Below are 57,671 nucleotides of genomic sequence, written 5' to 3' on the forward strand. Positions count from 1 at the left end.
TTCCGGCGCTGGGTGTTTCCACGATGATTTCGGGCCTGGACCCCGCACTTTCCAGGATCTCGGTAATCCGATGCCGGGCGCGGTCTTCCGGCGCCAGGGCGATGAAGGGTTGCCCATGCAGGTCGGCGGGGGTGATCACCGACAGCGCGGCCAGTTCATGCCCCTGCGGGATGGCCAGGACCGCGCGGAAACTGCTGAAAATGCGGTGCTCCACCCCCGACAGGTCCACCTCATCGGCGGCGATGCCGATGTCAAACTGCTGGTTGGCGACCAGATCGCGCACCGTGGAGGAGGAGAGAACCTGCAAGGTGATGGCGATCTGCGGGTTTTTCTGCCGGAACGTATGAACGGCCTTCGGCACGACCGTGGAACCAAACGCGGCCATGCTGGCGACGCGCAGGCTTCCCGACCCGAAATCGCGGATACGCGCCGCTGATGCCCGCAACCGGTCCAGACCCACGAAACTGCTATTCACATCCCGGAAGAACATCTGCCCCTCCGGCGTGGGGACAAGCCTGCCCTTCACCCGGTCGAACAGCGCGAAACCCAGGCTTTCCTCCAGTTCCACCAGGGCCCGGCTGACCGCCGGCTGCGTGATCCGCAGCAGCTCCGCCGCGCGGGAGGCAGACCCGCTGATCATGGTGGCGCGGTAAATTTCCAACTGCCGGAAATGCATGCCGAGGGTCCCGCTGGCAGTGTACTCCATAACATCAGTGCATGCAGGGGAGCTGCATGGTCAATTGAATTTGTATCCCCCCTTACAGCAGAACAGTCCCCATTCTCCACGGTTCGACCGATAGGGCGACGGGCAAGGGTTCGAGGGCCGTTTCAGGCCTTCAGCAAGGGTTTCAGAGCGTTCCGCTTGCCCTGAAACGCCGGAAGACAGCCCCGCAAGCGCTGTTTCAGGCCCATCATCCCCGGCCCCAGGGGCGATCATCCATAATATCTGGTTATGGACCTGTGCTGACAGGTCAATTGAAATTGTATGTCAGTGCCGACATGCTGATCTCATCAAACTTCAAGAGGAAGATCATGCGCGACCTTTCCCGTTGCGTCATCCATCCCGCCGTCTCGCATGAAGGCTTTGCCAGCATCGGCGTTCCCACATATCGGGCGTCGACCATCCTGTTCGACGATGCCAAGTCCTATACCAACCGCAAATACCGGGGGCCGGACGGCTATACCTACGGGCTGCATGGCACGCCGACAACCCGCACCCTGGAAGCGCAGCTGACGGCGCTGGAGGAAGGGGAGCGCACGGTGATCGTGCCGTCGGGCCAGGCGGCGATCACCATCGTCTTCCTGACAATCCTGTTGCCGGGCGACCATGTGCTGATCCCCGACACCGCCTATCCGCCCTGTCGCGGCTTCTGCGAGAATTACCTGAAGCCGCGCGGTGTCGAATATACGGTCTATGACCCGCTGATCGGGGCGGGGATCGATGCGCTGATCAAGCCGAACACCAAGCTGATCTGGATGGAAAGCCCCGGCTCCACGACCATGGAGTTCCAGGATGTGCCGGCCATCGTGAAGGTGGCAAAGGAACGCGGCGGCATCCTGACCGGTTGCGACAATACCTGGGCCACGCCGCTGCTGTTCAAGCCGCTGGCTCATGGCGTGGATTTCTCGTCCGAGGCGCTATCCAAATATGTCGGCGGTCATTCCGACCTGCTGATGGGGTCGATCAGCGTCAAGGATGTGGCCCTGTTCCGCCGTCTGAAGGACACGATGCGCATGATTGGCATCGGCGTTTCGCCGGATGATTGCGGGCTGGCGCTGCGCGGGCTGGAGACGATGGGCGTGCGCATGCGCCATGCCGATGCGGTGGCGACGGCGTTTGCGCGCCGTCTGGCGGAACTGCCGGCGGTGGAACGGGTGCTGCACCCCTCGCTGCCCACCTGTCCGGGGCATGAGGTCTGGAAGCGTGATTTCACCGGCGCGTCCGGCGTCTTCTCCGTGGTGCTGAAGGCCCCGGCAAATGCCGTGATCGAAGAGGCATTCGGGGTTCTGAAGACCTTTGCCATCGGCGCCTCCTGGGGCGGCACGCGCAGCCTGATCGTGCCCATGGCGATCAAGGCCGACCGGGTGGCCACCGACTGGACCGATGAGGGCGTGATCCTGCGCATCTCCGTCGGCATGGAGGATCCGGACGATCTGTGGGCCGATCTGGAGGCCCTGTTCGCGGCGCTGGCCGTGCCCGTTCTGGGCGGTTGAGAGCGGCCAAGCGGGGAGGGCGGGTCATGCGGGGGATCGGCAAACGGCTTCTGACGGGAATGTGCCTTCTGGCGCTGACCGCCTGTGGGCAGCCAACGGCGGATAAGAAGTCGGCGGCGGGTGGCCCAGCGGGTGGTAGCGCCGCTGTGGGAGGTACGTTGAAGGCCGTGCGCGACCGCGGCTATGTCTCCTGCGGCGCCAGCACCGGTACCGTGGGCTTCGGTGCACCGGACAGCCGGGGGTATTGGCGCGGGCTGGATGTGGAAACCTGCCGGGCCGTTGCCGCCGCCGTTCTGGGCGACAAGGACAAGGTTCGCTTCGTCCCCCTGACGGGGCAGCAGCGTTTGACGGCCCTGCAAAGCGGGGAGATCGACATCCTGCCCCGCACCACCACCTGGACCCTGTCGCGCGATGCCAATGGCGTGAATTTCACCCTGCCCAATTACTATGACTATGACGGTATCATGGTCCGCAAGGACCGGGGCGTCAGCAATTCCCGCGAATTGGACGGCGCCTCGGTCTGTGTGCAGACGGGATCGACGACGGAGGTCACCTTCACCAATCTGGTGGCGTCGGTCGCACCTAACCTGAAGGCCGTGATCTTTGACAGTACGCAGGCGACCAGGCAGGCCTTCTTCTCCGGTCGCTGCGATGCCCTGATCACCGATGCGTCCGGTCTGGCATCGGTGCGGGCCACCATGGCCAGCAATCCCGACGATTTCATCATCTTCCCGGCGGATGGCAAGCTGTCGCCCCTGACGCCCGCCGTCCGGCATGGCGATGACCAATGGTTCGACATTGTGAAATGGTCGTTCCAGGCGCTGCTGATGGCGGAGGAATTGCGCATCACCCAGGCGAATATCGACGAGATGCGCAACAGCCAGGACCCGACCATCCGCCGCTTCCTGGGCGTGGAGCCGGGCAATGGTGCCGCCTTGGGCCTGGATGAGGAATGGACCTATCGCATCGTCAAGCAGCTGGGCAATTACGGCGAGATGTTTGACCGCAATGTCGGTGCCGGCAGCCCGCTGAAGCTGGATCGCGGTCTTAACCGTCTGTTCCGCGATGGGGGCCTGATGGTTCCCATGGCGTTCAATTGAGGGGGGGGTGAAGATGCGAGCAGTCCCCTCCCAACCTACACCCTCTCGCCTTCCCGGCGAAGGCCGGGACCCAGGGGCCACAGGACAGGACCCATCCGCCGCTTCCCCCAAGGCTGCCGAGAGGTCGGGCTTTGGGCCCCTGGGTCCCGGCCTTCGCCGGGAAGGCGGGAAAGGTATTGCGGACATTCTCCACGACACCCGCACCCGGCAGATCGGGTTGCAGGCCCTGCTGCTGGCGCTGGTGGCCGGTGGTGTCGGCTGGTTGATCCTCAATACCGCCAGCAATCTGGATGAACGCGGCATCACGGGTGGGTTCGGTTTTCTGGACCGCGCGGCGCGTTTTCCCATCGCGGAAAGCATCATCCGGTACCGCCCCACCGACAGTTTCGGCTGGGCCTTCCTGGTGGGGCTGGGCAACACGCTGTTCCTGGCCGTCACGGTGGCCCTAGCGGCGACCCTGCTGGGCCTTGGCGTGGCGTTGGCCCGGCGGTCGGCCCATCCGCTGACCAGCGGGGCGGCGACGGTTTATGTGGAGGCGATGCGCAACACGCCGCTGGTGGTGCAACTGCTGTTCTGGTACGCGCTGGTCACGCTGGGTCTACCCAATATCCATGCGGCCTTCACCCCCATCGACGGCGTGATCCTGGCCGACCGGGGGCTTTACCTGCCCCGGCCCGTGATCGCGGGCGAAAAGGGGCCGTTCCTGGCGGCCTTGCTGCTGGGGCTGGCGGCTGTTGGTGCGGCATGGCGGTTGGGGCGGATACAGAGCCTGCGTACCGGCATTCCCAACCATTATGGCCGCATCGCCATTCTGTCCGCCCTGCTTCTGGCGGGGCTGGTCTGGGTTTCATCGGGCCTGACCTTGTCGCTGGACCGGCCCGTGATCGGGCGGTTCAACGCTACGGGCGGCATGGGGCTGTCGCCGGAATTCACGGCGGTGTTTGCGGGCCTGCTGCTCTATTCCGCCGCCTTCATCGGGGAGATCATCCGGGGCGGCATCGACGCCGTGGATAAAGGCCAGTGGGAGGCGGGGCGCGCCCTGGGCCTTGAGGAAGGCAAGATCCTGCGCCTGATCGTCATTCCGCAGGCCCTGCGCGTGATCATCCCGCCCATGACCAGTCAATATATCAACATCACCAAGAACACGACCCTGGCGCTGGCCGTCGGTTATCCCGACATCGCGCTGGTGGCGGCCACCACCATCAACCAGACGGGTCAGGCGGTGGAGGGCATCCTGATCCTGATGCTGGTCTTCCTGACCCTGTCCGTCACGGCGTCGCTGTTCATGAACTGGTACAACCGGCGGATCGCCCTGGTGACGCGATGACGGACATGACCCAACCCACACCCGTCTTCGTACGCACCGCACCAACCCCGGCCCGTGCCGCCCCCCTGATCGAGCGCCGGCCCCTGTGGCGGCTGCTGTTCGGCGACATGGTCAGTGCGGCCATGACCCTGATTGGGCTGCTGGGTCTGGCCTGGATGCTGCCGCATCTGCTGTCCTGGGCCGTGATCAACGGGGTCTGGACGGGCGGTGGCGAGGAATGCCGGCAGGCTGGCGCCTGCTGGGCCTTCCTGGCGCAGAAATATCCCCAAATCCTGTTCGGCATCTATCCCCCGGCGGAGCAATGGCGGCCCATCGCCGTCTGTACCCTGATCCTGGGGCTGGGATTGTGGAGCTTGGCCCCACGTAACTGGACGAAACTGACCCTGGGCCTGTGGGTGGGCGGCATGCTTGGCAGCCTGGTCCTGATGGGGGGCGGAGTCTTTGGGCTCAAATCCGTGCCGACATCGGCCTGGGGCGGGCTGCCCGTCACGCTGCTGCTGACCGTCTGGTCGCTGGGGCTTGGCTTTCCGCTGGCGGTGCTGCTGGCGCTGGGGCGTCGGGCCAGCCTGCCTGTGCCGCGCTACCTTTCCATTGGCATCATCGAGCTGATCCGGGGTCTGCCGCTGCTGTCGCTGCTGTTCATCGCGTCGATCCTGCTGCCCATCATGCTGCCCGACGGGGTGAGTATCGATAAGCTGGCCCGCGCCCTGGCCGCCATGGTGCTGGTATCCGCCGCCTATATCGCAGAAGTGCTGCGTGGTGGGTTGCAGGCGATCCCCAAGGGACAGACGGAGGCGGCCCAGGCCCTGGGTCTGAACTGGGGACAGACGACGCGCCTGATCGTGCTGCCGCAGGCGATTGCGAAAGTCATCCCGCCCCTGACCAGCACCATCATCGTCATGGTCAAGAATACCAGCCTGGTCCTGGTGGTCGGCCTGTTCGACCTGTTGAGCGCGGGGCGTGCGGCGCTTGCCGATCCCGACTGGCCGGCGCCGTTTGCCGAGACCTATCTGCTGATCGCGCTGATCTATTTCATCCTCTGCTTTTCCATCTCCCGCTATGCGCGCTGGCTGGAAATGCGGATGTCCAAGGGGAACCGCCGATGAACGCCGTGGAACTGTCCCGCGTCAATAAATGGTATGGCGACTTTCATGTCCTGCGCGATGTCGACCTGTCGGTCGCCAGGGGGGAGCGGATTGTCATCTGCGGCCCGTCCGGGTCTGGCAAATCCACCCTGATCCGCTGCATCAACCGGCTGGAGGAACATCAGGCGGGGCGCATCGCGGTGGAGGGCACGGAGCTGACCGGCGATGCCCGCAGCGTGGAGGCCGTGCGCCGCCGGGTCGGCATGGTGTTTCAGCAGTTCAACCTGTTCCCACACCTGACCATCCTGGAAAACTGCACACTCGCCCTGACCCAGGTGAAGCGCATGCCCAGGGCGCAGGCGGAAGAGATCGCCATGGCCTATCTCACCCGTGTGCGCATTCCCGATCAGGCGCGCAAGTTCCCCGGCCAATTATCGGGCGGGCAGCAGCAGCGGGTGGCCATCGCGCGCGCCCTGTCGCTCTCGCCGGAGATCATGCTGTTCGACGAGCCGACCAGTGCCCTTGACATGGAAATGGTCAAGGAGGTGCTGGACATCATGGTCGAGCTGGCGGGCGAGGGCATGACCATGCTCTGTGTTACGCATGAGATGGGCTTCGCCCGGCAGGTGGCCGACCGCGTCATCTTCATGGATGCCGGCCAGATCGTGGAAGCAGCCCCGCCGGCTGATTTCTTCACCAATCCGCAGCATGAAAGGACCCGGACCTTCCTGGGTCAGGTGCTGCATTGACACACACGCTTCGTCATCCCGGCTCATCGCCGGGATGACGGAAAAGGTCGAGATGAATGAAAAAGGATCAAGGAAGCCGGGGTCCATTATGAGCTGAGCCACCCCATTCCCCCGCCATCACCGATCCCTTTCCCACGGAAGCCCGCCTTCCGTGAACGGGCAAACCTTGCCCGCCCGCCCCAGGCGCGTCTCGAAGACAGCCGCAAGAGCTGTCGTCAAGCCACCAATCAACCAGCCAAACAGGGAACCCTCATCATGGGTAAGGAACTGAAATATCTCACCTTCACCGGCGCCTCCGCCCTGGCATTGCTGGCCGTGTCGCCGGCCCTGGCCCAGCCGGCGGACCTGGAGGAGATCATCGTCATCGGGTCGCGTTTCGAACCGCGCGTGGTGACCGAAAGCCCGACACCCATCGACAGCATCTCCGCCGAGGAGCTGACGCGCGGTGGGGCGACCGACCTGCAAAGCATGCTGAAGGTGGCAGTGCCCAGCTTCAGCACGCCGCGCCCCACGGCGGCGGGTGCCCTGGATTTCCTGACCCCGCCCACCATGCGCGGCCTGTCGACAGGTCAACTGCTGGTGCTGGTCAATGGCAAGCGCCGGCATACGGCGCCGGGCGTGAATGCCGGCAACCAGATCGGGCGCGGCGACGTTGCCTATGATTTCAACGCGATCCCGACGGCGGCCATTGCGCGGGTGGAGGTGCTGCGCGACGGTGCCGCGGCCCAGTACGGGTCCGACGCCATCGCCGGTGTCATGAATGTGCAGCTTGCCAAAGGCACGGACGGTACGGCGTCGGCCATGTATGGCATCACCGGGGAAGGGGATGGCCAGCATGTGGAAGTGTCGGCGGGCAAGGGGATCGATCTGGGCGATGACGGCTTTGCCCGCCTGACGGTGCAGTATAAGCACCATGAGGAAACCGACCGCGCCGCCCCCGACACCCGCCAGCAATATTTCGGGCGTAATGCCGCCGGCGCCCTGGTCGCCCCGTCGGGCAATTATGGATCGGGCGTCGGCCTGACACCGTCGAACGGCACGCTGGACCCGCGTGAGGCGACCATCGACCGCGACATGTGGAATTTCGGCGAACCAAAATATGAACAGATCGCCCTGTTCCTGAATGCCGAGAAGCCGCTATCCGATGATGTAACGGCCTATGGCTTCGGCGGTTACAGCCGGCTGAAGGGCAACAGCTTCAACTTCTTCCGCCGCGCCGGCCAGGATGAGACGCTGCGCAGCCTCTATCCCGACGGGTTCATGCCGATCCAGGAGATCGAGATCATCAATGGTTCCGGCGCTGTCGGCCTGCGCGGTGACGATCTGGCCGGCTTCGGCTGGGATCTGTCCACGCTGTATGGCGGGTCGCGGATCAACACGGGATATTCCAACACCGCCAACGTCTCCCAGGGCACGGCCACAAAGACCAGCTTCGACCGTGGCTTCAACGATTTCCGGCAATGGACGACCAACCTGGATTTCACCCGCGAAATCCCGGTCGGCGGCGGGGAGCCGCTGAAATTCGCCTTCGGGTTCGAATACCGCAAGGAGATCTATGAACTGGGCGTGGGCGAGCCCGACAGCTATGCCAATGGCGGGGTGCCCATCCTGGACGGTCCCAATGCCGGCCGCCCGGCCCCGGTAGGGGCACAGCCAGGCGGTGGCAACACGCCCGAGGATGCCACCAAACAGGACCGCAACAGCAAGGCCGCCTATGTCGAGCTGGAACGGGATTTCTTCGACGAGCGGCTGACCCTGTCGGGCGCGCTGCGGTACGAGGATTTCTCCGATTTCGGTGATACCACCAATTACAAGCTGGCGGGCCGGTTCGAGATCACCGACGAACTGGCGCTGCGCGGGTCGTTCGGCAGCGGGTTCCGGGCACCCGCTCTGGCCCAGTCCTATTTCAGTTCCACCAATGTCAGCTTCGTGAACGGCCAGCCGCTGCGCACGCGCAACATCTCCGTCAACCATCCGACTGCCGCCCTGGTGGGGGCCACGGCGCTGAAGCCGGAAAAGTCGGACAATATCTCCACCGGTGTCGTGTTCAGCAGCGGCGATTTCGACGCCACGGTGGATTACTACCGGATCGAGATCACCGACCGTATCGCCATGTCGTCCAACTTCCAGTCCACGGCGCTGACCAACCTGCTGGCGGCGCGCGGATATCCGGGGCTGGGTGCCATCTCCTACCTGACCAATGCCGTGGACACGACCACCAAGGGTGTCGATATCACCCTGCGCTACAAGCATGATCTGGAGGAATGGGGGGAGGTGACGGGCACCTTCGCCGCCAATTTCAACGATACGAAGTTCGACCGTATCGCCGGCACCCCGGCGGCCCTGTCCGCCATCGGCATCACCACGGTTCTGTTCGACCTGTCACAGCAGGTGCGTTTCACCGACAGCATGCCCAAGGACAAGTTCACGGCCAACCTGAACTGGCAGAAGGATGCGCTGCATCTGAACCTGACCGGCACCCGCTATGGCGAGGTGGCGCAGGTGGCCCTGACCAACCGCACCCCGGCCCAGGTCGCGGCCCTGACGCCCGGCTACAAGGTGAAGCTGGTACCGGCGGCCCCCGGTTCGGCCAATTCCGACATCATCCAGTATTACCGCGCCGATATCGTGGTCGATATCGAGGCGGGATACGACCTGACCGAGGATTTCACCCTGTCGGCGGGCGTGTCGAACCTGTTCGACCAGTACCCGGAAAAACAGATCGCCTCGACCGCCGCGTCGGTCGCCGCCGGGACCAATGGCGCCGACAATAACGGCACCTTCCCCTACGCCTATATCGCGCCCTACGGCGTCAATGGCCGGGCCTTCCATGTGAAGGCGACCTATCGGTTTTAAGCCTTTCTCCTTCCGCCTTCCCAAACAAACCCCGTCATCCCGGCGAAAGCCGGGACCCAGGGGCCAAGTGCCCGACCTTTCAGCCGCTTTGATCCAAGCAGCGTAGAGGTTTGGTCCTGTGGCTCCTGGGTCCCGGCCTTCGCCGGGAAGGCGAAAAGAAAGAAGGGAGGCGGTTTGATCCCGTTTCTTCCCTCCTCCTGAAAGGACCATCCCCATGCGCATGACCCGTATCATCCCCGCCATTGCCCTGTCGCTGCTGCTGGCGGCCCCCGCCTTTGCCCATCCCAAGCTGAAGGCCGCCGATCCGGCGGTGGACAGCACGGGCCCGGCCCCATCCACCCTGTCCCTGTCCTTTTCGGAAAAGCTGACGCCGGGCACCGCCACGGTCACCCTGTCGCCGGCGCCCGCCGGGGGGGTGACCGTTGCCGATGGCGCGGACGGCCAGTCGCTGACCGTCACGCCGAAGGCCAGGCTGGCGGGGGGTTCTTATAAGGTGGATTGGGCGGTGACGGCGGCCAATGGCCATCAATCCACCGGTAGCTATCAGATCAATGTGAAGTAAGGGAGCAACAGACCGTGAAGCATCCCCTCCGCCACCTGCTGGTCCCGGCCTTGCTGCTGGCCCTGTCCGTGCCTGCCGCGCAGGCCGCGCCCAGGAACGCGGAGGGTGATGCCGCCGTCGCCCTGTTGCAGGACCTGATCCGTTTCGACACGGTAAACGCGCCCGGCGACACCACGAAACTGGCAGCCTATCTGGACAGCCTGTTCAAGCCGTTGGGCATTGAAACAGAGATCATCCTCTCTCCCAACGGCAAGGCCGCCCATTTCATTGCCCGGCTGAAGGGCGATGGCACCCTGGAGCCTGTGCTGCTGGCCGCCCACACCGATGTGGTGCCGGTGGAGCGTGAATTCTGGACCGTCGATCCCTTCGCCGCCACCATCCAGGATGGCTTCGTCTATGGCCGTGGCGCGCTCGACAATAAAAGCGCGGTCGCCGTCTTCGCCCGCGCCGTCATGCGGCTGGCACGGGAGAAGGTGAAGCTGAAACGCGACATCATCTTCCTGGCAGAGGCGGATGAGGAGCAGGGCCGTTTCAATACCGGCTGGCTGGCCCAGAACCACTGGGACAAGATCAAGGCCGCCGTCGCCCTGAATGAAGGTGGGAACACCATGCTGGACCCGGATGGCAAGGTCCGGCAGATCAACATCTCCGTGGCTGACAAGCAGACCTTGAACCTGAAATTGACGGCGCGGGGCAAGGCGGCCCATTCGTCGCTGGCGGTACCGCCGCTGGAAACCGCCAACGGACAGTTGATTGCGGCCCTGGGCAAGATCGCCTTCGCCGAAACCCCCATCCGCCTGACACCGCCGGCCGTCACCTATTTTAAGGGGCTGGCCAGGCTCAATCCCGGCCCCCTGTCGGGTGCGGTTGACCGGCTGCTGGCGGCGGGTGACGATGCTGCCCGTCTGGTTGCCGCCAAGGCGGTGCTGGAAGCCCACCCCCAGGAGGCGCCAACCCTTTCGGCCCTGATGCGCGACACGATGGTCGTCACGATGATCAATGCCGGGGTCAAGCCGAACATCATCCCCGGTGAGGCGGAGGCCATCATGAATGCCCGCCTGATGCCCGGCGTGGATGTGTATCAGTTCGTGGAACAGGTGAAGGCGCTGATCGGCAATCCCGCCATCGAGGTGGAGATCGTGAATTCCCGGCCCAAGGAGGAACAGGCCGAATTCTTCCGCCAGCGCAGCGCCATCCAGCCCTCCAGCATCGAGACCGACCTGTTCGGCGCGCTGGAAAAACAGGCCAAACGCGTCTGGCCGGGCGCGCAGGTGTTGCCGGTGATGCTGCAGGCCTCCACCGATGCCGGTGCCTGGCGGGCGCGCGGCGTCCCGGTCTATGGGATCAGGCCGTTTCCGACCGACCCCGACACATCGTCACGCGTCCATGGCCATGATGAGCGCGTTGCCGTGAAGTCCATCCATGAGGGCGTGGACTATGTCTATGGCGTGCTGAAGCAGGTGGCGGCGCGATAGCCGGCAGTAAAGTGCCGGATAGTATCATCGGCAGAAATGACTGACCGTTGATGTCACTACCGAGACTTCATCGTAGCGCGGATTAGCGAAGCGTAATCCGCGGAGCGACGCCGGGGAAGCCCGCGGATTACGGCTGCGCCTAATCCGCGCTACGTAGCCACCCCAGACCATCGGTCGTGATTTTGTACCCCTGGTATAATACCAAACTGCCGAGGGTCTGCCTCTTGGCCGTTTGGAGGCCGCCGACCGGCAACCAAGGGAGATTGGCACAAGTATCAGGCTCGCCCGAACCATGCCGCCGCGTGGCGCACATGGTCCTCGATATCCGGATAGGCGGGTGTCCAGCCCAGATGCTGGCGGGCCTGGGTGGCGTCGGCGATCAGGATGGCGGGGTCGCCGGGGCGGCGGTCCACATCGCGGCAGCGAACAGGCAGGCCCGTCACCCGTCCCACGGTACCGATCACCTCCCGTACCGAGAAGCCCCGGCCATTGCCCAGGTTCAGGCACTGGTTGCCGCCGCCATCCAGAAGGCGGCGCAGGGCCAGGACATGGGCCGCCGCCAGATCGCTGACATGGACATAGTCGCGCACGCAGGTGCCGTCCAACGTCGGGTAATCGCTTCCGAACACCCTTATCTCGGGCCGCTGTCCAAGGGCGGTTTGCAGAACCAGCGGGATCAGATGGGTTTCGGGATCATGTCGTTCCCCCAATTCCCCATCCGGATCGGCGCCCGAGGCGTTGAAATAGCGCAGGGAAGTGAAGCGCAGCCCACCGCCGGCGGCGGCCAGATCGGCTAGAATTTCCTCCACCATCAGCTTGCTGCGGCCATAGGGGTTGACAGGGATCAGGGGCTGCGTCTCCACGATCGGTACGCCCCCGGCATTGCCATAGACGGCGGCGGTGGAGGAGAAGATCAGCGCCGTCATCCCGGCCCGGTCCATCGCCTCCGTCAGGGCCAGCGTCCCGGCCACATTGTTGCGATAGAAGCGGCCCGGTTCCGTCACCGACACCCCCGCCTCGATCAGGGCCGCGAAATGCAGGACGCCGACGGGCCGGTAATGGCGGAACACGGCGTCCAGGAAGCCCGCATCCTCCAGTGATCCCCGCTCCAGCGGGCCCCAGCGCACGGCATCCGCCGACCCGTTCGACAGATTGTCGACGGCCACGGGCCGGAACCCGGCCCTGGCCAGCGCCTTGCAGCTGTGGCTGCCGATGAAACCGGCGCCGCCGGTGACGATCACGGTGGGGGTGGTCATGGGGCCGGTTCCTTCATCCATTGCGGTCCAACCATCAAGACACCGCAGTGCAGCATGCCGGCAAGCCGCCTTTCGCGCGGCCACAGACTGATCACAACCGGGACGCGCCGGAACCGTGTTGTGTTGCAGCATGACCGACGCGATCATCCTTGCCGGCCTCCGACGCCCACCACGCACCCTGCCCATCCTGGCGGCGGACGGGGGCAATGTGGACGTGCCCAGTCTGGTCCGCCTGTGCGCGTTCTGCGGCGCGCTTTACCTGGGCATCTATGCGCTGGAGGCGCCGGCCCGCTATGGCCTTTATCTGGCGGGGCACGACAGCCTGATCCTGCTGCGCGACGGGTTGATCCTGGGGCCGTTGCTGGCGCTGTGCATGGCGCATGCGGCGCAGCTGCGCCTGCATCCCGCCTTCGCCGCCTTCGGCATCGCCATGGGCTTCCACGGGCTGGTGTTGATGGGAACCATGGGCAGTCCGCTGGGCGTGGCCTATGGCGTGAAGGTGCTGGTCAACCTGCTGTTCGGTTTCTTCCTGGCCGCGATGTTCGTGGCACCGGGGGGCCGGGTCCTGCGGTTCTTCGCCTTGTTATGGGTCGTCATCATGATCGGCATCTGCCTGGACAAGGCGGGCATGGCCTTTCCCTGGACCGGGATGCGGACCATGGTCGGCGACCTGAATGTCGATGTCTCCAAGGACTGGCAGATCAGTGACCCGTTCGCCCGCCGTGTCGCGGGCTTCACACGCAGTTCCATTGCCGTGGCCGCCATCCTGCCCTGCCTGACCATCGTGCTGATGGGCCGGCTGCGCAGCCCGCTGGCGCGGGCCTGTCTGGCGCTGCCGGCCCTGGCGGGCGTGTTCCTGACGACGCAGAAAGGCTCCCTGATCGCCTTCCTGCCGGTGGCGGCCTTGCTGTGCCTGCCGGCGGGTTTGCGGCTGACGGGGCTGCGTGCCGCCTTCCTGGGGTTTCTGCTGCTGGCCGCCGGACTGCCGCTCTTTACCCATGGTCTGCATCTGGACCATGGGGACGGGGTGTTCAGCATGGAATCCCTCTATCTGCGCATCGCCTATACCTGGCCCGATGCCTGGGACTGGATCGCGCGGCACCAGATGCTGGTGTTCGGGGTCGGCCTTGGCGGCCTGGGCGGACCACAGCGGCTCTATGCCCCGGACGCCTTCAATCCCGCCGACAATATCGCGGTCCTGCTGTTCGCCTGGTTCGGCCTGTTCGCCGTGATCTATGCGGCGCTGGCCGTGCGCCTCGCCCTGCGGCCCGTCACGGGCAATGTACGGCGGGTGGAGGCGGCGGTGGCCATCCTGGCCTTCGCCGCCGGTTACGGCGTCGTGCTGTCGGTGGTGGAGGATCAGGCGGCCTGCCTGTTCCTGGGCGCCGCCCTGGGCACCCTCTGGCGGGAGACGGCACAAGCCGGCCCCGCGCTGCGGCCCGCCGGGCCGCTTCACGCTCCTGACATCATGGAGGCAGAAGATGAAGACCAGCCTGTATTCGCTGCGTCAACCGGACGTGGTCAGCTTCGATCCCGCCGGTTTTGAGGATGCCTGTGCCGATCTGATGCGGCAGGTGCGGGGGGATTTCCGCCCCGACGCCCTGATTGCGGTGCCCACGGGCGGGCTGCATGTGGCCGAAGCCATGGCGCGGTCGGCGGGGGACCGCCTGCCGGTGCTGTCCATGACCTGCCGCCGGGCCAGCACCGCCGCCAAGAACCGGCTGGCCGGGCTGAAAGCCCTGGCGGCCCGGCTGCCGCGCCCCGTGGCCGACCGGTTGCGCGTCTGGGAGCATGCGCTGCTGACCCAGCGCGCCCGGCCCGCCTCCGCCGCGCCCTATATCTTCGATCCGCAGGAACTGTCGCGCCTGCGCGCCTGGCTGGCCGGGGCCAGGGGGCGTGTGTCGCTGCTGATTGTTGATGACGCGGTGGATAGCGGCGTGACGCTGCATCATGTGCTGGAGGCGGTGCGCGGGCTGGCGCCATCGGCGGCAGACGTGCGGTCCGCCGTCATCACCGTGACGACGCCACAGCCCCTGACCCGGCCCCATTACGCCCTGCATCAGGGACAATTGTGCCGCTTCCCCTGGTCCCTCGATGCGTAGCGTCCTGATCCTGGACCTGGACGGCACCGTCCTTTGCGTGAACAGCTTCCGTCTCTGGGCGTCCTACATGCTGCGGGCGGCAAGCCCGCACATGGCGCCGGGGCGGCGGCTGGGTCTGGCCTTGCGCGCCGGCGGGGCGCTTGTGGCGCGCAAGGCCGGGCTGATGGGGCATGAGGCGCTGAAGCACCATCTCCAGTCCCTGTGGCAGCGGTCCGTTGCCGGGGATGGCGGTGCCACGCTGGCCCATTTCAACAATGGGCTGCGCCGGCATGTCCGCCCGGAACTGCAACCGCTGCTGTCGGCGGTGGCGGCGGGGCGCCTGGACGGGGTGCTGGCGACCGCGGCGGCGGCGGATTATGCGCAGGATTTCGGCGGCCTTCTGGGCATCCCCCATGTCCTGGCCACCCCGGCCATCCGCCCCCGGACCATGCCCAGCAATATCGGGCCGCACAAACGGGATGCCGTGCTGGATTTCCTGGCCCGGCAGGGCTGGATGGAAAGGCCGCGCATCCTGTTCACCGACCATGAGGATGACCTGCCGCTGATTGAAATCTGCGGAACGATCCATTGGTTCGGCCCCGCCACGGCCCTTCCGGCCCTGGCCACCCGTTTCCCGCATGCCGCCCTGCACCAGGGCTTCACGGATCCAGAAGACAGGAGAGAGCCATGCTGATCAACATGTTCGACACCGCCATGGACAGCGACAATCTGGGTGACCAGTTCATCATGGATGCCGTCTGGCAGGAGGTGCGGTCGCTGTTTCCGGATGCCGGCTTCATCCGCACCCCCACCCACCGCCGCGCGACCCTGTCGGAACTGCGGGAGGGGCGGAAGGCCGACCTGTCCATCGTCGGTGGCACCAATATCCTGAAATCGCACATGCTGGTGCGTGGCAATTGGCGCATCACGCCGCTGGATTACCTGAACTGGCGCAATGTGATCCTGATGGGCGTGGGCTGGCAGCACTATGGGCGCGGCGGGCCGGATGCCGCGACGCGCCTGTTCTTCCGCAAGGTCCTGTCGCCGGATGGCCTGCATTCGGTGCGCGACATGCACACCTACAACCTGCTGCGCCCGCATGTGCCCAATCTGGTCTATACGGCCTGTCCGACCATGTGGATGCTGGACCGCAGCCATTGCGAGACCATTCCGGTTCGCACGGCACAGGATGCGGTCTTCGCCGTCACCTATTACCGCCCCGCCCCCGAACAGGACCGCCGCATCTTTGAAATGCTGCGCCTCAATTACCGCAATGTCTATTTCTGGCCGCAGCAGGCGGAGGATGTGGAGTATATGCGGGAGATCGGGGCCACCGGCTATGTGCCCATCACGCCCGATATTGCCGCCTATGACCGGCTGCTGGCGGAACAGGATGTGGATTTTGTGGGCGCGCGCCTGCATGGCGGCATTCGCGCCTTGCAGCACCGCCGCCGGGCGCTGATCATCCCGGTCGATAACCGGGCCACGGAAATCAGCCTTTCCACCGGCCTGCCCGTGGCGTCGCGGATGCAACCCGAAGCCATCGAACATTGGATCACCAACCCCGCGCCCACATCCCTGACCCTGCCGCTGGAAGGCATTGTCGCCTGGCTGGGGCAGTTCCGTCAGGCGGCGGCCACCGCGTCTCGCGCCACCGCCGCGCGATAGATCGACAGAAGGTCGGCCACATGCCGGTCCCCGGACCGGCTGTCGGCCCAGAAATCGGTGTAGGCGGCCATTCCCGCCGCCTGTACCGCCGTATCATCGGCGATCAGTGACAGGCAGCGGGCCAGATCCGCCTCATCCCCGCTGCGGAACAGCCAGCCGGACACGCCGTCGCGCACCCGTTCGGCGGCGGCGGAGATATCGCTGACGATGGCGGGCACGCCACGGGCCGCCGCCTCGGCCACCGTCAGGCCGAATGTCTCGTACCACAGGCTGGGAAAGACCAGACAGCGCGTGCGGGACAGCAATTTCTGGATATCGGCACTGTCCAGCCAGCCCGTCACCCGCATGCCGGGAATGGCTTCGATCTCCGCCCGCAGCGGCCCGTCGCCGGCAAAGGTGATGGACAGGCCCATGCCGGCGGCCACCCGCGCCAGCATCCGCACGCCCTTCTCCTCGTCCAGGCGGCCCAGATAGAGGATCATGTCATTCAGGGCCACGCGCGTCGGCACCGCCCTCACCGCCTCTACCGGGTTGGGCAGGCGATGGACCTGGGCCCGGCGCGGCAGATAGGGGGACAGGATGCGGGCGGATCGTTCCGACAGGGCGATATAATGCGCGACAGAGGCCGGGAACCGCCCCGCCGCCCGCTGGATCAGCCCCCGCGCCACCCGGAACAGCTTGTGCGCATGCCGCCGCTTATCACAGCGGGTGGCGATGCAGCCGCGTGACAGGGCGGCGCGCGTGCAGGGCTGCGCCGTCTGATAGTTGAAGAAGGCGCCATTGGGGCAGGCGGGGAAGAAATCATGCAGGGTGCAGATGACGGGCACGCCCATCCGGTCGGCCACCCGCACCGGTGCGGTCGTCAGCGCCTTGGTATAGCCGTGCAGATGCACGATGGTCCGGTCGGGCGGCAGGGGGCGCAGGATATCGGCCACCAGGCGTGCGGCCTTGCCGTTCCACAGGGCCTGCAACGCCGCGCCGGGATGGCGGCCCGCCTCCAGCAATTCACGCTGGTCCAGGCAATGCACCGTCAGGGGGGCGTCGCGCAACGGGTCGCAGACGGGGCCGACAGCGCCGACAAAGATCACCCGCGCGCCCGACCGCGACAGCCGCACTGCCTCGTCGATGGCCACCTTGCTGGCCCCGCCCTGCACGTGACAGTAATCGTTCAGCATGACGATGGTCAGGTCGTGGTCGGATGTGGGCGGCCTTGGTGTTGATGCCGCGCGGCGGATCAGGCGGCCCAGGGCGATACCGGGCAGTTCCACCATCCGTTCGGCGGCAAAGGCCAGCAGCAGGACCAGCGCCACCGTGACGGCCACCCCCGCGATGCCGGGTTCGTACAGGCCGAACAGCAGCGACAGCTGGATGATGGGGGCGTGCAGCAGATAGACGCCATAGGACATGTCTGATGTCATCCGCAGCCGGGGCGTCATCAGGGCCAGCACCACCACCAGGGCGGCGACCAGCGCGGGATAGAGGAGCGGCGGGCGGGCATGCAGCAGACCCGTGACGGCGGCGGCCAGCCCCAGGCCCAAGGCCAGCCCGACCCAGCATTTTTCCAGACGCAGCCGGTGGCGGTACCGGTAGGCGGCGACGCCCAGCACGAAGAATTGCAGCTGTCCCGGCAATTGCTTGGCCAGGGTGGCATGGCCCGCCCGGTCCAGCAGATGGTGATAAAGGGCCGACGCCAGGAAGAGAGCCACCAGCACCCCGATCCCCCGCCGCTGGAACAGCCGCCAGATGAAGGGCAGCAGCAGGTAGAAGCCGACCTCGATCTTCAGGGTCCAGAGGCTGGCATTCAGGCTCTGTTCGTACAAACCGCCCAACGCGCCAGTGCCGACATCATATTGCAGGAAATTGGCGAAGGCGGCATTGGCCAGGAAATAGGTGGCCATGGAGCCCAGATTGCCGGCGATCCCCCCCGGCACCAGGGCACCCAGGATCAGGGTCTGGGCGATGACGACCGTGATATAGAGCGGGTAGATGCGGAAGAAGCGCTTGATGAAAAAGCGCTTCGGGTTTGGGTCGCGGTCAAAGCTGTTGGCCACCAGATAGCCGCTGACCACGAAGAAGCATTCCACGGCCAGGGCCGCATAATTGAAGGGCCAGGGCGGCGACGGGATGGCGATGAACAGCTGATGATGGCCCAGCACCACCAGCAGCGCCAGCAGCAGCCGTAGGGGCGTGAAGTTGTTATCCGTGAAACCATCATCAGATCGCATCACTTCAGGCTCCCGCTATCCGTTGATCGCCGGGCCGATACTTGGGTGCAGATGCGAACCCGAAATCGGCATGAAGTCCGGCCTTGCCAGAACTATTTAGTGTCACCTTCACAGGCTGGGTTGTGATCACCCTGTGACCCGCTCCTTTGCCCGGTGCGCATCCGAATTCTGGATGTTATGGCAGGGGTGAACTGAACGGGATCATCATGACCCAGGACTGCACCAACCAGAGGGCGATCGGGGGGCTGGGCCGCTGGCATCCGCGCCAGCTGCGCGCCTGGCTGTCGGCCCGGCCCTTCCTGCGCAATGTCTCCATCCTGCTGACGGGGGCGGCGGGAGGACAGATGATCGCCCTGCTGCTGTCGCCGCTGCTGACGCGGCTGTACACGCCGCAGCAGTTCGGGACCTTGAGCGTCTATTCAGCATCCCTGACCATGATCGTGGTCGTGGCGTCCCTGCGCTACGAATTCGCCCTGCTGCTGGTGCGGCGGGGGGCGGATGCCGTCAATCTGACGGCGGTCTGCCTGTGTGTGCTGGTGCTGACCACGGCGGCGCTGGGCATCGCGGTCTTCGCGGTGCCGGATGCGACGCTGCGGGCGCTGTGGCCGCTGCCCCTGGATGAGGGGCCGCTGGCGCTTTACCAGGGGCTGTTGGTCCTGGGCTATTTCTGTCTCGGCTTCTATTACATCGCCTTGCAATTGGCCACGCGGGCCGGCGACTTCCCCGCCATCGCCAAGACAAGGCTGGCGCAGGGGCTGGTGGGACCGGTCAGCCAGATCGTGTTGACCCTGGCGGGGCTGGGGGCGCCGGGCCTGCTGGCCGGCTTTGTCCTGGGGCAATCGGCGGGAAGCTTCGGCCTGTTCGGCTGTGTCCTGGCCCGGATGCGGCGTGTCTGGCGGCTCTTGTCCTGGCGGCGCATGCGGGTGCTGGCCCGCCGCCATGTCCGTTTCCCGCTGATCAGCAGCTGGGCCGCCCTGATCGATGCGGCGGGCAGCAGCCAGTTGCTGTATCTCCTGGCCGGCATCGCCTTTTCCCCTGCCGTGGCCGGCTTCATCTTTCTGGTGGAGCGGGTGCTCTCGCGCCCGCTGGCCATTGTCGGCACCTCCATCCTGCAGGTCTATATGGGGGAGGCGGGTAAGATCGCAGCCAGCGACCCCGCCCGCCTAAAACGCCGCTTCGCACAGGTCGTGTCGCGGCAGTTCCTGCTGGCGCTGGTTTGGATTCTGGCCGCCAACCTGGCCGCGTCCTTCGCCTTTGCCCGCATTTTCGGGCCGGAATGGCAGCAGGCGGTGATCTATCTGCACGCGCTCAGCCTCGGCTATCTGGCGCAGGCGGTGGTCCAGCCCGTGTTCCACACGCTTCAGATCCTGGGCCGGCAGGGGCTGGCCGCCGGCTGGCAGGTGGGCCGGCTGTGTCTGACGGTCTGCGTCTTCCTGGCCGGTATGGCCCAGGGATGGGCCGCCCCCTGGGTGATCGCGGGATACAGCGCGGCGCAGGCCATCTGCTGCCTGCTGCTGCTGGCCCTCATGGTGCGGGCCATTGATCAACGACGGGACGAAGGGGTGAAGGGATGAAACGCACCGCCGCCATCATCGCGCTGCTGCTGGGCGCCACGCCCATGGCCGCCGCCGCCCCCTTCTGTGTGAAGGTCACGGGCGTGCCGGCCCAATGCCTCTATGTCGATCCCGCCGCCTGTCAGCGGGAGGCGGACAGGGCCGGCGGGCGCTGCGTCACCAATGAGCGGGAGTTTGAAAGGCCCGTCGCCGCCCTTCCTTACTGTCTGGCGCGGGCTGGCAACGTCATGTCCTGCGTCTACCCCGCCTATGCCGATTGCCAGACGGATGCGCGGCGCCTGGGCGGGACCTGCGTCGCCGCCAGGCTGCCGCCCCGGCCCGGCCCGGTAAAGGAACCGGGCACCGACCCCTTCGCCGTCACCCGTCCTTAAGATTAAGGGCAGTTGAAACTCAGCGACCCGCGTGGCCAACCTATTGAAATTTATAAATTGCCTCCCGGCGGAGGCCGGGGAGGCGGATTTTCTCAACTCTTTGGCAAGCCTCCCCCCTCACATCACGGCGGCCCGTCGCGCAGGTCGGGCACGAAGCGGCCAAAGCCGCGTTCGGGAAAGCCTGTGACGGGCACGGGCGGGGTCGCATCGCCGGCGGCGCGGCCCACATAGATCTGATACCGGCTGCCGGACCTCAGTGCCTCCTCGACAAAGCTGGCGGACAGGGAGGAGCCGGTGTTGATGAAGGTGGGCACCGTGGCCGGCGCCCCGTCGCGCACGACATAGACCAGCCCGCCGAAAATGTCGGTCCGCGCCCCCTCGCGGTTGTCCAGCACGGTGCAGACCCCCTCGGTCTTCAGGCCCAGGATGGAAAGCGGGCTGCCCCGGTTGATGATGCGGGTCGTCGTGCCCTCACTGTTGAACTGGCGCGCGAATACCGGCTGCGGCCCCGTGATGCGCAGCAGGCCGCAGCACATATTGTCCAGGAAGGCGCGTCCGCCGGTGGCGCGGCGATCCAGCATGGTGGTGCCGGCGGACACGATGTCCCGCAGCACGATCTCCCGCGCCCCCGACAGTTCCACCCCGACCTGTTCGCCCAGACCGGTATTGTCGAAGGCCAGCCGTTCGATGAACAAGGGCGGCCCCGCCGTGGCGGCGCGGAACATGCCGTTGGTGCGGGCAAAGGCCGGACGGCGGTTGATGACGCGGATGGTGGAATTCATGCCCACGATCCGTTGCAGGCTGGCCGGGATATCCACGCTGTCATTCACGGCATAGGTGCCGTTGGGCATATAGACTACGGCCGCCCCCGATGCGAAGGCCTGGCGTAGCGCCTGTGTCGCGTCCTGCGCGGGATCGCCGGTGGCGCCATAGGTGGCGACATTCACCCGTTGCCCGGCTGCTACCACGGGCACCGGCGGTGGGTCCGCCCATGCCGTGCGCCCGGCGGGCGGCGGTGTGGCCTGCCAGTTGCTGCGCCCTTGCAGCACACCGCTCTGTACCGTGCCGCCGATGGACAGGTCGCGCAGGGTGACGAAGCCGTCATTGCGGATCAGGTTCGCCACGCCGCCACCGGGGGCCGTCCCGCCCTCGATCGCCAGAAAGGCCTTGTCACCCGCATTGATGATCCGGCCCGAAGGCCCGTCGATGCGCAGGTCGCGGAAGGTCAGGGCGTTCTGGCTGTTGGCGATGGCTGTGTCCGTCTGGTTCGACAGGTTCACATGGTCGAAGGTCAGGCCATATTCGGTCTGGGCGGTCGCGATGCCGGTGGCGAAACCCTGGATCGTCAGATGCTGGATCAGGGTGGGGCCGGGCCATTTGCGGGTCATGGACAGGCCCACGGCCCCGCTGCCGGCCCCGGCGCGCAGCGTGACACGGCGGATGGCGCCGCTGTTATTGCCCAGATAATCGATGGCGATGGCACCGGGATTGCCGCTGCCGACATCGATGGTCATGTTCTCCACGAAATTCATGTAGGCGTCGTTGCCTTCGCCGCGGCCCGGATAATCCTTGCCGCCTTCCGTCGCCCCGCTGCGGTACAGTTTGGAACTGGTTAGGATCACGGGCTGCGGGCGCTGCGGATCGCCATAGCCCGGGGCCTGGTCGGGCAGTTTCAGCACCGTTCCGGTTTCCGATTGCCCGATCAGGACGAAGCCCGATGCGAACCGCCCATCGGCATAGCGTTTCAGCAGCGGAGCCGTGATGCGGTAGGTGCCGTCGGGCACGAAGACCAGCCGGTCCTGCCAGAAGCTGGCGCCCGTATCCCCGCCGCTGGCCGCCAGTGCCGCCAGGAAGGCGGCGGTGTCGTCGGTCTGCCCGTCACCCACCGCCCCGAAATCGCGCACATTCAGGGCGCTGCTGTCGGCGGGATAGAGTTCCGCCCGCACCGGAAGGGCCGGTAGCAGCAGACATAACAGCAGCGGCAGGACGCCTCTACGCCACGGCTGCCGCCATGCCGGCACCGGCCAGCGCCCGGTAATGTCGTTCGTAATCATCGATCATGCGCTCCATGCTGAAGCGTCGGGCCAGGGCCGCCGACGCGTCGGGCAGTTCCGGCAGGGCACCCGGATCGCGGGCCAGCCGCGCCATCAGGGTGGCCAGCGCGCCGGCATCGCCGGGCCGGAACAGAAAGCCGGTGCGCCCGGCCTCCACGAATTCGGGAATGCCGCCAATATCGCTGCCCAGAAGGCCCAGGCCGTAGGCGGCGGCCTCCACGATGGTCACGGGCGCATTCTCAAACCACAGGGACGGCAGCAGCAGATGCCCCGCCCGCGTCAGGGCCTCCACCTTCGCTGGTCCGTCCAGGAAGCCCAGATAGCGGATGCGCGGATCGGCGGCTGCGGCGGCCCGCACCTTCTCCTCCAGCGGTCCCTTGCCCGCGATGGACAGTTCCACGGGCAGGTCGCGCGGCAGGATGGCCATGGCCTCCAGCGCCGTTTCCACCCCCTTCTCCACCGTCAGCCGCGTCAGCATCAGGAACCGGCCCCGGCTGTCCGGGGGCCGGTTCTGGCGGATGTCATCGGCGTCGGGGGGCAGGGGAATGCCATTATGCACCACGGTCCCGGCCCCGGCGCGAAGGCCCGCGCGCTGATGCAGGTCCAGAAGGAAGCGTGACGGGCTGGCGAACAGGCCGACATGGCGGGTGGTGCGGATATGCCAGTGCCGGTACAGCCGGCAATGGACGCGCGGCCTGGTGCACAGCCGCCAGTCATGGGTCAGCAGGAAGGCGCGCGGACACAGCAGATGATAATCATGTGCCGTATGCAGCACCGGCACGCCATCGGCCCGCGCGCGGGCCCAGATGGCGGCGGAAAACCCGTCGATCAGATGGCTGTGCAGGATATCCGGTCTGGCCCCGTCCAGGATGGTGCCCAGCCGGCGGGCCGCGTCCCGGTTCCAGGCATCCTTGGCATGCCACAGCCATTTGCGCGGGCCGGGGTTCAGCGAGCGTTCGAAGGACCAGTAGAGATTGGGCGGGAAGAAGCGGATCACCTCCACCCCGTCCCGCTGTTCCACGGGATAGGGTTCCATGTCCGGGCCGCAGGTGGAAACCACGGTAACCCGGTGGCCGCGCCGCACCAGCCCCTCGCACAGGAAGGCCACGATCCGCTCCGCCCCGCCGGCCATCAGCGGCGGGTAGAGGTTGTTCACGACCATGATATGCAGGGGCCGCGTCATAACAGCTTCGCCATCCAGCCCGGCATATGGTTCTGCCGGTCATGCAGGATGGCCCCCAGGATGGGCCGGTTGCAGCGGACCAGCAGTTCGCGCAGGCGAATGGCCGATGACCGTCGCGTCTGCTCCGCCTCGATCACGATGACATTGCCATCGACATGGCCCGACAGGATGGCGCCCAGCGGCTCGCTGTCGGCGGGCGGGGCCACCACGATCACCATGTCAAAATGCCGGCGGAAGCTTTCGATATGGCCCGCGATCTCGTCCGTGCGGGCCGGTGAGATGCCGCGTCCGGGCCAGCCGCGCAGGTCGGCCATATACATTTCCTGCTCCGGTATCTTCATCAGCTCCGCTTGCCGGGCCAGCGCCCGGACAATGCCGTCGGCCCCGGCATCGGCGGCCTGCGGCCAGGGGGTCCAGGGCTGTCGCGTGCAGTTCAGCACCAGCATCTTCTTGCCAAGGACGCTGGCGGCGGCCCAGGCCATGTCCAATGCGATCTCCGATGCACCGGGGCCGGGACCGGCGGCCAGGAACTGGATGGCCATGCCCCGGTCGGTGGCCAGGACGGCATCGATTTCCAGGTAAAGCTCGATCAGGTCCACCATGGCCAGATCCTCCGGCACGGGCCAGTCCACCTCCCGGACCTCATGTTCCTGCCACGGGGGGACGGGGTCCCGGAATGGTTCCGGGGCGATGTTCAGCTTCGTCATGCGCTGTCTCCGTAGGCCAGCAATTGCAGGGGTGGCCGATGCGGCTGCCGCTCGAAGCTGGCCAGGACCGGCAGGTCCAGAAGGAAGACAACCTGTTCCGCCGTCGTGAAGCGGTCGTCCCGCGCTTCGCGCAGCAGCACCGCGATGGTGGCCAGGATGGCGCCGCCGATCAGGCAGGCGATCATCGTGGCCAGCCCGCGCGGCCGCACCGTGCGATAGGGCTGGGTTGGCTCGCTCAGGACGGCGGCGGGGGAAATGCGTTCGCTGTTCAGGTTGCCTTTCACGCGGGCATTGGCGTGCTGCATCGACAGGGAACGGTACGCTTCCTCCGCGATCTGGTATTCGCGCACCAGATCATTGAACCGGCCCCGGTTGCGGCGCAGCTCGGTCAGACGCTCATCCAGGGTCGCTATCTGGCCGGTCAGCACCTGGACGGGCTGGGCATTGCTTTCCACATCGGCGCTGGTGCGCAGATAATCGGTCTGCAGGGTCTGATAGACGCTGTTGGGCGCATTGGTGGACCGTTTCTCCAGATCGGCGCGGCGGGTCGCCACTTCCCGTTCCGCCGTGGCGATGCCGGCCTTCAAGGCCGCCATGGCCGGCCCGTCGGGATTATAGGTGGCCAGCATCTGGCTGCGCTTCATGCGCAGTTCCAGAAGCCGCGACTGCGCCTCGTCCAGGGCGCGGTATTTCTCGCCGCTGGCCGTCTCCGGCAGTTTTTCCGGCACTTTGGTCATCAGCTTTTCCAGGCCGCGCTTGCGTTCCTGCGCCTGGGCCAGGGTGGCGCGGGCGGCGTGCAGGCTGGTATCCAGCTCGCTGCGCTGGGCCAGCAGATCCTCCACCTCCTTGTCGAAGCTGCTGATCCGCCACTGATCCTTGAAGGTCTCCAGCGTCTGCTGCGCCTTGGCCAGTTCGTCGCTGGCCTGCCTCACCTCGCTTGCCAGAAAGCCTTCATGCGGGTTGTGGTAGATCTGGGTCTGCCGGCCCACATACAGGTCGATCAGCTTGCGCACCAGCTTGGGCGCCATCTCCTTGTCGGGATGGCGCAGGGACAGGGTGATGATGTTGTCCTGGTTGCCTACCTCGGCGGCCAGATCATCCAGCAGCCTTGTGACGGCGGCATCCATCGCGGTGCCGCGCGCCGGCGGGTCCGCCGCGATGTCGGGATAGATGGCGGGGATGCCGAACGTCTCCACCGTTGCACGCGCCAGATCATGGCTGTGCAGGATGGCGGCGTGGGCCAGCACGATCTCCCGCCGGTCGGACGGGGTCAGCTCCGTCGCCGGCCCCCGTTCCACCTCCGGGGCGGACCAGCGGCCAAAGGTGACCACCAGTTCCGCCACGGATTCATATTTCTTGGTCGCGAAGGTCAGGTATCCGGCCCCCAGCAGCATTGTGCCGAGCAGGACCGTCATGAACAGGCGCCATCTCTTGCAGATCGTGATCAGGACGCCATGGGGCAGGGCTGTCGCGTACATTGCCGTCTCCCGCAGGGTGGGCCAGCAATCCTTCGTCAGTTGTTCGAAGGGTTGATGTTGTAGGTGAAGCCCCAATTAAAGGGCACAAACTGCTGCACGAACTGGTTCCAGAAGGTGTAGGCCTCATAGACGCCCGTGCGCGGCACATAGACCACGTCATACTGGGCCAGCCGCACATCGGCGGCGGGGTCCTTGCCCGTGATTGCGGCCATGTAGTCGACGGCCATGGCCTGCGGCTTGTCACCGTCGCCGCGCCGCAGAATGAAGATATTCTCCCGCGAGGCCGACAGCTTCACTCCGCCGGCCCGCGCGATGGCCTGGGTCACGGTCAGGTTGGGACCGACGGTGATGAACTCACCGGGACTGCCCACCTCACCCGCCACATAGACGCGGTTGGGCGCGAAGGAATGGACGATCACGCTGATCTGCGGATCGGTCAGCAGCGTCCGGTACTTTTCCCGCAGGCTGGCCGAAATCTCCGACGGCGCGCGGTTATAGGCCATCACATCCTCGGCGATGGCGGTGGAGATCATGCCGTCGGGCCGCACCACCACTTCCTCGTTCAGCTCCGGATTGAGGTAGAGGCGGATATAGAGCATGTCACCCACCTGCACCTTGTATCCCGGCAGGGTGGCGGCGGTGCCGGCGACGGGCGTCGCCACCTGCGGTGCCGGCGGCAGGGCCGCCTGCTGCTGCGCACAGGCGGTCAGCAGCAGGGGCAGCAGGAGAAGCAGTCTGATCGCGGGCGCCTTCATGGTGACGGCCCGCCTCAATAGGCGCCGTCGCGGCGCAGCACCGCCGATGGCGTGCGCAGCAGCACGCGCAGGTCGGACAGGAAGCTCCAGTTGCGGGCATAATCGCGGTCCAGCCGCACCCGCTCACCATAGCCGGTATCGTTGCGCCCGCTGATCTGCCACACGCCCGTAATGCCGGGGCGGCAGCGGGAATAATCATGGAAGGCCGCGCCATAGCGCCGGACCTCGTCCGCCACGATGGGGCGGGGGCCGACCAGGCTCATATCGCCGGCCAGCACGTTCAGCAGTTGCGGCAACTCATCCAGGCTGGTGGTGCGCAGGAAACGGCCGACCCTGGTCACGCGCGGATCATCGCGCAGCTTGAAATCGCGCTCCCACTCCGCCCGTGCTGCGGGATCGGTGGCCAGCAGGCGGGCCAGCACGGCCTCCGCGTTGGGCACCATGGTGCGGAACTTCCAGCATTTGAAGGGCTGCCCCCGCGCGCCGACACGGCGATGACCGAACAGCACGGGCCCGCCATCACGCTTGGCCAGCACGGCCAGTGTCAGGAACAGGGGGGACAGCAGCGCCAGCAGCGATGCCGATGCGGCGATGTCGAACAGCCGCTTGCTGATCCTTGTAGCCGGGTTCTGCCGCACTGCGGGACGGCGCTCCCGGTCCAGATGCTGGTCGATGGCGGCGGCATGCAGGCGGTGCCAGTCATAACCGCGTGCGCCAGCCGAAGAACCGACCAGAACAGCTTGCCGCGACAGGGGGGCCGTAAAGGCTTGCGATGCCATGATACGCTCCATCTCCGTGGGTAAAGGGTGCCCATCGCCCGCGAATGCAATCGCGGGCGGCGGCAATAGTTTGTTGTTTTCGTCATTCCCAGGTGCCGACTATAACAACCGCAATGGCGCATCGGCCTGTGGTCAATCTGTGTCCTGATTATGCTGCGCTGCAACCAGGATCGCGGCGCTTGGCCCGGCACATCATCCCTTATGATTATGATGCGGCAGGCGGACATGCATGCGCAGGCCGCCGCCCGCGCGGTTGGATGCCGTGACCCCGCCGCCCAGCGCCTCCACATGATGGCGCACGATCCACAGGCCCAGCCCGGCATGGGCGGGTTCCCCCGCCGCCGTGCCGGCGGGCCGGAAGGAGAAGTTGCGGTCGAAAATATGCTCGATCTTGTTGGGGTCGATGCCCGGCCCCTCATCATCGATGATCAGATCGACGCGGCCCGCCGACCGGGTCAAGGTCGTTTCGATGGTGCCGCCGGGCCGGCAGAAGCCGATGGCATTGTCCAGGATATTTTCCACGATGATGTCCAGGATGCCGTCGGGCGCCAGGACCCGCACATTCTCGTCCAGATGACGGATGAAGCGGAGTTGCCGGTCGATGGAGATGTCGCGCGCATTGTGCAGGGCGTCGGCCACCACATGGGTCAGGTTGATGCGCAGCTTCGGCGCCTCGATAAAATCGGCGGTGTCGTTGCCCAGGCGCTGTGCTGCGGAGATCAGGGCCGACAGGCGCGACAGGGCCGTCTCGATCAGTTGCAGGGCGCGCTGGGCCCGCTGATCCTCCCGCGGGGTCACGGCCTTCAGGGGCTGTAGGGCCGACCGGATCACGGCCAACGGTGCCTTCACCGAATGGGCGTTCTCCTCCGCCGTGCCCCTGATATTCGCCGCCGCCCGGTGCAGGTCCTGCACCAGCCGGTCGAAATCACCGGCCACGCTGGACAGTTCGGGCAAGGGGTTGCGGTCGGTGAAGCGGGCGGCCCCGGCCCCGCCCCGCCTTATGTCCCCCGCAACCCGCCGGAAATGCCGTAGCGCGCCCCGCGCCTTCAACACGACCAGCAGGGCCAGGCCCGCGAAGGCCAGATAGATGAAAGCCGCCATGCGGATATTGTCCGTCTGCCAGTAGGGGCGGCCAAAGGCGGTGTTCAGCAGGGCGGACGAATTGTCGGCGGAGACCAAGGCCCAGCAGCCGCGCCGCCCCTGGATGGGAATGACGGAGGTCAGGATCTCCTCCGCCCCGTCCATCTGGCGATAGCGTATTTCGACGGGCTTGTCCCAGGTGCAGCTGTCGCCCAGCGATTTCAGGATGCCGTGGCGGGCCAGGACATCCAGGTCGGCCCCCATCTGCTCGGCGGGCACGCGCGGCGCCGACGCCACGAAATAGAAGCCGCCCGCGGCACCGCCCTGGCTGGGCTTGAACATCAGTTTCAGGATGGTGCCATTATCCGCGAACCGGGCCAGCATGGCGTTCAGCTCCACCGGCGGCACATCCTCGCGCTGTTCCAGGCGGGCGGCCAGGGCCTGCGCCACCAGCCAGCCATTGCGGCGCAGGCTGTCGGCCACCAGATCGCGGCTCTGCTTGTCGGCGCGTTCGAACTGCCCATACAGGATGACGGGCAGCGCCACGAAGATCGAAACCAGGATGATCAGCCGGAAGGTCAGCGACGACAGGGCCAGCCCCGCGTGCCGCCACAGATCGTCAAGCCGGGGTTGGCGGGTTTCGCCAGCAATATCCGAAGGCGGCGAAATTCTCGATCTCCCCGAATCCGGGGTCGATGGCGCGGAACTTGTTTCGAATGCGCTTGACCGAGGATCGGACATTTGTTCGATAGCCATCTTCCCCGCTCCCCGCGATGAAACCGCTGCGATGCACGCAGTCATAGATCGCCCGGTAGGTGACATGGTCGCCGGCATTGTCCACCAGCCGCTGGACGATGTTAAATTCCGTCACCGTCAGGTCCACATCCACCCCGCGCCAATAGGCCCGGCTGAGGCGCGGGCGCAGAACCAGGGCGCCATGGTCGACACTATCGTCCACCGGTGTGCCCGGCGGCAGCTTGGCGGCATCGGCGATCAACCGGGCACGCCGGGCCAGCACGGGCACGCCGCGCGACTTGTCGATGAAATCCAGCGCCCCACGCTCCAGCGCCGCCATCTCGAAACTGGTGCCCGACAGGGCGGTCAGGATGATAACGGGGATGTTCACGCCCCGGCGGCGCAATTGCGGCAGCAGGTCGATGCCGTTCCAGGTGGGCAGGTTCCAGTCCAGGATGATGACATCGGCCTCGTTGCCGTCCGCCAGATAATCCAGCAGGGGCGGCCCGTCGGGGAAACTGGTGACGGCAAAGCCATGATCCTCCAGCTCCGCCCCCACCACCTCTCGGAAATCATCATCATCATCGACCAGGGCCAGGCGCAGGCCCCCTTCCTCCAAGCGCCTATTTCCGGGCTGCGACGCCAGGTCCGTCATCGCCGGCAATGCCGAACCGGGCCGCACAAACTCTGACTGCTCGTTCATCCTGATCATCGCTGGTCACCTCATAGGACAGGGCGCGGAACACCCGCGTCTCGACGTCCGGATAAAGGGTAAGGTTCAGGGCGCATTCGCGGCGGCGAAAGGAAAGGACGCGCGCCGGCGTCTCCTCCCGGCTGTTGGCCGGCGGACCAAGCGCGCGGGTCAGGCTGTCTTCATCCATGCCCACGGGCAGCAGGGGTGGCACCGGTGCCACCATTTCCGGTGCCGGTATCGGCGGGGCGGCGGGCTGGTCCGGTGCCTGGCCCGCCTGTCTGCGTGGCTTGGCCGGTTTTGTCTTGGCGGCTTGGGTGGCGGTTGCCTTGGCCGGCGCGGTGGGTTTGGGGGCAGGCGTGGCGGGTGCGCTGGCCGCCGGACGCGGGGTGGGGTCCGGGCGGACATTGGCGCAGCCGGACAGGATCAGCGCCGTCGCGACCCCCACCGCCGTCCCTACCCGTAACCGCTCTATCCCCCTGCGGGACATATCCGGCTCCCTTCCCTTAAGTCTGATGGTCCTGTCGGATGGCGCCCGCCGGATGATGGGCACTGAATTCCGGCACTTGCACGGGTGGATCGGGGGTAGTTCCGAAAAGGATTTGAACCCTGTTGGGATTACCCCCGGCCAGGGCCCGGACATGGCGCACCCTGCCGGTCGATCGGCACCCGCAGGTAACAGGGGGCACGGCGCCCGGTTCCTGTGACTTCTGACAATGTCCCGGCCCCGTGGGCCGGTGGTTCCCTGCAACAGACCGCAACCGGTTCCATCGTCCCGCCCTATCGGGTCCGGTTCCCGCTGGACGGAAGGGGTGGGATGCGTCGCATAATGCCGGCCCTTCCGTTCGGACCCTGGTGAAGGCAAAAACCGCATGACCCGTAATGCCGCTTCCCCCACCCGCCGCCAGCTGCTGGCCGGTACCGCTTCGCTGGCGATGATGGGGCTGGCCCCCCGCGCGCTCGCCGCCGCCGGTGGTGATGCCACCGGTAAGGCCCAGGCCTTTCTGGATCAACTGACCGACCGTATCCTGGCCTGGTACCCGGAAAACGCCACGCAGCTTGGCATCGACAAGGACCGGCACGCGGGTCTGCGCGCCCGGCTGGGTGACCGGTCGCTGGCCGGGATCGAGGCGCAGCGCGGGGTGGTCAAGGAACAGCTGGCCGCCGTGAAGGCGCTGGACCGCGCCGGCCTGTCGGCAGAGATGCAGGCCAATCTGGAGGTGGCGCAGGCGACCCTGGAACTGTCGGCCAAGGGGCACGGGTTCCGGTTCGGCGACATGGCGCTGCTGAACCAGAGCTATTCCTATCGCAACAGCCCCTATGCCGTGGCCCAGAATGTCGGCGCTTTTGTCGAGGTGCCGGACTTCCTGACCAGCCAGCACAAGATCGAAACCAAAGAAGACGCCGACAGCTACTTGTCGCGCCTGACCCACTATGCCACGGCGCTGGATGCGGAAACCGAACGGCTGCGGGTGGAGGGTGGCCAGGGCTACACATTGCCCGACTTCCTGCTGGACAAGGCCATCGGGCAGTTCACGGGCGTCGCCACCATGCCGGTGGCCGATTGGGAACTGGTGAAACATTTCGAGGCAGGCGCAAAGCAGGTGGGCCACGCCAAACCGGGTGAGGCCACCTCCATCATCACTGAAAAGGTCCTGCCCGCCCTGAAGCGACAGCAGGCGGTGATGGAGCAGCAGCGCAAGGGTGCCCGCAGTGATGCCGGCGTCTGGGCCCTGCCGCAGGGGGCGGATTATTATGCCTGGGCGCTGAGTGCGGCCACCACCACCAGCCTGTCTCCGGACGAGGTGCATGCCATGGGGTTGGAGCAGCTGAAAATGCTGCAGGCCCGCATGGAACCGCTGCTGCGCGCCCAGGGCCTGACCCAGGGGACGGTGGGCGACCGTATGGCCGCCTTGGGCAAGGACCCCAAATATCTGTGGCCGAACGACGACAAGGGCCGCGCCGACCTGCTGGCCTATATCAATGAACGGGTGGACGATATCCGCACCCGCATGCCGCAGGCCTTCACGGTGCTGGTGCCCGGCAAGCTGGTGGTGAAGCGGGTGCCCGTGGCGATTGAGGCCGGCGCCCCCGGCGGCTATGCCAGCGCGGGATCGATGGATGGCAGCCAGCCCGGCTCCTATTACATCAACTTGCGCGACACCAGCATCTGGCCGCGCCACGCCCTGCCCACGCTCTCCTATCATGAGGGCATTCCCGGCCATATCTGGCAGGGTGAATATAGCTACAAGCTGCCCTTGATCCGCACCCTGCTGGCCTACAGCGCCTATACCGAGGGCTGGGCGCTCTATGCCGAGCAACTGGCCGATGAGTTGGGCGTCTATAAGGACGACCCCATCGGGCAGTTGGGCTACCTGCAATCCATGGCGTTCCGCGCCTGCCGTCTGGTCGTGGATACGGGCATCCATGCCAAGCGCTGGACAAGGCAGCAGGCCATTGACTGGTTCGTCACCAACAATGGCTCCACCGCCGCGCAAGTGTCGCGCGAGGTCGACCGTTATTGCTCCTGGCCGGGCCAGGCCTGTGCCTACAAGATCGGCCATACGGCCATCAACCGGGTGCGCGACACTCTGAAGGACCGGTTAGGGGCCAAGTACGATTTCCGCCGCTTCAACGACGCCCTGGTCATGACCGGCAATGTGCCGCTGTCACGGCTGGAGGCACTGGTGGGGGGGCGCCTGTCTATTTGAGCGCTCCCTTCGCTGATGGATTGCGCGAGCGTAGAAACCGCTTGTCGATTTGTGGTTTACTGCGCCCGTGATGCAGATGCCGCACTGGGATGAATGATGAAAGTTGGTTTCGTCGGTTTGGGTAAGCTTGGGATGCCTTGTGCCGTGGCGATGGCCATGAAAGGCCATGATGTCATGGGCTTTGATATCAACGCCGCGGCGATGACCAAGGACCCTCGCCCCTACCGTGAAACCGGCCCGGATGGTGTGGAACCGTTCGATCCCTATCTGGCGGCCTCCAGCGTCCGTTTCGGGTCGCTGGCGGAACTGGCCGATCATTCGGACATCATCTTTGTCGCGGTTCAGACGCCGCATGATCCCCGTTATGAAGGTGTCACCCGTATCCCGCCGGAACGTGTTGATTTCAACTATGACCATCTGGTCATGGCCCTGCGGGATCTGGCGCCGCATGTGAAGCGTCCCACGGCGGTGGTGGTGATCTCCACCGTCCTGCCGGGGACGGTGCGGCGGCATATTTTCCCGGTGATCAATCACCATATGCGCATCTGCTACAATCCGTTCTTCATCGCCATGGGCACGACCATGCGCGATTTCATGAATCCCGAATTCATCCTGTTTGGCGTGCATGACCCCGACGCGGCAAAGCGGGCCCAGGAGCTTTACCGCACCCTGACCGACGCCCCCTTCTATGCCACGTCGGTGGAAAATGCGGAGCTGATCAAGGTTTCCTATAACACCTTCATTGGAATGAAGATCGTTTTCGCCAACACGGTGATGGAGATCTGTCACAAGACGCCGGGCACCGACGCCGATCAGGTCATGGGGGCGTTGAAGATGGCGGGCCGTCGGCTGATCAGCCCCGCCTATCTGAAAAGCGGAATGGGCGATGGTGGCGGATGCCATCCGCGCGACAATATCGCCATGTCCTGGTTGGCGCGGAGCCTTGACCTCAGTTGCGACTTCTTCGAAGACCTGATGATGGCACGGGAGAATCAGACGGAATTCCTGGCCGATCTGATGTGTCGCCATGCCCTGCCCAAGGTTATCCTGGGTTACAGCTTCAAGGCCGAAACCAACCTGACGACAGGCAGTCCGGCTGTGCTGCTGGCCAATATCATGCGCGAAAGGGGTCACCCCGTGGCCCTGATCGATCCGTTCATTGAGGGGATTCCTGACGATTTCGCCGAAGGCGAAGCACGGGTTTTCCTACTGGGGGCGGAACATTCCGTTCTCAAGACGCTGAAATTCCCGGCAGGATCAGTGGTTATCGACCCGTGGCGCATGTTGACGGCGCCGCAGCCTGATATCACCTACATTCCTGTTGGTATCGGCCCGGCTTCGGGGATTTGACACAGTGATCTCGTTCGGCTTCGAGAATTACCGGCGGACACCCCAAGGGGGACATCGGCTGGATGTGTCGGGCCGGGCGGAGCAGGCCGGTGTCAGCTATGGCTGGAACTACTGGTTCCCCTACCTGGGGGCGGTGGAACGGTATCGGTATCGTCTGGATACCGCCGCCGATCTGTTGGCACGCGGAGAGCCGTTCATCTTCCCCGTCGAACTGCGCTATGAGATCATTGAGCATCTCTCAAGCGCCGATACCAGCCATTTCCTGGACCCCTATGTTCCGCCAGCCGTACTGGCAGGCATCAAGACCGGACAGGTGACCCTGGTCATCAGCTTCGCCCATGAGGCGCGGCAATTCTTTTACATGCGGTCACCCGAACAGCAGGTCCGCAATGTCTATGATGACATAGCGGATTTCGTCCGCCGCCATGGTCTGGCACCCCGTCAGGTATGGCTGTTGACGGGGAATATTCATTTTGAAGCCGAATTGGACCATTGGCGGGGCTTCCGGCAGATATCCAGCCTGCCATTCCAGGTCCGTTATGCCGATATCTTCTGTCCCCTTATGAAAGGGATACGGCGTGTCGGCATTGAAGGTGAAACCTACCGTATCCAGGCTGAACTGGCACCGGCCGCCACGGGCGGGGTGTCATGCCGTTCGGTGGAAATCTTTAAGGCCGGCGTGCCTGTCTCGGTACAGGATTTCTACGGTCGTGCCGATGTCATCCGGGCGACGGAGCCCTCGGACCGCTTGTTCCTATGCATGAACAACGCGCCCCGGACGCACCGTGTCCTGGCTTTGGTCATGATGGCGCTGGGCGGGCATCTGGATCAAAGCCTCGTCAGTCTCAACATCCAGCATCCCGAGCGGATACGGTACGAGGATCCGACCGTTCAGCATGCCTGGGAGATGGTGCAGCAGCGCATGCCGCTGCGTGTCGATGATGCCCCGCTGGTCGACGCGGCATTGCAACTGAACGGCACCACGCAGTTCGATAACTCGACCATGATCGGCATTCATGATGACCGGCCCTATCGGCGGGTGCGGTATAATGTCGTTACGGAAACGGCCTACGATAACGGTTTCTGCTTCATTTCCGAAAAGACCTGGAAGGCCATAATCGCCTGCCGCCCCTTTATCATCATCGGCACACCCCACACATTGCGGTTCCTGCGCAGCCGTGGCTATCAGACCTTCAATGATCTTTTCGACGAGTCCTATGATGATCTGGTTGAGTTCGGCGACCGCATCATCCGCATCGGGCAGGCGATGGGAGCCATGGCAGCGTTGGACCCGGTCGAGGTACAGGGGCGTTTCAATGAGATCCTGCGTCATAATCTGCGCATCTTCGTGGACCAGCCGAGCGATCTGGAAAAAGTTCTGAGTGAAATTGCGGCTGGTTGGCCCTGACGAAACAATCTGATCCTGGGCAATCACAATTGTGCCCTTGCACAGGAGCTGTCGGCCCCCTACCTTGGTATCCATGCGTTTCCTTGCGACCCTTCTGCTGCTGGCGGCATTCCTGATGAATGTCCCTGGGCTTCACGCCCGGGACCTGTCGCACAGCCATGGGCAGACGGGGAATGACCAGACGGGGCAGACGCAGATGCTGGCCGGGGCGGACCATGCGCCCGCCGGCAAAATCTCCATGGATTGCCACCATGAATGCAGCCACATCCATGTGGCCGACCGCGCCCGCGGGACCCGTGTGGTGGAACCCGTGGTCTGGGGCGTGACCGCCTATCCGGCGGACGCCCTGCTGCTGCCGGATAGCGCTGACCTGACGCTTCCCGACGAACCCCCGCGCGCCTGACGAACCGATCACCCTCACCGCCGCCCTGACCGGGCGGCCCGGTATCCGTTCGTCATTCGCGGAGTATTCATGCGGCTGCATCATGCGGTCGCCCTGGCGATTTCCATCGCCGGGGCTCCGGCGGCATGGGCGCAATCCACGCCCGCCGCCACCCCCACCCTGTCACCTACGCAGACCCTTCTGACCCCTGACACTGCCATCGCGCTGGCCCTTGAACATGCGCCGCGTGGTGCGGCGGCGCGTGCCCGGCTGGATGCCGCTGGCGGGGCCGTCGATCAGGCCGACACCAGCCCCAATCCGGAGATCGGGTTCGAACTGGAAAATGTCGCCGGTTCCGGTCCCTACCGCGATTTCCGGTCGTCAGAACGCACATACAGCCTGTCGCAGACCATCGAACTGGGCGGTAAGCGCGCACGTCGCACCGATGCCGCCCGTGCGGCCCGCGACGGGGCGGTGGCTGATCTGGCGCTGGCCCGGCTGGATCTGGCGCGCGATGTGCGCCTGGCCCTGTCGGAGGCGGTGGCAGCATCGCGGCAGGTGGCCCTGACCCAGGATGGCCTGCGTCTGGCCGTGGCTGTACAGGACAGCATCAAGGCGCGGGTGGAGGCGGGGCGGGAAGCCCCGATCCAGGCATCGCGCGCCGACATCACGCGGCGACAGGCGCAACTGGCCCTGGATCAGGCCAACCGCCGCCTGACCATCGCGCGCCAGACGCTGGCCGGCCTGACGGGCCTGTCCCCCGCCGCCATCGACCTGGACGAAGGTTGGTTCACCCGCATTGATGCCGATGATGCGGCAGCCGGCGGTGACGGGGCCGATCTACGCCGGCGTCAGGCCGATGTGGCGCGGGGCCGGGCGGAACTGTCGGTGGAACGGGCAAAGGCGATCCCCGATGTCACCCTGTCCGCCGGCTTCCGGCAGTTCCGGGAGGATGGGGAGAATGCCTTCCTGGTGGGCGTGTCGGTGCCCATCCCGATCTTTGACAGCAACCGGGGCGGTATCGCTAAGGCGCGGGCCGATCTGGTGGCGGCGGAGGCCGATCTGGCCGCCGAACGCATCGACCTGGACCGCCGTGCCCATGCCGCTCGTGCCAATCTGGCGGCTGCCCGCGACACGGCCCGCACGCTTCAGGACAGCATCATCCCGACCGCCGAACAGGCCTTCGGTCTGGCCAATGAAGGCTATGCCCAGGGCAAGTTCGCCTATCTGGAGGTGCTGGAGGCACAGCGCACGCTGGTCGATGCACGCACCGATCTGATCAACGCCCTGCAGGGCTTCCACGACGCGCGGGCTGAGCTTGACCGGCTGACCGCCCCGGACATTGAGGTGTCCCCATGAATATCACGAAAAAACATGTCCTGATCGGCGTCTCCGCCATCGCCCTGCTGCTGGCCGGCGGCTTTGCCGTCAAGAGCTTCACCAGCACCCCGAAGCCCGTCGCGGCCAAGGCCGGCGACGGCCATGACCATGGCGCGGGGGAAGAGCATGAAGAGGAAGGCGGTGCCATCCATATGGACGCCGCCACCATCACCCGTTCCAAGATCACGCTGGTGGAGGCAGCACCCGGACCCGTGTCCCGCGATATCCGCGTCACGGGCACGGTCGTGGCCGATGCCGACAAGATGGTGCATGTCACCCTGCGCGTGTCCGGCATCGTGACGGAGGTGCATAAGCGCCTGGGCGAACCGGTGCAGCCGGGCGATGTGCTGCTGGTGCTGGACAGCCGCGATCTGGCCGACGCCAAGGCCGAGTATCTGTCGGCCCTGCGCCAGAACACATTGGCCGCCACCACCCTGTCGCGCGAAGAGGGGTTGTGGCGCAAGCAGGTATCGGCGGAGCAGGATTACCTAACCGCCCGCGCCGCCGCCGAAACCGCCGCCATCACGCTGGCCGCCGCGAAGCAGCGTTTGACGGTACTGGGCCTGTCGAATGCCGAGATTGCGGGCCTGGACAAGCAGCCCTTCAGCCTGGGCCGGCTGGAGGTACGTTCGCCCATCGCCGGTCGCGTCATTGGGCGAGAGGCCGTGCGCGGCGAGCTGCTGTCGGCGGAAAAGGAAGTGTTCTCCGTCGCTGACCTGTCCAGCGTCTGGGTCGAACTGCCCGTCTATGCCGCCGACCTGCCCGCCGTGAAGGAGGGCCAGCCCGTCAGCCTGACCGGCCAGGGTGGGCGCAATGCGGAGGGCAAGGTGGTTGCCGCCGGCGCCACGCTGGACCCGCAGACAGGGGCCGCGCGCGTCGTGGCCGCCCTGGATAATGGCGATGGCGAATGGCGTCCGGGCGATTTCGGGTCCGGCAGCATCCAGGCGGGCGGGGAGGTGGCCGACATCGCCGTCCCCGCCAGCGCCTTGCAGGTGCTGAATGGCGACAATGTCGTCTTCGTGCGCAATGCGGAGGGGTTTGAACCGCGCGTGGTGGAGGTGGGGCGGCGCAACAGCCGCTTTGCCGAGATCACCTTCGGCCTGTTCCCCGGCGAACAGGTGGCGATGGGCAACACCTTCCTGTTGAAGGCCGAGGCCTCGCGTGGGGAAGCCTCCCACAGCCATGCGCATTGACGGGAGGGGATGATGATCGAACCCATCCTGTCCTTTGCCATCCGGCGCCGCGTGCTGGTGGTTCTGCTGGTGGCGGTCCTGGCGGCGTTCGGGGCGCGTTCACTGCTGAACCTGCCCATCGATGCCGTTCCCGACATCACCAACAACCAGATCCAGATCACCACGCTGGCCCCCGCCCTGTCACCGTTTGAGGTGGAACAGCAGGTGACCTACCCCGTAGAGACGGCGCTCGCCGGCATCGCGGGGCTGGAGGATACCCGCTCCATCTCCGTCAATGGCCTGTCGCAGGTGACGGCCATCTTTGAAGAAAAGGTCGATATCTATTTCGCCCGACAGCAGGTGGCCGAACGGCTGGGTGAGGCGCGCGACCGTCTGCCGCCCGGCCTGACGCCCACCATGGGCCCGATCTCCACGGGCCTGGGCGAGGTCTATATGTGGACCGTCGAATATGCGCCCTTTGATGCCAAGAAGGCCAAGGCCGGTGCCGCCGGCTGGCAGCCCGACGGGTCCTTTCAGACGCCAGAGGGCGAACGCCTGACGACAGAGGTGGAACGGGCAACCTATCTGCGCACGGTCCAGGACTGGATCGTGGCGCCGCAGATGAAGGGCGTGCGCGGCGTGGCCGGGATCGACACGATCGGCGGCCATGTCAGGCAATATCAAGTCCTGCCCGACCCGGCCCGGCTGGTGAGTTTCGGCCTGACCTTCGCCGATCTGGGGGCGGCGCTGGAACGCGCCAATCAAAGCCTGGGCGCCGGCCAGATGGAGCGGAACGGGGAGCTGTTCATCGTCCGCTCCGATGGTCGCATCTCCACCGCCGAACAGATTGCCGGCACCGTCATCGCCACACGCGGCGGGGTGCCCGTGCGCCTGTCCGATGTAGCGGTGGTACAGACGGGCCAGGAACTGCGCACCGGGTCGGCCAGCGAGAATGGGCGCGAGGTGGTGGTGGGTACGGCCCTGATGCTGATCGGGCAGAACAGCCGTACCGTTGCCGATGCGGTGGATACCAAGCTTCAGGATATCCGCCGTTCCCTGCCCGCCGACATCCTGGCCAAGACGGTGCTGGACCGCACCGATCTGGTGAACGCCACCATCAAGACGGTGGCCAAGAACCTGACCGAGGGCGCGCTGCTGGTCATCGCGGTGCTGTTCCTGCTGCTGGGCAATATCCGCGCGGCCCTGATCACGGCCCTGGTCATTCCCGTCACCATGCTGATGACGGCGACAGGCATGCTGGAGGCCGGCGTCAGTGCCAATCTGATGAGCCTGGGCGCGCTTGATTTCGGTCTGATCGTCGATGGGGCCGTGATCATCGCGGAAAACTGCCTACGCCGGCTGGGTGAAAGGCAGCATCATCTGGGCCGCGTCCTGAGCTTGAATGAACGGCTGGCCGAAGTGATGGAGGCGGCGAAGGAGATGATCCAGCCGTCGGTCTATGGTCAGGCCATCATCATCGTTGTCTATCTGCCGCTGCTGACCTTCACCGGGGTGGAGGGCAAGATGTTTGAGCCGATGGCGCTGACCGTCATCATCGCCCTGGTTGCGGCCTTCATCCTGTCCCTGACCCTGGTCCCCGCCCTGATCGCCCTGTTCGTGTCGGGCAGGGTGGAGGAGAAGGAGAATGTGATCATCCGCCGGGCCGGCGACTGGTACCGCCCCTGGCTGGACCGGGCGCTGGACGCACCGGTCAAGGCGGCGGGGGGTGCGGCGGCCCTGTTCGGCTTGTCGCTGCTGCTGTTCACACAGCTGGGGCAGGAGTTTATCCCGCAGTTGGATGAGGGCGATGTGGCCCTGAACGCCTTCCGCATCCCCAGCACCAGCCTGCCCCAGGCCACCGAACAGCAATTGGAGATCGAAAAGGTCATCGCCGCCTTCCCGGAAGTGGCCTTTGCCTTTTCCAAGACCGGAACGGCGGAGATCGGAACGGATGTCATGCCGCCCGGCATCTCCCACATGTTCGTGATGCTGAAGCCGCGTGACCAATGGCCCGACCCCGGCCTGTCCAAGGCCGACTTGGTGCAGCGGCTGGAAAAGGCCGTGGGCAGCCTGCCGGGTCAGGTCTATGAGGTCAGCCAGCCCATCCAGCTTCGCTTCAACGAATTGCTAGCTGGCGTGCGCGGCGATGTCGCCATCAAGGTGTTTGGCGATGATTTCGACACGCTGCTGACCACCGCCAACCAGATCGCCGCTGTCATTCAGACGGTGCCGGGGGCGGCGGATGTGCGGGCCGAACAGGTGTCGGGGGCGTCCTTCCTGAATGTGGAGGTGGACCGTGACCGGGCATCCCGCTTCGGCCTGTCGGTGGCCGATGTGCAGGAGGTGTTGGCTATCGCCGTCGGCGGGCGTGAGGCGGGGCTGGTCTATCAGGGCGACCGCCGCTTCGACATTCTGGTTCGCCTGCCCGAAACCCTACGCAATGATCCAGACGCCTTGGCGACCCTGCCGATACCCCTGGCGGTGGTGGAGGGAGAGGCGGCTCGGACGGTGCCGCTGGGCGAGGTGGCAAGCATCCGCTTTGCCGAAGGCCCCAACCAGATCAGCCGGGAAAACGGCAAGCGCCGCATCGTGGTGCAGGCCAATGTCCGGGGCCGCGACATCGGGTCCTTCGTGGCGGAGGCCCAGGAAAAGCTGGCGGCACAGGTGGCAGTGCCGGCGGGATACTGGGTCACCTGGGGCGGGCAGTTCGAAAACCTGATCGCGGCGCGCGACCGGCTGATGATCGTGGTGCCGGCCTGCTTCGCCCTGATTTTCCTGCTGCTCTACAGCGCGCTGGGGTCGGGCCGCGATGCCGTCCTGGTGTTCAGCGGTGTGCCGCTGGCGCTGACGGGCGGCATCCTGGCGCTCTATCTGCGGGGCATGCCGTTCTCCATCTCCGCCGCGGTCGGCATGATCGCCCTGTCGGGCATCGCGGTGCTGAACGGTCTGGTCATGCTGTCCTTCATCCGGCAATTGCGGCTGAAGGGCATGGAACTGGATCAGGCGGTGCGGGAAGGGGCCATGACGCGTCTGCGGCCCGTGCTGATGACCGCCCTGGTGGCCAGCCTGGGCTTTGTGCCCATGGCGCTGTCCACCGGGGTGGGGGCGGAGGTGCAGCGGCCCATCGCCACTGTCGTCATCGGCGGCCTGATCACCGCCACCTTGCTGACCCTGATCGTGCTGCCGGCGCTCTACCGCCGGTTCGCCGCCCCGATCCAATCCAGCGAAGACAATCTTGCCGAAGGGAGGGTGTGATGAAGCGCCTGTTGCCTGTCCTGTTCCTGGCCATGGCGTTGACCGCCTGTGCCCAGGGGCCGCGTGATCTGCCGCGCATCGCCGATGCGGCCTGTCCCAGCGGGGAACGGTTCGTCCGCCCCCATACCGTCCTGCACGGCAATGACGGCGTGCGCGCCCATGCCGATGGCCATGACTGCGCACCGCCGCGCGAACAGACCAAGTGAAGACAGAGGAGAAACATCATGTTGAAGCCGTTTCTGACCGCCGCCCTGATCACGCTGCTGCCCCTGTCCGGGGCCGTGGCTGCCGAAAGGGGCCATGATCACAGCCATGGCAAGGCCGAAAAGGGCAAGCATGGCGGCATGGTGCAGGATGTGGCGGGGGTGGAGGCCGAACTGGTCGTCACGCCCGGCACCGTCGCCGTCTATCTGTCCAACCATGGCACCGCCGCCCTGTCGCCCGATGGCGCCATGGGCAGTGTCCTGCTGACCCAGGGGGCGACCCGCGTCGGCACCATCACCCTGAAACCGGCGGGCGACCGTCTGGAAGGCAAGGGCGAGGTGCCGGCGGGTGCCGATATCGTGCTGAGCCTGCGCACCAAGGATGGCAAGACCGGTCAGGCCAAGTATGAAATGGGCGGCCACGCGCACTGAGTTGGCATATCCTGTCCCTTTCCCACCCGGTGGGAGAGGGGCAGGGTCACTGGATGAGGGGGCCTCATGGGCGACGGACATCATCATGACCATGATCATGCCGGCCACAGCCATGACCATGGCGGCCCGCTGGGGCCGGCGGCGGAACTGCTGACCGCGATGGCCAGCGGTGCCGCCCTGGCCATCGGCTATGGGCTGGAAAGGCTGACGACCGCCCCTGGCTGGCTCCCCCTTGCCCTCTACGTCGCCGCTTTCCTGCTGGGTGGGTTCTTCACGCTGCGCGAAGCGGTGGAGAACCTGCGCCGACGGCGGTTTGAGATCGACACCTTGATGCTGCTGGCCGCCGCCGGTGCCGCCAGCCTGAATGCCTGGGCCGAAGGGGCGCTGCTGCTGTTCCTGTTCGCGCTGGGCCATGCGCTGGAACATCACGCCATGGGCAAGGCGCGCCGCGCCATCGAGGCACTGGCCGTCCTGGCCCCGCGCACCGCCCTGCGCCGCACGCCGGACGGCACGCAGGAGGTGGCGGTCGAGGATCTGGCCCTTGGCGATGTGGTCATCGTGAAACCCGCCGCCCGCCTGCCCGCCGACGGCTTCGTCCTGACGGGGCAAAGCGGTGTGGATCAGGCCCCGGTGACGGGCGAAAGCATCCCCGTCGACAAATCCCCCGTGCCTGATCCGGCACAGGCCCGCGCGGCCCCGGATCGGGTAGATGCCCACCACCGCGTCTTTGCCGGCACCATCAATGGCGATGGGTTGCTGGAGGTGGAGGTGACGCATCTGTCCGGCGACAGCACGCTGGCCCGTGTGGTCCGCATGGTGGCGGAGGCGGAAAGCGCCAAATCCCCCACCCAGCTTTTCACTGACCGGTTTCAGCGCCTCTTCGTGCCGCTGGTCCTGCTGCTGGTTTTCCTGCTGCTGTTTGCCTGGGTTGTGGTCGATGAACCGTTCCGCGACAGTTTCTATCGCGCCATGGCGGTGCTGGTCGCGGCCAGCCCTTGCGCGCTGGCCATCGCCACGCCCAGTGCCGTGCTGTCGGGTGTGGCGCGGGCGGCACGCGGCGGGGTGCTGGTGAAGGGCGGGGCACCGCTTGAACTGCTGGGTGCCGTCACTGCCATCGCCTTTGACAAGACGGGCACTCTGACCGAAGGCCGCCCGCGCCTGACCGACATCATCCCCGCCCCCGGCGTGACGGAGGCGGAATTGCTGTCCGTTTCCGTTGCTGTGGAGGGGTTGAGCGACCATCCCCTGGCGCGTGCGGTAACGCGGGACGGGCGGGATCGCCTGTCCGGTGCGGACATCCCCGCCGCCAGCGACCTGTCCAGCCTGACGGGCCGGGGCCTGTCGGCCCTGGTGGCGGGGGAGAGGGTGCTGATCGGCAAGGCCGACCTGTTTGGTCGGGACGGTGTGGCGCCCCTGTCCGAACCGGTGATGACCGCCGCCGCCGGCCTGCGCAGCGCCGGGCGTACCACCATGCTGGTCCGCCGGGGCGACCGTGACCTGGGCGTGCTGGGCATGATGGACCGGCCACGGGCAGAGGCGGCGGAAAGCCTTGCCCGACTGCGCGCCCTGGGTGTGCGGCATCTGGTGATGCTGTCCGGCGATGCTGGCCCCGTCGCCGCCGCTGTGGGTCAGGAGGTCGGGGTGGACAAGGCCCTGGGCGACCTGATGCCCACTGACAAGGTGGAGGCCATCGGCAAGATGGCGGCGGACGGCATCGTGGCCATGGTGGGCGACGGGGTCAATGACGCCCCGGCCCTGGCCCGCGCCCATATCGGCATCGCCATGGGGGCCGCCGGGTCGGAGGTGGCGCTGGAAACGGCGGATGTGGCACTGATGGCCGACAAACTGTCCCACCTGCCCTTCGCGGTGGGCCTGTCGCGCCAGACCCGCGCCATCATCCGTCAGAATCTGGTGATCAGCCTGAGCATGGTGGCGCTGCTGGTGCCCGCCACCATCCTGGGGCTGGGCATCGGTCCGGCCGTGGTGCTGCATGAAGGGTCGACCCTGGTGGTCGTCTTCAACGCCCTACGCCTGCTGGCCTGGAAGGAGCGGGTATAGGCGGGGTCAGGCCACCCCGATCATCGTCAGATCGGCATCCAGCACCGATAGCTGCGTTTCCGCCGGCCAGCGTTCGGGATCGAAAAAGGCCTGGCTAGCCATGCCATAGATGGTGACCAGCAGCCGTCGCGCCCCTTCCCTGGCCGCATCCTCCGCAAGCCCGCGTTCCATCAGCAGGCTGGTCACCCGTGCCGTGATCTGGCGCGACCGCACCTGCTGTTCGCCTGACAGGGTCTGGTCGGCGATGGCCATGGTCCAGAAGGCGAACCAGACCAGCCAGTCGCGCCGCTGTTCGGCATTCAGCGGCAGCAGGGCTGCCAGATAGGGCCGCACAGCCCCGCCGCCCGCCTCCAGGGCCGCCTCCATCCGCTGGTGCGCGTGCAGGACGGTCGCGCGGTAGGTGTAGAACAGCAGTTCCACCTTGGACGCGAAATAATGGCTGACGATGGCCGTGCTGTATCCGGCGGCCTGCGCCACCTCGCGTACCGTCACGGCCTCGATCCCCGCTTTCGCGATCAGATCCGCCGTCACTTCCGCCACGGCGCGTCGGCGCGCCTCGTGATCCACCACGGCCGGCATTGCTTTTCCTATAACATTCGTTATAAATAACATCCGTTATATAACGGGCGTCAGGCCATCATGCCGCGTGGGAGGAAAAGATGGAAGGGCCGGGGATGGAAATGGCGGATGTGATCGTGCTGGGCAGCGGGGCCGCCGGTCTGGTGGCAGCCCTGGCCGCATCCGATGCCGGCGCGCGGGTCCTGCTGCTGGAGAAAGCGGACGCCATCGGCGGGACCACGGCCCTGTCGGGCGGGGTCTTCTGGCTGCCCGCCAACCGTTTCGCGGGCGATGGCGACAGCAGAGAGAAGGCGCTCTCGTATCTGGATGCGCTGTCGCTGGGCCTGATCGATCCCGTGATGGCGCAAACCTATGTGGACTCGGTGCCCGGCCTGGTCGACTGGCTGTTGGGACCGGTGGGGATGGATATCAGGCTGGTGGAGGGGTTTCCCGATTACCATCCCGAACATCCGGGCGGCATGCCCGATGGGGGCCGGTCGCTGGAACCCGGTCCCTTCGCCATGCCGTCGCTGGGGGCCTGGGCGGAGCGCGTGCTGCGCGGGCGGGCCAATCCCTGGGCCATGATCGGTGAACGCCCGCGCGGCGATGGCAGCGGCGGGGTGGACGCATCCACAATCCAGGCGCGGCGTTCTGCCGGCATCGAATGCTGTGGCCGCGCCCTGGTCGGCTGGCTGCTGAAGGCCTGTCTGGACCGGGGCATCGAACCGCGCCTGAACCAGCATGTCACCGACCTTGTGCGGGACGGGGATGGCCGGGTGACGGGCGTGCGCAGCGGTGATGTCACGATCAATGCCCGGCGCGGTGTGATCATCGCCACCGGCGGGTTCGAATGGGACCGGGATCTGGCGCGTGATTTCCTGCGCGGCCCCGTCGGCCATCTGCCCACGGCCCGCACCTGCACCGGCGATGGGCTGCGTATGGCCATGCGGGCCGGGGCATCCCTGACCAACATGGCAGAGGCCTGGTGGGTGCCCACCATCGCCTGGGGCGGGGCGGCGGCGGCGGGTGACGATCCGACCCGCCATTTCCTGCTGCTACGCGAACGCACCTTGCCGGGGTCGATCATGGTCAATGCCAGGGGCCGGCGCTTTGCCAATGAGGCGACCAATTACAACGCCTTCGGCGCCGTCCTGCACGCCTTCGACCCCGTCGGTTTCACCTATGCCAATCAGCCCTGCTGGCTGATCTTCTGTCAGACCTATCTGGACCGCTACGGCTTCTTCGGGCTGGCGCCCGGCGCCGTGGCCCCGGACTGGATCGCACGCGGCGACAGCATCGGCGCACTGGCCAAAAGGCTGGGCCTGTCTGCCGATGTCCTGACCGATACGGTCGCCCGCTGGAACCAGATGATGGAGGGCGGGCAGGATACGGATTTCGGGCGGGGGACCAGCGCCTATGACGGCTGGAACGGCGATGTCGACCAGCCTGCCGGCCCCGCCCGCACCCTGGGGCCGCTGGATCGCGGGCCTTTCTATGCCGTACCGGTGCATGCCAGCACCCTGGGCACCAAGGGCGGGCCGAAGACCGACCGGGATGGGGCCGTCCTGGACCTGTCGGGACAGCTGATCCCCGGCCTTTATGCGGCGGGCAATGCCATGGGCGGGGTGACGGGCAAGGTCTATGGCGGAGCGGGCGGCACCCTGGGTCCCGCCATGATCTTCGGCTGGCGCGCGGGCCGTGCGGCGGCCCGGTCGAATGAGCGATAAGGGGGAGAAGACCATGACCAACCATTACCCGCACCTGTTCCGCCCCCTGACCATCGGGTCCATGAAGGTGCGCAACCGCGTGATGCTGCCGCCCCATGCCAGTGCGGTGGGTAACCTCTGGGGCACCCCGGCGGAGGCCGCGCGCAACATCGCCTACTGGGCGTCACGCGCGCGGGCCGGGGCCGGCTGGATCGACGGGATCACGGGTTTTGTTGAAAACCGCATGCCGCCGGGGTTTGAACCCACAGGCGTGGGCGCCATGAAGAACGGCGTCTTCCGCCTGCCGCATTATCTGGACCGGGCCGGTGCCTATGCGGCGGCGGTGAAAGCGGAAGGGGCGGTGGCAACCACGCAGCTGGTGATCCAGGGCGGCATGCCGCACGCGCCCAGTGCGCGCCTGTCCGGCCCCCTGATCCATCAGGTGCCCCACGCCCTGGACCGCGATGAAATCCGCTGGTTCGTGCAGGAATACCGCTTCTCCGCCGCGCAGGCGCAGAAGGCGGGCCTGGACGGGGTGGAAATCCATGCCAACCATGATGATTTGATGGAATGGTTCCTGTCGCCCCTGACCAACCGGCGCGAGGATGAATATGGCGGGTCGTTTGCCAACCGCTTGCGCTTCATCACCGAAATTCTGACGGAGATCAGGGACGCCACGGGACCGGGCTTCACCGTTGGCATCCGCATGAACATGGCAGAGGGCGAACCGGGCGGATACGACCTGCTGGGCGGCGCAGCCATTGCCGGGCGGCTGGCCGATGCCAGGCTGGTGGATTATGTGCATCTGGTGATGGGCAGCCCGTGGGGCGACCCCTCCTATATCCAGCCGCACCATTACCCCGCCGGCGGCTGGGCCGAACAGGCGGCCCTCTATCGCCGGTCACTGTCCATCCCCATCGTCTATACGGGCCGCATCACGGGGCCGGACGTGGCGGAACAGGCGCTGGCCGAGGGGCATGCCGATGTGGTGGGCATGGCGCGGGCGCATTTCGCCGATGGCGCGTTACTGGCCAAGGCGCGCGAAGGCCGGGCAGCGGACATAAGGCCCTGCATCGGCTGCAATGAATGTATCAGCCGGCGTTATGTGGAGAACCTGCCCTTTGCCTGCGCCGTCAATCCCGATGCGGGAAGGGAGGTGGAGGGGCCATTGCCCCGCGTGGCGGCAGAAAAACGCCTGCTGGTGGTGGGTGGCGGTCCGGCGGGGCTGGAACTGGCGGTGCGCGCCGCCGAACGCGGGCACAAGGTGACCTTGTGGGACGCCGCCGACCGGCTGGGCGGACAGGTGCGGCTGGCGGCCTTGCTGCCGACCCAGGAAGGGTTCACGTCCTGGATCGACCATTTGTCCCGCCGCCTGGACCAATTGGACGTACATGTCCATCGCGGACGCCGGGCCACAGCCGATGCGGTGCTGGCGGAAGGCATGGACATGGTGGCGGTGGCCACCGGCGCCGTGGCCCGTAAACCCGATATCAAGGGCCTGGACCTGCCCTTCGTGCATGAGATGCGCGATGTCCTGACCGACCGCGCCGCGCTGGGCCGGCGGGTGCATATCATCGTGCAGGATGACCATTCCGCCCCGCTGGCCCTGGCCGATCTGCTGGCGCAACGCGGGCATGTGGTGACCCTGCTGTATCAGACGCCGGGTCCGGCACCCCTTGTGGGGCGCTATACGTTGGGCGCGTTCCTGGCCCGGTTGTCGCGCGGCGGGGTGACCTTCCGCCATCAGGTGCAGGCCATGGCCATCGAGCCGGGCCGCATCCGCCTGCGCAATGTCTTCTCCTTCAAGGAGGAAATGGCCGACGGGGTGGACAGCGTGGTCCTGGCCTGCGGGTCGGTGCCCGATGCCGGGCTTTATGATGCGCTGAAGGGGCGGCAGACCAACCTGCATCTGCTGGGCGATGCCTTCGCCCCCCGCCGCATCGTGTTCGCCACCCAGCAGGCCTATGCGCTGGCTGCGACCCTGTAGATGGCTTGGCGTTGACAGGGGGCGGGCGTATAAGCGGGGCCGTTAACCCCGGATTGCACAGACATGACCACCATCGCCGTTGCCGCCCTTTACCGTTTCCATCCGCTGCCGGGGTTTCAGGACCTGCGCCAGCCGCTGTTCGACATGATGGCGGCAGAGGGTGTGTGCGGGACGCTGCTGCTGGCGGCGGAGGGGATCAACGGTACCATCGCCGGGCCGGCGGATACCATGCCGGGCGTGGTGGCGAAGATCGGGCAGATCACGGGGCTGGACGGTATCACGCCGCGCTGGTCCACCACCGACACGCCCCCCTTTGGCCGCCTGAAGGTGCGGCTGAAGAAGGAGATCGTGACCATGGGCGTGCCCGGCATCGACCCGCTACGGGCCGTCGGCACCTATGTGGAGCCGGAGGATTGGAACGACCTGATCAGCGATCCCGAAACGCTCGTCATCGACACCCGCAACAGTTTTGAGGTGGGGTACGGCACCTTCAAGGGGGCCGTCGATCCCGGCACCACCACCTTTGGCCAGTTCCCCGATTATGTCCGCCGCACCCTGGACCCGGCCAAACACCGCAAGGTCGCCATGTTCTGCACCGGCGGCATCCGCTGTGAAAAGGCGACGGCCTATATGCTGGAACAGGGATTCGGGGAGGTCTACCACCTGAAAGGCGGTATCCTGAACTATCTGGAACGCATCGTTCCCGATGACAGCCTGTGGGAAGGCGGCTGCTTCGTCTTCGACGAACGGGTGGCCCTGGGTCATGGCCTGGAACCGGTCCCCGGCATCGTGCGGGATGACAAGGTGGGGGGAAGCTGACGGACGCTGCGCGTTCAACTCAGCCAAGCCATCAGTACTAGAGCGGCCTAACGTTGACTGGAAGCACTCCCCTACTGTCATCCCCACGAAAGTGGGGACCCAGTGTGAGGCGCGGTTAGCGCCGATATGAGTCATGTCGCGGCTATCGCTGCTCTCGCTGGGTCCCCGCTTTCGCGGGGATGACAAAGAAAAGGCGATTCCAGTCAAAGGAAGCTTGCTCTAATAATCGCCTTCCCGGCGAAGGCCGGGACCCAGGGGCCTCAAGCTCAGACCTTTCCATCTGAACCGCGCGCCGCACACTGCTGTCAGGCGCTTGGCCCCTGGGCCCCGGCCTTCGCCGGGAAGGCAAAAGAATGAATGCGAGGGTTTGGCGAGGCCCCCCGTCAGAACATCATTTCCAGCACGCGGTCGCGCGGCTGGTGGCCGTCGGCGAAGGTCTTGATGTTGACGATCACCTTCTCGCCCATGTCGATACGCCCCTCCAGCGTGGCCGATGCCATGTGCGGCAGCAACACGACATTGTCGAGCTTCAGCAGCTTGGGATCGACATTGGGCTCATCCTCATACACGTCCAGGCCGGCGGCCCCGATCTCGCGCCGTTGCAGCATGCGGGCCAGCGTCGCCTCGTCCACCACCTGACCACGGCTGATATTCACCAGGATGGCGGTGGGTTTCAGCAGGGCCAGACGCCGTGCGTTCAGCAGGTGATAGGTTGCTGGTGTGCGCGGGCAGGTGATGGCGACGATATCCATGCGCGCCAGCATCTGATCCAGGCTTTCCCAATAGGCCGCATCCAGTTCCGCCTCCACCTCCGGGTGGACGGGCTTGCGGTTATGGTAATGGATGGACAGGCCGAAGGCCTTGGCGCGCCGCGCCAGCGCCTGACCGATGCGGCCCATGCCGATGATGCCCAGCCGCTTGCCGGCCAACCGCGATCCCAGCATGACGGTGGGCGCCCAGCCCGTCCATTGCCCGGACCGCACCAGCCGCTCCCCCTCCGACAGGCGCCGGGCCGTGGCCAGGATCAGGGCCATGGTCATGTCCGCCGTATCCTCGGTCAGCACGCCGGGCGTGTTGGTGACCAGGATGCCCTTGTTGCGGGCGACGCGCAGGTCGATATGGTCAACGCCATTGCCGAAATTGGCGATCATCTTCAATTGCGGCCCGGCCTGGTTCAGCAGGGCCTCGTCGATCGTGTCGGTGACGGTGGGCACCAGGATGTCGGCGGTCTTCACCGCCTCTTCCAGCTCGGCCCGCGTCATCGGATGGTCATCCAGGTTCAGGCGCGTGTGGAACAGCTCCATCATCCGTGTTTCGATGACGTCCGGCAGCTTGCGCGTGACGATGACCAGGGGCTTCCGGCGTTCGGCCATGTGCGGTGATCCTCCCGAGACCTGTTTGCCATAGCAGTACAAGCGCCAGCCGCCCTTGTCCATGATGCCGGCACGGTCGCGCGGATGGTCGCTGGTGCTTGACCCGGATATCCGGGGTACGGCACAAAGGGTTGTTAACGAATGTTGCCGGGGTTTGCCGGCCTGCCTTGCATGGGGCGTTGTGTTGCTGGAAACGCGGACGGGAAAGATGCGCACACCTGTGGCGGCGGGCATGACCCGCGTGCTGCTGGCCGGTCTTCTGTCGGTCGCGGCCCTGCTTAGCCCCGCCACCGGCATGGGCCAGGAAACCGACCCCAGGTCGGACATGATCGTGCGCTCCGGCCTTCCGGTCCCACGCTTCGTGTCGCTCAGGTCGGGTGAGGTGAATGTCCGCACCGGCCCTGGCCGGTCTTATCCGATCGACTGGGTGTTCGTGCGCCCCGGCATGCCGGTGGAAATCACGGCGGAATTCGACACCTGGCGCCGCATCCGCGATGTGGAGGGGACCCAGGGCTGGGTGCATCAATCCATGCTGTCGGGCCGCCGCACCCTGGTCATCACGGGTGAGTTGCGCACCGTCCGCGAACGGCCCAGCGCGTCCGCCGCCGCCGTGGCCCAGGCCGAACCCGGCGTCATGGGCCGGCTGGTTTCCTGCAAGGGGCCATGGTGCGAGGTGGAAATCCAGGGCTATCACGGCTGGCTGGAACGCACCGACTTCTGGGGCATCTATGCCAATGAAGAGGTTGAGGATTAGGGGTGCCCCCCTTAATCCGCCGGCTTATCCTCTTCCTTCTCCGCCGCCGCCTGCTGCTTGGCCTGGGCCATCTGCGCCAGGCGGTTGCGGTAGGCGGTAACCGCACCCCGTACCTCATTTTCCACCAGCGACAGGTCGGCACGGCGTGATGTCAATGCTGCGATGCCGATGGCGGCGGCGCGCAGCGGCTGCACGCCGGCGAGCGGCTTGTCGGGGGCCGCCTTGAACTGTTCGATGGCGGCGCGGATGGTGGCGGCGTAGGTTTCGGCCTGCCCGCGCATGTCCGCATCGGGTTTCAGCCGGCGCATCAGATCGTCCAGGGCGGCACCCGACCGGATCAGGTGATCCGCCGCCATCCGGTCTGCCCCTGCCGCCAGACCGGGACAGGCGAAATCGATCAGGAAAGCCACCTGGAACCCGCTACGCACGATCTTCTGCACATTGATGGCGTCATGGGCGGTGGCAAGCGCGTCGGCGGCCTTGTTCCGGTCGAACATCCCCAGCGCCTTCAGGCGCAGGGTGTTGGGCACCTCGAACAGGGGGATCTGGATGCCCTCGCGCGGCTGCCTGCGGCGGTCGGGGCCGATATAGTCGGCGGTGACCACAAAGCTTTTGCGTGCCTCGATCAGGTTGATCAGCCGGTCCTGCACCTGCTTGGCGCTGAACGGCTTTACCATCATGTCGTCGGCCCCGGTGGCGTTGAACCGCAGCAGCAGGGGCTGTGTCGGCTGCCAGGTGGTGGCGATGACACCGATGAAGGGATTGTGCGGTGCCTGGGCATGGCGCAGACCCTGCACGAATTTCAGCCCCTCCGGGTCCGGCGCGTCGGCATCGATGAATAACAGGTCGGGCTGGACGGCGATCAGGGCCGCCGGCGCATCGGCGGCGTTGGCAAAATCCAGGATCTTGTCCACGCCCATGCGCGCCAGGATGCCGCGTAACAGCCGCCGCGTATTGCTTTCGCGGTCCACGATGACGACGGTGGAGGAGCGGAAATCATAATCAGGCATGCGCCGGCCCTCCCAGGCCGGAAAGCGGGGCGCGGTCACCGCCACCCGTTTCGATCAGTTCATATAGCCAGCATGTGCGCCCCGGCAAAGGGACAGGTTTGCCGGTCATGGCCAGATGGGCGCCGGGCTGGGTGCCGGGGCGCCCTTCCTCGTCACCCGTATCCAGCAGGCAACGCCATCCCGTCCCGCCTGTCACATCGGGCAGGATGAAATCGGCCGTTGCCTCCCCGGCATTGACGATCAGCAGCAGCACGCTGTCGATTTCCGGCGTGCCGTCCGCCGACAAATGCGGCCCCGCTTTGCCGTTCAGCAGCAGGCCCAGGCAGCGGGCCTGCCCGTCGCGCCATTGCTCCGGCGCCTTTTCCACACCCTGCGGGTTGATCCAGGTGATGTCCTTCAGACCGTCGGCAGAGGTTTCCCGCCCATGCAGGAACCGGCCCCGGCGCAGCACGGGATGGGCGCGGCGCAGCGCCGTCAGGCGCGACACGAACCGGGTCATGGCCTGTTCGTCCGCCCCCAGGTCCGGCCAGTTGATCCAGCTGACCTCGCTATCCTGGCAATAGGCGTTGTTGTTGCCCTGCTGGCTGCGCAGCAGCTCATCGCCCGCCGTCAGCATGGGCGTGCCCTGCGACAGCAGCAGCGTGGCCAGCATGTTGCGCGACTGCCGCCGCCGCACGGCCTTGATGGCGGGGTCGTCGGTCGGCCCCTCCACCCCGTGATTATGGCTGAAATTCGCGTCGTGCCCGTCGCGGTTCCCCTCCTGATTCGCCTCATTATGCTTGGTGTTGTAGGCGACAAGGTCGGCCAGGGTGAAACCATCATGGGAGGTGACGAAATTGACGCTGGACCAGGGGCGGCGGCGGGCATGGTCGAAAATATCCGCCGATCCCGTCAGGCGGGCCGCCAGTTCCGGCAGCATCCCCTCATCCCCGCGCCAGAAGCGGCGGACGGTGTCGCGGTAGCGGTCGTTCCATTCGGCCCAGCCGGACGGGAACTGCCCCACGCGGTATCCGCCGGGGCCGATATCCCACGGCTCCGCGATCATCTTCACGCCCGCCAGCACCGGGTCCTGGCGCACGGCATCCAGGAAGCCCGAGCCCTGGTCAAAGCCATGCGCCTCGCGCGCCAGTGTCGTTGCGAGATCGAAACGGAACCCGTCGACATGCATGTCGACAACCCAGTGGCGCAGGCTGTCCATGACCATCTGCAGCACGCGCGGATGAGCCAGATTAAGGGTGTTTCCGGTACCGGTATGATCCTGGTAGAAGCGTTTATCCTGCTGCAACAGGTAATAGCTGGCATTGTCGATGCCACGGAAGGACAGGGTGGGGCCCAGATGGTTGCCCTCGCCCGTGTGGTTATAGACCACGTCCAGGATCACCTCGATCCCGGCATCATGCAGGCGGGCCACCATGTTCTTGAATTCCCGCGTCGACCGGCCCGTCATATAGGCGGGTTCGGGCGCGAAGAAGCAGATGCTGGCATAGCCCCAGTAATTGTGCAGCGACCGTTCCACCAGATGCCGGTCATCGGTGAAGCCATGGACGGGCAGCAATTCGATGGCGGTAACGCCCAGCGCCTTCAGATGGTCGATCATCGGCTGGGCGGCCAGGCCCGTGAAGGTACCGCGCAGGCCGGGTGCGATGTCGGGATGGCGCAGCGTCTGGCCGCGCACATGCGCCTCATAGATGATGGTGTCGGTCCAGGGCACGCGCGGACGGCGTTCCAGGCCCCAGGTGAAGGCCGGGTCGATCACCCGGCATTTGGGCATGCCGCGCGCATTGTCGCGCCGGTCGATGGACAGATCCTCGCGCGCCGCCCCCATGCGATAGCCGAAATGTGCATCCGACCAGCGCAGCGGCCCCTCCAGCGCCTTGGCATAGGGGTCGAGCAGCAGCTTGTTGGCATTGAACCGGTGCCCGCGTGAAGGATCATAGGGGCCATGGACACGGTAGCCATAGAGCAGACCGGGCCGCGCCTCCGGCAGATAGGCATGCCAGACATCGTCGGTGCATTCCGGCAGGGTGATGCGCTCGATCTCCCGGCTGCCATCGCTGTCGAACAGGCAGAGTTCCACCTTCTCGGCATGGGCGGTGAACAGGGCGAAATTCACCCCCAGCCCGTCCCAGGTGGCCCCAAGAGGGTCGGGACGGCCCGGTCGGACAATGGTACGCGCAGCGCCGGTGGATCGCATGGGGCGGGGGCTACCTTCCTCGGGGGCGGTCAATCGGGAAACAGCATGCCAAACTTGTGGGACCCGCGCCAAGAGGTTGCGGGCCGATCCGAACCGCTTTGTTAACGAATTGTCTCGCCATCGGCACCGCTGGCCATGGCCGCCTGCCGATGCAGGATGGTTTCGCGGTGGATGATATAGAGACCCGACGCCGCTACGATGGCGCATCCGGTCCAGATGGCCGCATCCGGCACCTCACCGAAGAAGAAATAGCCGAATCCGGCGGCCCAGATCATGGCGATATATTCGAACGGGGCCAGCAGCGATGGGGCGGCCAGCCGGAAGGCCTGGGTGAAGATGATTTGCGCCACACCGCCGACAATGCCGATCAGGGCCAGCAGCGCCAGCCCCGTGGCATCGGGCGTGCGCCAGCCGGGGATCATGCAGACCCCGCTGACCAGACCCATGGTGGTGACGAAATAGAAGGTGATGGCGCCGTTCGTCTCCGTCCGGCTCAACGCCCGCACGAACAGCATGGACAGGGCATAGAAGAACGCAGCGCCCAGGGGGATCAGGGCGATCAGGCTCAACATGCCTTGCCCCGGCCGCAGCATGACCATGACCCCGCCGAACCCGACCAGCACCGCCAGCCAGCGCCGCCAGCCCACCTTTTCCTTCAGAACCGGCACCGACAGGGCCGTCATGAACAAGGGTGCGGCAAACCCGATGGCATAGACATCGGCCAGCGGCATCACGGAAAAGGCGTAGAAGAACCCGTACGCGGCAGCCACCCCCATCAGGGACCTTGCGGCATGGCTGGTCACGCTTTTGGTGCGCAGGCTGGACAGCCCGCCCGTACGCGCGATCAGGATGCCGATGGGCAGCAGCGAGAAGAATGCGCGGAAGAACATGATCTGCCAGGTGCCGTAATCCCGGCCCACATGCTTGATCAGGCTGTCCATGATCCCGAACAGCAGGGTCGCCAGGACGAAGAACCCGATGCCCGCCACGGTGCGCCCGCCCATCGCCCTTACTCCGCCGCCGCGCGCGACGTGACCTGCCGGCCCAATACCGTCTCGCGATACAGGATGTAGAGGCCGCTGGACACCACGATGGCGAGGCCGATGAACAAGGTGCGGTCGGGCACATCGCCGAAGACGAGGTAGCCGAACATCACGCCCCAGATGATCTGCGTATACTGGAACGGTGCCGCCACCGCCGCCGGCACCTTGCGGAACGCCGTCAGCAGGCAGACAAAGGCCACGCCGCACAAGGTGCCGCCCATGGCCGACAGGCCCAGATCGTGCAATGTCGGCATGCGGCCCAGCCAGGGCGTCATGGCGCCGAATATCGTCCCGCTGGCCAGCGTGGCGTAGAAGGCGAAGGAGACGCTGGTTTCGGTATTGCGGGCCAGCCGCGTGACCAGCATCCCGACCGAATAGAACAGCGCACCCCCCAGTACCGCCAGTGATCCCAGATTGATCAGCCCGCTACCAGGCCGCAGCATGATCAGCACGCCCACGAACCCGACCCCGATGGCCGACCAGCGGCGCCAGCCCACGGGTTCCTTCAAGATTGGAACCGCCAGTGCCGTGATGAACAAAGGCGCCGTGAAGGCCAGCGCATAGGCATCGGCGATCGGCATGCGCGAATAGGCCCAGAAGGCGAAGAAGCTGCTGAACAGGCCGCAGGTGGCGCGGATGATGTGATAGACGGGCCGCCGCGTGCGCAGATTATTGTAAAGCCCGCCGGAGAAAGCCGCATAGATCAGGATGGGACCCAGCGCGAACAGGCTGTTCAGCGCGATGATCTGCGGCACGGCATAGGATTTGGTCAGCAGCTTGATGGTGACATCCATGCCGCTGTACAGCGCGAAGGCGACAAAGGCCAGGGCGATGCCAAGGGGGAAATTCTCTTCCGCCTGCGGTGATGCGGGGCGGGGGGTGACGGCGGTCATGATGCCTGGATCCGGCGGCGGGCGGGAATGTGGATCAAAGGGTAAGGGGCGTTTGATCCGGGGGATAGCCCCCGGCCACGCATGCCGCCCCTGCCATCATCCCGTGATCAGGGTCGCATCAGCGGTTGATCATTGGAAACCGCCATGCTTTGCGCGACAACAGCATGGTCCTGATCCTTCCGCAAAGGCGCCATGCGATGTCCACTGTCACCATCACCCTGCCGCAACCCGGCGATCATGCCGACTGGCAACGGCTATGGACCGCCTATCTGGCTTTCTATGGCACCAGCCGGGCAGACGCCCTGTTCCAGCGCAACTGGGCCGAACTGCTGAAGCCGGAAGGGGTGATCCGGGGGTTTGTGGCGCGGGATGCATCGGGCCGGCTCATCGGCCTGACCCATTACATGTTCCACGCCACCGCCTGGGCCGACGCGCCCGTCTGCTATCTCCAGGATCTCTATGTCGACGAGGGCGTGCGCGGCAGCGGTGCTGGACGCCTGCTGATCGAGGCGGTGGCACGGGCGGCGGAACAGGCAGGGGCGGTGCGGCTCTACTGGCTGACCCACCAGGATAACGGCACCGCCCGCGCGCTGTACGACAAGGTCGCCGCCTGCAAGGGCTTCCTGCGCTATGATTATGAACTGAAGGGCTGAGGTTTCAGCGCGCCTTCGGCTGCCACATGGCATTCACGATGACCCAGCGGTCGCCGAACCGGCCCATGTGGAAATAATCCACGAACCAGGGTGTTTCCACCCGCGCCACCGCGACGGTGCCGGTGACGTCCAGCACGCGCACGCTGCGGTCCCATTTCTCCCTGGGCGTCTTCAGCACGCCCTGGCGCGTCAATTCCACCAGTTCATCCTTGGACATGCGGCGCAGGCCCAGAACCTCATCCTTGTCGGGGGTGGGGCGGACGGCGCGTTTGGCCAGATCGGGGTGAAGGGCGCGGGCCACGCGGGCCGGGTCGCCCTCCAACTG

Annotated in this window: 48 protein-coding genes (1 of these 48 running past the window's edge); 29 read left to right on the top strand and 19 right to left on the bottom strand. The window is 66.0% G+C overall.

The window, feature by feature from the left end; all coding sequences use genetic code 11:
- Window positions 1–676 (bottom strand): LysR substrate-binding domain-containing protein (locus tag ACODSP_RS08670; protein WP_488965212.1); only part of this gene is annotated, 676 nt, incomplete at its 3' end.
- 356 nt (window positions 677–1,032) lie between these two features.
- Here ACODSP_RS08670 and metC point away from each other — a divergent pair.
- The 8 genes from metC (at window position 1,033) to ACODSP_RS08710 (ending at window position 11,368) form a co-directional block, all read left to right on the top strand.
- Window positions 1,033–2,214 (top strand): cystathionine beta-lyase, encoded by a 1,182-nt coding sequence (gene metC / locus ACODSP_RS08675; protein WP_488965213.1) that lies wholly within the window; start codon window positions 1,033–1,035, stop codon window positions 2,212–2,214.
- A 26-nt stretch (window positions 2,215–2,240) separates the two neighbouring features.
- The gene (locus ACODSP_RS08680; RefSeq protein ID WP_488965214.1) at window positions 2,241–3,314 is read left to right on the top strand and encodes an amino acid ABC transporter substrate-binding protein; all 1,074 of its coding nucleotides are present in this window, start codon (window positions 2,241–2,243) and stop codon (window positions 3,312–3,314) included.
- A 217-nt stretch (window positions 3,315–3,531) separates the two neighbouring features.
- Window positions 3,532–4,641, top strand: a complete 1,110-nt coding sequence (locus tag ACODSP_RS08685; protein WP_488965215.1) for an amino acid ABC transporter permease — start codon at window positions 3,532–3,534, stop codon at window positions 4,639–4,641.
- A gap of 5 nt (window positions 4,642–4,646) precedes the next feature.
- Entirely contained in the window at window positions 4,647–5,747 is a 1,101-nt protein-coding gene (locus tag ACODSP_RS08690; RefSeq protein ID WP_488965216.1) for an amino acid ABC transporter permease, read from the top strand.
- Entirely contained in the window at window positions 5,744–6,475 is a 732-nt protein-coding gene (locus ACODSP_RS08695; RefSeq protein WP_488965217.1) for an amino acid ABC transporter ATP-binding protein, read from the top strand. The genes ACODSP_RS08690 and ACODSP_RS08695 overlap by 4 nt, the downstream gene beginning before the upstream one ends.
- A 255-nt stretch (window positions 6,476–6,730) precedes the next feature.
- Complete coding sequence (locus ACODSP_RS08700) at window positions 6,731–9,331, top strand: TonB-dependent receptor plug domain-containing protein (RefSeq protein ID WP_488965218.1); 2,601 nt, start codon at window positions 6,731–6,733, stop codon at window positions 9,329–9,331.
- Window positions 9,332–9,545: 214 nt separating this feature from the next.
- Window positions 9,546–9,893 (top strand): copper resistance protein CopC, encoded by a 348-nt coding sequence (locus ACODSP_RS08705; RefSeq protein WP_488965219.1) that lies wholly within the window; start codon window positions 9,546–9,548, stop codon window positions 9,891–9,893.
- Between the two features lie 14 nt (window positions 9,894–9,907).
- On the top strand, window positions 9,908–11,368 hold the full coding sequence (locus tag ACODSP_RS08710; RefSeq protein ID WP_488965220.1) for a M20/M25/M40 family metallo-hydrolase: 1,461 nt from the start codon (window positions 9,908–9,910) through the stop codon (window positions 11,366–11,368).
- Window positions 11,369–11,643: 275 nt separating this feature from the next.
- On the opposite strand, the gene galE is transcribed toward ACODSP_RS08710, so the two are convergent.
- Window positions 11,644–12,624: a UDP-glucose 4-epimerase GalE gene (gene galE, locus ACODSP_RS08715; protein WP_488965221.1), complete on the bottom strand. Its 981-nt coding sequence runs from the start codon at window positions 12,622–12,624 to the stop codon at window positions 11,644–11,646.
- A 130-nt stretch (window positions 12,625–12,754) separates the two neighbouring features.
- Here galE and ACODSP_RS08720 point away from each other — a divergent pair, with 130 nt between their 5' ends.
- From ACODSP_RS08720 to ACODSP_RS08735, 4 genes are read left to right on the top strand one after another with little or no spacing between them, the layout of a single operon-like run.
- Window positions 12,755–14,170 carry a hypothetical protein gene (locus ACODSP_RS08720; RefSeq protein WP_488965222.1) on the top strand — a complete coding sequence of 472 codons (1,416 nt, stop codon included), beginning with the start codon at window positions 12,755–12,757 and terminating at the stop codon, window positions 14,168–14,170.
- The gene (locus tag ACODSP_RS08725) at window positions 14,106–14,726 is read left to right on the top strand and encodes a phosphoribosyltransferase (protein WP_488965223.1); all 621 of its coding nucleotides are present in this window, start codon (window positions 14,106–14,108) and stop codon (window positions 14,724–14,726) included. The genes ACODSP_RS08720 and ACODSP_RS08725 overlap by 65 nt, the downstream gene beginning before the upstream one ends.
- Window positions 14,719–15,399, top strand: coding sequence for a haloacid dehalogenase-like hydrolase (locus ACODSP_RS08730; protein ID WP_488965224.1), 681 nt, complete (start codon window positions 14,719–14,721; stop codon window positions 15,397–15,399). The genes ACODSP_RS08725 and ACODSP_RS08730 overlap by 8 nt, the downstream gene beginning before the upstream one ends.
- Window positions 15,393–16,373 (top strand): polysaccharide pyruvyl transferase family protein, encoded by a 981-nt coding sequence (locus ACODSP_RS08735; protein ID WP_488965225.1) that lies wholly within the window; start codon window positions 15,393–15,395, stop codon window positions 16,371–16,373. The genes ACODSP_RS08730 and ACODSP_RS08735 overlap by 7 nt, the downstream gene beginning before the upstream one ends.
- Here ACODSP_RS08735 and ACODSP_RS08740 read toward each other — a convergent pair.
- A complete protein-coding gene (locus ACODSP_RS08740) occupies window positions 16,331–18,598 on the bottom strand; it encodes an acyltransferase family protein (protein ID WP_488965226.1) in 2,268 nt (755 codons plus the stop codon). The two genes, ACODSP_RS08735 and ACODSP_RS08740, sit on opposite strands and share 43 nt — an antisense overlap.
- Window positions 18,599–18,804: 206 nt before the next feature.
- Between ACODSP_RS08740 and ACODSP_RS08745 the strand changes: the two genes are divergently transcribed.
- Window positions 18,805–20,172, top strand: a complete 1,368-nt coding sequence (locus ACODSP_RS08745) for an oligosaccharide flippase family protein (protein ID WP_488965227.1) — start codon at window positions 18,805–18,807, stop codon at window positions 20,170–20,172.
- On the top strand, window positions 20,169–20,543 hold the full coding sequence (locus tag ACODSP_RS08750; protein WP_488965228.1) for a hypothetical protein: 375 nt from the start codon (window positions 20,169–20,171) through the stop codon (window positions 20,541–20,543). Before ACODSP_RS08745 ends, ACODSP_RS08750 begins: the two co-directional genes overlap by 4 nt.
- Window positions 20,544–20,665: 122 nt before the next feature.
- Here ACODSP_RS08750 and ACODSP_RS08755 read toward each other — a convergent pair whose 3' ends face one another.
- From ACODSP_RS08755 to ACODSP_RS08795, 9 genes are all read right to left on the bottom strand, one after another.
- Window positions 20,666–22,597 carry a glycosyl hydrolase family 28-related protein gene (locus ACODSP_RS08755; RefSeq protein ID WP_488965229.1) on the bottom strand — a complete coding sequence of 644 codons (1,932 nt, stop codon included), beginning with the start codon at window positions 22,595–22,597 and terminating at the stop codon, window positions 20,666–20,668.
- On the bottom strand, window positions 22,536–23,780 hold the full coding sequence (locus ACODSP_RS08760; RefSeq protein WP_488965230.1) for a glycosyltransferase family 4 protein: 1,245 nt from the start codon (window positions 23,778–23,780) through the stop codon (window positions 22,536–22,538). Before ACODSP_RS08760 ends, ACODSP_RS08755 begins: the two co-directional genes overlap by 62 nt.
- Window positions 23,777–24,487 carry a P-loop NTPase family protein gene (locus ACODSP_RS08765; RefSeq protein WP_488965231.1) on the bottom strand — a complete coding sequence of 237 codons (711 nt, stop codon included), beginning with the start codon at window positions 24,485–24,487 and terminating at the stop codon, window positions 23,777–23,779. Before ACODSP_RS08765 ends, ACODSP_RS08760 begins: the two co-directional genes overlap by 4 nt.
- A complete protein-coding gene (locus ACODSP_RS08770) occupies window positions 24,484–25,965 on the bottom strand; it encodes a GumC family protein (RefSeq protein ID WP_488965232.1) in 1,482 nt (493 codons plus the stop codon). The genes ACODSP_RS08765 and ACODSP_RS08770 overlap by 4 nt, the downstream gene beginning before the upstream one ends.
- A gap of 35 nt (window positions 25,966–26,000) precedes the next feature.
- Entirely contained in the window at window positions 26,001–26,720 is a 720-nt protein-coding gene (locus ACODSP_RS08775) for a polysaccharide biosynthesis/export family protein (RefSeq protein ID WP_488965233.1), read from the bottom strand.
- A gap of 14 nt (window positions 26,721–26,734) precedes the next feature.
- Entirely contained in the window at window positions 26,735–27,499 is a 765-nt protein-coding gene (locus tag ACODSP_RS08780) for a sugar transferase (RefSeq protein WP_444734836.1), read from the bottom strand.
- Window positions 27,500–27,691: 192 nt separating this feature from the next.
- A complete protein-coding gene (locus tag ACODSP_RS08785; RefSeq protein WP_488965234.1) occupies window positions 27,692–29,125 on the bottom strand; it encodes a sensor histidine kinase in 1,434 nt (477 codons plus the stop codon).
- Window positions 29,126–29,198: 73 nt separating this feature from the next.
- A complete protein-coding gene (locus tag ACODSP_RS08790; protein ID WP_488965235.1) occupies window positions 29,199–29,933 on the bottom strand; it encodes a response regulator transcription factor in 735 nt (244 codons plus the stop codon).
- A 4-nt stretch (window positions 29,934–29,937) separates the two neighbouring features.
- Window positions 29,938–30,495 carry a hypothetical protein gene (locus ACODSP_RS08795; protein WP_488965236.1) on the bottom strand — a complete coding sequence of 186 codons (558 nt, stop codon included), beginning with the start codon at window positions 30,493–30,495 and terminating at the stop codon, window positions 29,938–29,940.
- Window positions 30,496–30,877: 382 nt separating this feature from the next.
- On the opposite strand from ACODSP_RS08795, the gene ACODSP_RS08800 reads away from it, so the two are divergent.
- The 10 genes from ACODSP_RS08800 to ACODSP_RS08845 all read left to right on the top strand — a co-directional run bounded on the left by ACODSP_RS08800 (window position 30,878) and on the right by ACODSP_RS08845 (window position 44,356).
- Window positions 30,878–32,716: a DUF885 domain-containing protein gene (locus ACODSP_RS08800; protein ID WP_488965237.1), complete on the top strand. Its 1,839-nt coding sequence runs from the start codon at window positions 30,878–30,880 to the stop codon at window positions 32,714–32,716.
- A 96-nt stretch (window positions 32,717–32,812) separates the two neighbouring features.
- Entirely contained in the window at window positions 32,813–34,066 is a 1,254-nt protein-coding gene (locus ACODSP_RS08805) for a nucleotide sugar dehydrogenase (protein ID WP_488965323.1), read from the top strand.
- A 4-nt stretch (window positions 34,067–34,070) separates the two neighbouring features.
- Window positions 34,071–35,474 (top strand): hypothetical protein, encoded by a 1,404-nt coding sequence (locus ACODSP_RS08810; protein WP_488965238.1) that lies wholly within the window; start codon window positions 34,071–34,073, stop codon window positions 35,472–35,474.
- Window positions 35,475–35,547: 73 nt separating this feature from the next.
- Window positions 35,548–35,877 carry a hypothetical protein gene (locus ACODSP_RS08815; RefSeq protein WP_488965239.1) on the top strand — a complete coding sequence of 110 codons (330 nt, stop codon included), beginning with the start codon at window positions 35,548–35,550 and terminating at the stop codon, window positions 35,875–35,877.
- Window positions 35,878–35,946: 69 nt separating this feature from the next.
- Window positions 35,947–37,215 carry a TolC family protein gene (locus tag ACODSP_RS08820; RefSeq protein ID WP_488965240.1) on the top strand — a complete coding sequence of 423 codons (1,269 nt, stop codon included), beginning with the start codon at window positions 35,947–35,949 and terminating at the stop codon, window positions 37,213–37,215.
- Complete coding sequence (locus ACODSP_RS08825) at window positions 37,212–38,429, top strand: efflux RND transporter periplasmic adaptor subunit (RefSeq protein ID WP_488965241.1); 1,218 nt, start codon at window positions 37,212–37,214, stop codon at window positions 38,427–38,429. The genes ACODSP_RS08820 and ACODSP_RS08825 overlap by 4 nt, the downstream gene beginning before the upstream one ends.
- Window positions 38,430–38,438: 9 nt before the next feature.
- Window positions 38,439–41,663, top strand: coding sequence for an efflux RND transporter permease subunit (locus tag ACODSP_RS08830; protein ID WP_488965242.1), 3,225 nt, complete (start codon window positions 38,439–38,441; stop codon window positions 41,661–41,663).
- On the top strand, window positions 41,663–41,869 hold the full coding sequence (locus ACODSP_RS08835; protein ID WP_488965243.1) for a hypothetical protein: 207 nt from the start codon (window positions 41,663–41,665) through the stop codon (window positions 41,867–41,869). The genes ACODSP_RS08830 and ACODSP_RS08835 overlap by 1 nt, the downstream gene beginning before the upstream one ends.
- Before the next feature lie 18 nt (window positions 41,870–41,887).
- Window positions 41,888–42,298, top strand: a complete 411-nt coding sequence (locus tag ACODSP_RS08840) for a hypothetical protein (protein WP_488965244.1) — start codon at window positions 41,888–41,890, stop codon at window positions 42,296–42,298.
- A gap of 66 nt (window positions 42,299–42,364) precedes the next feature.
- Window positions 42,365–44,356, top strand: coding sequence for a heavy metal translocating P-type ATPase (locus tag ACODSP_RS08845; protein ID WP_488965245.1), 1,992 nt, complete (start codon window positions 42,365–42,367; stop codon window positions 44,354–44,356).
- Between the two features lie 6 nt (window positions 44,357–44,362).
- Here ACODSP_RS08845 and ACODSP_RS08850 read toward each other — a convergent pair whose 3' ends face one another.
- The gene (locus ACODSP_RS08850; protein WP_488965246.1) at window positions 44,363–44,935 is read right to left on the bottom strand and encodes a TetR/AcrR family transcriptional regulator; all 573 of its coding nucleotides are present in this window, start codon (window positions 44,933–44,935) and stop codon (window positions 44,363–44,365) included.
- Between the two features lie 80 nt (window positions 44,936–45,015).
- Between ACODSP_RS08850 and ACODSP_RS08855 the strand changes: the two genes are divergently transcribed.
- The 3 genes from ACODSP_RS08855 (at window position 45,016) to trhO (ending at window position 49,426) form a co-directional block, all read left to right on the top strand.
- Window positions 45,016–46,641, top strand: coding sequence for an FAD-dependent oxidoreductase (locus tag ACODSP_RS08855; protein WP_488965247.1), 1,626 nt, complete (start codon window positions 45,016–45,018; stop codon window positions 46,639–46,641).
- A 13-nt stretch (window positions 46,642–46,654) separates the two neighbouring features.
- On the top strand, window positions 46,655–48,607 hold the full coding sequence (locus tag ACODSP_RS08860) for an oxidoreductase (RefSeq protein ID WP_488965248.1): 1,953 nt from the start codon (window positions 46,655–46,657) through the stop codon (window positions 48,605–48,607).
- A 63-nt stretch (window positions 48,608–48,670) separates the two neighbouring features.
- Window positions 48,671–49,426, top strand: a complete 756-nt coding sequence (gene trhO / locus ACODSP_RS08865; protein ID WP_488965249.1) for an oxygen-dependent tRNA uridine(34) hydroxylase TrhO — start codon at window positions 48,671–48,673, stop codon at window positions 49,424–49,426.
- 383 nt (window positions 49,427–49,809) lie between these two features.
- On the opposite strand, the gene ACODSP_RS08870 is transcribed toward trhO, so the two are convergent.
- Window positions 49,810–50,799 carry a 2-hydroxyacid dehydrogenase gene (locus tag ACODSP_RS08870; RefSeq protein WP_488965250.1) on the bottom strand — a complete coding sequence of 330 codons (990 nt, stop codon included), beginning with the start codon at window positions 50,797–50,799 and terminating at the stop codon, window positions 49,810–49,812.
- Window positions 50,800–51,007: 208 nt separating this feature from the next.
- Here ACODSP_RS08870 and ACODSP_RS08875 point away from each other — a divergent pair, with 208 nt between their 5' ends.
- Window positions 51,008–51,553, top strand: a complete 546-nt coding sequence (locus ACODSP_RS08875; RefSeq protein ID WP_488965251.1) for an SH3 domain-containing protein — start codon at window positions 51,008–51,010, stop codon at window positions 51,551–51,553.
- Window positions 51,554–51,564: 11 nt separating this feature from the next.
- Here ACODSP_RS08875 and ACODSP_RS08880 read toward each other — a convergent pair whose 3' ends face one another.
- The 4 genes from ACODSP_RS08880 to ACODSP_RS08895 all read right to left on the bottom strand — a co-directional run bounded on the left by ACODSP_RS08880 (window position 51,565) and on the right by ACODSP_RS08895 (window position 56,693).
- Window positions 51,565–52,563: a response regulator gene (locus ACODSP_RS08880; RefSeq protein ID WP_488965252.1), complete on the bottom strand. Its 999-nt coding sequence runs from the start codon at window positions 52,561–52,563 to the stop codon at window positions 51,565–51,567.
- Complete coding sequence (gene glgX, locus ACODSP_RS08885; RefSeq protein ID WP_488965253.1) at window positions 52,556–54,757, bottom strand: glycogen debranching protein GlgX; 2,202 nt, start codon at window positions 54,755–54,757, stop codon at window positions 52,556–52,558. Before glgX ends, ACODSP_RS08880 begins: the two co-directional genes overlap by 8 nt.
- Window positions 54,758–54,858: 101 nt before the next feature.
- Window positions 54,859–55,761, bottom strand: a complete 903-nt coding sequence (locus tag ACODSP_RS08890) for a DMT family transporter (RefSeq protein WP_488965254.1) — start codon at window positions 55,759–55,761, stop codon at window positions 54,859–54,861.
- 5 nt (window positions 55,762–55,766) lie between these two features.
- Window positions 55,767–56,693 (bottom strand): DMT family transporter, encoded by a 927-nt coding sequence (locus ACODSP_RS08895; RefSeq protein WP_488965255.1) that lies wholly within the window; start codon window positions 56,691–56,693, stop codon window positions 55,767–55,769.
- 197 nt (window positions 56,694–56,890) lie between these two features.
- Here ACODSP_RS08895 and ACODSP_RS08900 point away from each other — a divergent pair, with 197 nt between their 5' ends.
- Window positions 56,891–57,346 carry a GNAT family N-acetyltransferase gene (locus tag ACODSP_RS08900; RefSeq protein WP_488965256.1) on the top strand — a complete coding sequence of 152 codons (456 nt, stop codon included), beginning with the start codon at window positions 56,891–56,893 and terminating at the stop codon, window positions 57,344–57,346.
- Window positions 57,347–57,350: 4 nt separating this feature from the next.
- On the opposite strand, the gene ACODSP_RS08905 is transcribed toward ACODSP_RS08900, so the two are convergent.
- On the bottom strand, window positions 57,351–57,671 hold the 3' portion of the coding sequence (locus tag ACODSP_RS08905) for a nuclear transport factor 2 family protein (RefSeq protein WP_488965257.1). 123 nt of this gene lie beyond the right edge of the window; 321 of the gene's 444 nt are visible here — the last part of the coding sequence; its start codon lies beyond the right edge, outside the window — the gene reads right to left on this strand; its stop codon occupies window positions 57,351–57,353.

Source organism: Niveispirillum sp. FG156 (genome assembly GCF_057809555.1).

Excerpts from the sequence above, each read along its gene's own strand:
- ACODSP_RS08750 (WP_488965228.1), top strand. The coding sequence starts at position 20,169 with ATGAAACGCACCGCCGCCATCATCGCGCTGCTGCTGGGCGCCACGCCC.
- ACODSP_RS08770 (WP_488965232.1), bottom strand. The coding sequence starts at position 25,965 with ATGTACGCGACAGCCCTGCCCCATGGCGTCCTGATCACGATCTGCAAG.
- ACODSP_RS08895 (WP_488965255.1), bottom strand. The coding sequence starts at position 56,693 with ATGACCGCCGTCACCCCCCGCCCCGCATCACCGCAGGCGGAAGAGAAT.
- ACODSP_RS08840 (WP_488965244.1), top strand. The coding sequence starts at position 41,888 with ATGTTGAAGCCGTTTCTGACCGCCGCCCTGATCACGCTGCTGCCCCTG.
- ACODSP_RS08880 (WP_488965252.1), bottom strand. The coding sequence starts at position 52,563 with ATGCCTGATTATGATTTCCGCTCCTCCACCGTCGTCATCGTGGACCGC.
- ACODSP_RS08695 (WP_488965217.1), top strand. The coding sequence starts at position 5,744 with ATGAACGCCGTGGAACTGTCCCGCGTCAATAAATGGTATGGCGACTTT.
- ACODSP_RS08845 (WP_488965245.1), top strand. The coding sequence starts at position 42,365 with ATGGGCGACGGACATCATCATGACCATGATCATGCCGGCCACAGCCAT.
- ACODSP_RS08740 (WP_488965226.1), bottom strand. The coding sequence starts at position 18,598 with ATGCGATCTGATGATGGTTTCACGGATAACAACTTCACGCCCCTACGG.
- metC (WP_488965213.1), top strand. The coding sequence starts at position 1,033 with ATGCGCGACCTTTCCCGTTGCGTCATCCATCCCGCCGTCTCGCATGAA.
- ACODSP_RS08725 (WP_488965223.1), top strand. The coding sequence starts at position 14,106 with ATGAAGACCAGCCTGTATTCGCTGCGTCAACCGGACGTGGTCAGCTTC.
- ACODSP_RS08755 (WP_488965229.1), bottom strand. The coding sequence starts at position 22,597 with ATGATTACGAACGACATTACCGGGCGCTGGCCGGTGCCGGCATGGCGG.
- ACODSP_RS08730 (WP_488965224.1), top strand. The coding sequence starts at position 14,719 with ATGCGTAGCGTCCTGATCCTGGACCTGGACGGCACCGTCCTTTGCGTG.
- ACODSP_RS08775 (WP_488965233.1), bottom strand. The coding sequence starts at position 26,720 with ATGAAGGCGCCCGCGATCAGACTGCTTCTCCTGCTGCCCCTGCTGCTG.
- ACODSP_RS08745 (WP_488965227.1), top strand. The coding sequence starts at position 18,805 with ATGACCCAGGACTGCACCAACCAGAGGGCGATCGGGGGGCTGGGCCGC.
- galE (WP_488965221.1), bottom strand. The coding sequence starts at position 12,624 with ATGACCACCCCCACCGTGATCGTCACCGGCGGCGCCGGTTTCATCGGC.
- ACODSP_RS08875 (WP_488965251.1), top strand. The coding sequence starts at position 51,008 with ATGCGCACACCTGTGGCGGCGGGCATGACCCGCGTGCTGCTGGCCGGT.
- ACODSP_RS08815 (WP_488965239.1), top strand. The coding sequence starts at position 35,548 with ATGCGTTTCCTTGCGACCCTTCTGCTGCTGGCGGCATTCCTGATGAAT.
- ACODSP_RS08825 (WP_488965241.1), top strand. The coding sequence starts at position 37,212 with ATGAATATCACGAAAAAACATGTCCTGATCGGCGTCTCCGCCATCGCC.
- trhO (WP_488965249.1), top strand. The coding sequence starts at position 48,671 with ATGACCACCATCGCCGTTGCCGCCCTTTACCGTTTCCATCCGCTGCCG.
- ACODSP_RS08870 (WP_488965250.1), bottom strand. The coding sequence starts at position 50,799 with ATGGCCGAACGCCGGAAGCCCCTGGTCATCGTCACGCGCAAGCTGCCG.
- ACODSP_RS08780 (WP_444734836.1), bottom strand. The coding sequence starts at position 27,499 with ATGGCATCGCAAGCCTTTACGGCCCCCCTGTCGCGGCAAGCTGTTCTG.
- ACODSP_RS08720 (WP_488965222.1), top strand. The coding sequence starts at position 12,755 with ATGACCGACGCGATCATCCTTGCCGGCCTCCGACGCCCACCACGCACC.
- ACODSP_RS08705 (WP_488965219.1), top strand. The coding sequence starts at position 9,546 with ATGCGCATGACCCGTATCATCCCCGCCATTGCCCTGTCGCTGCTGCTG.
- ACODSP_RS08800 (WP_488965237.1), top strand. The coding sequence starts at position 30,878 with ATGACCCGTAATGCCGCTTCCCCCACCCGCCGCCAGCTGCTGGCCGGT.
- ACODSP_RS08890 (WP_488965254.1), bottom strand. The coding sequence starts at position 55,761 with ATGGGCGGGCGCACCGTGGCGGGCATCGGGTTCTTCGTCCTGGCGACC.
- ACODSP_RS08765 (WP_488965231.1), bottom strand. The coding sequence starts at position 24,487 with ATGACGAAGCTGAACATCGCCCCGGAACCATTCCGGGACCCCGTCCCC.
- ACODSP_RS08760 (WP_488965230.1), bottom strand. The coding sequence starts at position 23,780 with ATGACGCGGCCCCTGCATATCATGGTCGTGAACAACCTCTACCCGCCG.
- ACODSP_RS08900 (WP_488965256.1), top strand. The coding sequence starts at position 56,891 with ATGTCCACTGTCACCATCACCCTGCCGCAACCCGGCGATCATGCCGAC.
- ACODSP_RS08830 (WP_488965242.1), top strand. The coding sequence starts at position 38,439 with ATGATGATCGAACCCATCCTGTCCTTTGCCATCCGGCGCCGCGTGCTG.
- ACODSP_RS08700 (WP_488965218.1), top strand. The coding sequence starts at position 6,731 with ATGGGTAAGGAACTGAAATATCTCACCTTCACCGGCGCCTCCGCCCTG.
- ACODSP_RS08820 (WP_488965240.1), top strand. The coding sequence starts at position 35,947 with ATGCGGCTGCATCATGCGGTCGCCCTGGCGATTTCCATCGCCGGGGCT.
- ACODSP_RS08855 (WP_488965247.1), top strand. The coding sequence starts at position 45,016 with ATGGAAGGGCCGGGGATGGAAATGGCGGATGTGATCGTGCTGGGCAGC.
- glgX (WP_488965253.1), bottom strand. The coding sequence starts at position 54,757 with ATGCGATCCACCGGCGCTGCGCGTACCATTGTCCGACCGGGCCGTCCC.
- ACODSP_RS08835 (WP_488965243.1), top strand. The coding sequence starts at position 41,663 with ATGAAGCGCCTGTTGCCTGTCCTGTTCCTGGCCATGGCGTTGACCGCC.
- ACODSP_RS08805 (WP_488965323.1), top strand. The coding sequence starts at position 32,813 with ATGAAAGTTGGTTTCGTCGGTTTGGGTAAGCTTGGGATGCCTTGTGCC.
- ACODSP_RS08690 (WP_488965216.1), top strand. The coding sequence starts at position 4,647 with ATGACCCAACCCACACCCGTCTTCGTACGCACCGCACCAACCCCGGCC.
- ACODSP_RS08795 (WP_488965236.1), bottom strand. The coding sequence starts at position 30,495 with ATGTCCCGCAGGGGGATAGAGCGGTTACGGGTAGGGACGGCGGTGGGG.
- ACODSP_RS08860 (WP_488965248.1), top strand. The coding sequence starts at position 46,655 with ATGACCAACCATTACCCGCACCTGTTCCGCCCCCTGACCATCGGGTCC.
- ACODSP_RS08735 (WP_488965225.1), top strand. The coding sequence starts at position 15,393 with ATGCTGATCAACATGTTCGACACCGCCATGGACAGCGACAATCTGGGT.
- ACODSP_RS08680 (WP_488965214.1), top strand. The coding sequence starts at position 2,241 with ATGCGGGGGATCGGCAAACGGCTTCTGACGGGAATGTGCCTTCTGGCG.
- ACODSP_RS08850 (WP_488965246.1), bottom strand. The coding sequence starts at position 44,935 with ATGCCGGCCGTGGTGGATCACGAGGCGCGCCGACGCGCCGTGGCGGAA.